At 65.2% G+C, this 55,074-nt stretch carries 53 protein-coding genes, 1 tRNA gene and 3 pseudogenes (2 of these 57 only partly in view); 22 read left to right on the top strand and 35 right to left on the bottom strand.

The window, feature by feature from the left end:
- Window positions 1-158: the final stretch of a biotin/lipoate--protein ligase family protein gene (locus tag OE647_RS07215; RefSeq protein ID WP_263721044.1), read on the top strand. Its footprint begins 565 nt before the window's first position; only the last 158 of its 723 coding nucleotides appear in the window; its start codon lies off the left edge, out of view; the stop codon is at window positions 156-158.
- Between the two features lies 1 nt (window position 159).
- Window positions 160-639 (top strand): DUF6505 family protein, encoded by a 480-nt coding sequence (locus OE647_RS07220; RefSeq protein ID WP_263721045.1) that lies wholly within the window; start codon window positions 160-162, stop codon window positions 637-639.
- A gap of 4 nt (window positions 640-643) precedes the next feature.
- On the opposite strand, the gene OE647_RS07225 is transcribed toward OE647_RS07220, so the two are convergent.
- From OE647_RS07225 to OE647_RS07240, 4 genes are all read right to left on the bottom strand, one after another.
- On the bottom strand, window positions 644-1,450 hold the full coding sequence (locus OE647_RS07225) for an ABC transporter substrate-binding protein (protein ID WP_263721046.1): 807 nt from the start codon (window positions 1,448-1,450) through the stop codon (window positions 644-646).
- The gene (locus OE647_RS07230; RefSeq protein WP_263721047.1) at window positions 1,447-2,163 is read right to left on the bottom strand and encodes an ATP-binding cassette domain-containing protein; all 717 of its coding nucleotides are present in this window, start codon (window positions 2,161-2,163) and stop codon (window positions 1,447-1,449) included. Before OE647_RS07230 ends, OE647_RS07225 begins: the two co-directional genes overlap by 4 nt.
- Window positions 2,157-2,861 (bottom strand): ABC transporter permease, encoded by a 705-nt coding sequence (locus tag OE647_RS07235; protein ID WP_263721048.1) that lies wholly within the window; start codon window positions 2,859-2,861, stop codon window positions 2,157-2,159. The genes OE647_RS07230 and OE647_RS07235 overlap by 7 nt, the downstream gene beginning before the upstream one ends.
- Before the next feature lie 141 nt (window positions 2,862-3,002).
- Window positions 3,003-3,518: a DUF2478 domain-containing protein gene (locus OE647_RS07240; RefSeq protein WP_263721049.1), complete on the bottom strand. Its 516-nt coding sequence runs from the start codon at window positions 3,516-3,518 to the stop codon at window positions 3,003-3,005.
- Between the two features lie 95 nt (window positions 3,519-3,613).
- Between OE647_RS07240 and OE647_RS07245 the strand changes: the two genes are divergently transcribed.
- The 4 genes from OE647_RS07245 to OE647_RS07260 are packed head-to-tail and all read left to right on the top strand — an operon-like array spanning window position 3,614 to window position 6,878.
- Window positions 3,614-4,486 carry a formate dehydrogenase accessory sulfurtransferase FdhD gene (locus tag OE647_RS07245; protein ID WP_263721050.1) on the top strand — a complete coding sequence of 291 codons (873 nt, stop codon included), beginning with the start codon at window positions 3,614-3,616 and terminating at the stop codon, window positions 4,484-4,486.
- Window positions 4,479-5,084, top strand: coding sequence for a molybdenum cofactor guanylyltransferase MobA (mobA, locus tag OE647_RS07250; protein ID WP_263721051.1), 606 nt, complete (start codon window positions 4,479-4,481; stop codon window positions 5,082-5,084). Before OE647_RS07245 ends, mobA begins: the two co-directional genes overlap by 8 nt.
- Window positions 5,081-5,614 carry a molybdopterin-guanine dinucleotide biosynthesis protein B gene (gene mobB / locus OE647_RS07255; protein WP_263721052.1) on the top strand — a complete coding sequence of 178 codons (534 nt, stop codon included), beginning with the start codon at window positions 5,081-5,083 and terminating at the stop codon, window positions 5,612-5,614. The genes mobA and mobB overlap by 4 nt, the downstream gene beginning before the upstream one ends.
- The gene (locus tag OE647_RS07260) at window positions 5,607-6,878 is read left to right on the top strand and encodes a molybdopterin-binding protein (RefSeq protein ID WP_263721053.1); all 1,272 of its coding nucleotides are present in this window, start codon (window positions 5,607-5,609) and stop codon (window positions 6,876-6,878) included. The genes mobB and OE647_RS07260 overlap by 8 nt, the downstream gene beginning before the upstream one ends.
- 3 nt (window positions 6,879-6,881) lie before the next feature.
- Here the strand turns inward: OE647_RS07260 and OE647_RS07265 are convergent, their stop codons facing one another.
- Window positions 6,882-7,109 carry a sulfurtransferase TusA family protein gene (locus tag OE647_RS07265; protein ID WP_263721054.1) on the bottom strand — a complete coding sequence of 76 codons (228 nt, stop codon included), beginning with the start codon at window positions 7,107-7,109 and terminating at the stop codon, window positions 6,882-6,884.
- A 204-nt stretch (window positions 7,110-7,313) separates the two neighbouring features.
- On the opposite strand from OE647_RS07265, the gene OE647_RS07270 reads away from it, so the two are divergent.
- The gene (locus tag OE647_RS07270) at window positions 7,314-8,999 is read left to right on the top strand and encodes an NAD(P)H-dependent oxidoreductase subunit E (protein ID WP_263721055.1); all 1,686 of its coding nucleotides are present in this window, start codon (window positions 7,314-7,316) and stop codon (window positions 8,997-8,999) included.
- Window position 9,000: 1 nt separating this feature from the next.
- On the top strand, window positions 9,001-11,760 hold the full coding sequence (gene fdhF / locus OE647_RS07275; RefSeq protein WP_263721056.1) for a formate dehydrogenase subunit alpha: 2,760 nt from the start codon (window positions 9,001-9,003) through the stop codon (window positions 11,758-11,760).
- Between the two features lie 56 nt (window positions 11,761-11,816).
- On the opposite strand, the gene OE647_RS07280 is transcribed toward fdhF, so the two are convergent.
- From OE647_RS07280 to OE647_RS07330, 11 genes are all read right to left on the bottom strand, one after another.
- The gene (locus tag OE647_RS07280) at window positions 11,817-12,203 is read right to left on the bottom strand and encodes a hypothetical protein (protein ID WP_263721057.1); all 387 of its coding nucleotides are present in this window, start codon (window positions 12,201-12,203) and stop codon (window positions 11,817-11,819) included.
- A gap of 87 nt (window positions 12,204-12,290) precedes the next feature.
- Window positions 12,291-12,773 carry a mismatch-specific DNA-glycosylase gene (locus OE647_RS07285; RefSeq protein ID WP_263721058.1) on the bottom strand — a complete coding sequence of 161 codons (483 nt, stop codon included), beginning with the start codon at window positions 12,771-12,773 and terminating at the stop codon, window positions 12,291-12,293.
- Between the two features lie 9 nt (window positions 12,774-12,782).
- Entirely contained in the window at window positions 12,783-14,771 is a 1,989-nt protein-coding gene (gene rpoD / locus OE647_RS07290; RefSeq protein ID WP_263721059.1) for an RNA polymerase sigma factor RpoD, read from the bottom strand.
- A gap of 95 nt (window positions 14,772-14,866) precedes the next feature.
- Complete coding sequence (gene dnaG, locus OE647_RS07295) at window positions 14,867-16,822, bottom strand: DNA primase (protein WP_263721060.1); 1,956 nt, start codon at window positions 16,820-16,822, stop codon at window positions 14,867-14,869.
- 38 nt (window positions 16,823-16,860) lie between these two features.
- On the bottom strand, window positions 16,861-17,400 hold the full coding sequence (locus OE647_RS07300) for a sarcosine oxidase subunit gamma (protein WP_263721061.1): 540 nt from the start codon (window positions 17,398-17,400) through the stop codon (window positions 16,861-16,863).
- Window positions 17,393-20,329, bottom strand: coding sequence for a sarcosine oxidase subunit alpha family protein (locus OE647_RS07305; protein WP_263721062.1), 2,937 nt, complete (start codon window positions 20,327-20,329; stop codon window positions 17,393-17,395). Before OE647_RS07305 ends, OE647_RS07300 begins: the two co-directional genes overlap by 8 nt.
- The gene (locus tag OE647_RS07310; RefSeq protein ID WP_263721063.1) at window positions 20,326-20,634 is read right to left on the bottom strand and encodes a sarcosine oxidase subunit delta; all 309 of its coding nucleotides are present in this window, start codon (window positions 20,632-20,634) and stop codon (window positions 20,326-20,328) included. The genes OE647_RS07305 and OE647_RS07310 overlap by 4 nt, the downstream gene beginning before the upstream one ends.
- An 11-nt stretch (window positions 20,635-20,645) precedes the next feature.
- Entirely contained in the window at window positions 20,646-21,896 is a 1,251-nt protein-coding gene (locus OE647_RS07315; RefSeq protein ID WP_263721064.1) for a sarcosine oxidase subunit beta family protein, read from the bottom strand.
- Window positions 21,897-22,099: 203 nt separating this feature from the next.
- The gene (locus tag OE647_RS07320) at window positions 22,100-23,479 is read right to left on the bottom strand and encodes a pilus assembly protein TadG-related protein (RefSeq protein WP_263721065.1); all 1,380 of its coding nucleotides are present in this window, start codon (window positions 23,477-23,479) and stop codon (window positions 22,100-22,102) included.
- On the bottom strand, window positions 23,476-23,889 hold the full coding sequence (locus OE647_RS07325; protein WP_263721066.1) for a TadE/TadG family type IV pilus assembly protein: 414 nt from the start codon (window positions 23,887-23,889) through the stop codon (window positions 23,476-23,478). Before OE647_RS07325 ends, OE647_RS07320 begins: the two co-directional genes overlap by 4 nt.
- Before the next feature lie 317 nt (window positions 23,890-24,206).
- Entirely contained in the window at window positions 24,207-25,637 is a 1,431-nt protein-coding gene (locus tag OE647_RS07330; protein ID WP_263721067.1) for a Glu/Leu/Phe/Val family dehydrogenase, read from the bottom strand.
- A gap of 409 nt (window positions 25,638-26,046) precedes the next feature.
- Here OE647_RS07330 and OE647_RS07335 point away from each other — a divergent pair, with 409 nt between their 5' ends.
- The 4 genes from OE647_RS07335 (at window position 26,047) to OE647_RS07350 (ending at window position 29,813) form a co-directional block, all read left to right on the top strand.
- Window positions 26,047-27,615 carry a Tad domain-containing protein gene (locus OE647_RS07335; RefSeq protein ID WP_263721068.1) on the top strand — a complete coding sequence of 523 codons (1,569 nt, stop codon included), beginning with the start codon at window positions 26,047-26,049 and terminating at the stop codon, window positions 27,613-27,615.
- Window positions 27,612-28,169: a TadE/TadG family type IV pilus assembly protein gene (locus OE647_RS07340; RefSeq protein WP_263721069.1), complete on the top strand. Its 558-nt coding sequence runs from the start codon at window positions 27,612-27,614 to the stop codon at window positions 28,167-28,169. Before OE647_RS07335 ends, OE647_RS07340 begins: the two co-directional genes overlap by 4 nt.
- A gap of 1 nt (window position 28,170) precedes the next feature.
- On the top strand, window positions 28,171-28,770 hold the full coding sequence (locus OE647_RS07345; protein ID WP_263721070.1) for a TadE/TadG family type IV pilus assembly protein: 600 nt from the start codon (window positions 28,171-28,173) through the stop codon (window positions 28,768-28,770).
- Between the two features lie 131 nt (window positions 28,771-28,901).
- Window positions 28,902-29,813, top strand: coding sequence for a pirin family protein (locus OE647_RS07350; RefSeq protein ID WP_263721071.1), 912 nt, complete (start codon window positions 28,902-28,904; stop codon window positions 29,811-29,813).
- Window positions 29,814-29,866: 53 nt separating this feature from the next.
- Here OE647_RS07350 and OE647_RS07355 read toward each other — a convergent pair whose 3' ends face one another.
- Window positions 29,867-30,091 carry a hypothetical protein gene (locus OE647_RS07355; RefSeq protein WP_263721072.1) on the bottom strand — a complete coding sequence of 75 codons (225 nt, stop codon included), beginning with the start codon at window positions 30,089-30,091 and terminating at the stop codon, window positions 29,867-29,869.
- 189 nt (window positions 30,092-30,280) lie between these two features.
- On the opposite strand from OE647_RS07355, the gene OE647_RS07360 reads away from it, so the two are divergent.
- Window positions 30,281-31,069, top strand: a complete 789-nt coding sequence (locus OE647_RS07360) for a LysR substrate-binding domain-containing protein (RefSeq protein WP_263721104.1) — start codon at window positions 30,281-30,283, stop codon at window positions 31,067-31,069.
- Window positions 31,070-31,130: 61 nt separating this feature from the next.
- On the opposite strand, the gene OE647_RS07365 is transcribed toward OE647_RS07360, so the two are convergent.
- Window positions 31,131-31,718, bottom strand: coding sequence for a TetR/AcrR family transcriptional regulator (locus OE647_RS07365; RefSeq protein WP_263721073.1), 588 nt, complete (start codon window positions 31,716-31,718; stop codon window positions 31,131-31,133).
- A gap of 107 nt (window positions 31,719-31,825) precedes the next feature.
- Between OE647_RS07365 and OE647_RS07370 the strand changes: the two genes are divergently transcribed.
- The 5 genes from OE647_RS07370 (at window position 31,826) to OE647_RS07390 (ending at window position 36,550) form a co-directional block, all read left to right on the top strand.
- Window positions 31,826-32,050 (top strand): hypothetical protein, encoded by a 225-nt coding sequence (locus OE647_RS07370; protein ID WP_263721074.1) that lies wholly within the window; start codon window positions 31,826-31,828, stop codon window positions 32,048-32,050.
- 88 nt (window positions 32,051-32,138) lie between these two features.
- Window positions 32,139-33,425, top strand: a complete 1,287-nt coding sequence (locus OE647_RS07375; RefSeq protein WP_263721075.1) for a homoserine dehydrogenase — start codon at window positions 32,139-32,141, stop codon at window positions 33,423-33,425.
- Window positions 33,426-33,563: 138 nt separating this feature from the next.
- A complete protein-coding gene (glpX, locus tag OE647_RS07380; protein WP_263721076.1) occupies window positions 33,564-34,529 on the top strand; it encodes a class II fructose-bisphosphatase in 966 nt (321 codons plus the stop codon).
- A gap of 112 nt (window positions 34,530-34,641) precedes the next feature.
- Window positions 34,642-36,384, top strand: coding sequence for a single-stranded-DNA-specific exonuclease RecJ (gene recJ, locus OE647_RS07385; RefSeq protein WP_263721077.1), 1,743 nt, complete (start codon window positions 34,642-34,644; stop codon window positions 36,382-36,384).
- Window positions 36,385-36,475: 91 nt separating this feature from the next.
- Window positions 36,476-36,550: transfer RNA gene (locus OE647_RS07390), tRNA-Glu, on the top strand.
- A gap of 20 nt (window positions 36,551-36,570) precedes the next feature.
- Here OE647_RS07390 and OE647_RS07395 read toward each other — a convergent pair.
- A complete protein-coding gene (locus OE647_RS07395; RefSeq protein ID WP_263721078.1) occupies window positions 36,571-36,897 on the bottom strand; it encodes a tyrosine-type recombinase/integrase in 327 nt (108 codons plus the stop codon).
- A gap of 141 nt (window positions 36,898-37,038) precedes the next feature.
- On the opposite strand from OE647_RS07395, the pseudogene OE647_RS07400 reads away from it, so the two are divergent.
- Window positions 37,039-37,341: pseudogene (locus tag OE647_RS07400) on the top strand (IS5/IS1182 family transposase); the annotation flags it as partial.
- A 21-nt stretch (window positions 37,342-37,362) separates the two neighbouring features.
- On the opposite strand, the gene OE647_RS07405 reads toward OE647_RS07400, so the two are convergent.
- Genes OE647_RS07405 through OE647_RS07435 form a run of 7 tightly spaced genes read right to left on the bottom strand, consistent with a single transcriptional unit; the run spans window position 37,363 to window position 45,586 of the window.
- The gene (locus tag OE647_RS07405) at window positions 37,363-38,544 is read right to left on the bottom strand and encodes an aromatic ring-hydroxylating oxygenase subunit alpha (protein ID WP_263721079.1); all 1,182 of its coding nucleotides are present in this window, start codon (window positions 38,542-38,544) and stop codon (window positions 37,363-37,365) included.
- Between the two features lie 34 nt (window positions 38,545-38,578).
- On the bottom strand, window positions 38,579-39,145 hold the full coding sequence (locus tag OE647_RS07410) for a sarcosine oxidase subunit gamma (protein ID WP_263721080.1): 567 nt from the start codon (window positions 39,143-39,145) through the stop codon (window positions 38,579-38,581).
- Window positions 39,138-42,086, bottom strand: coding sequence for a sarcosine oxidase subunit alpha family protein (locus OE647_RS07415; RefSeq protein WP_263721081.1), 2,949 nt, complete (start codon window positions 42,084-42,086; stop codon window positions 39,138-39,140). Before OE647_RS07415 ends, OE647_RS07410 begins: the two co-directional genes overlap by 8 nt.
- Window positions 42,083-42,367, bottom strand: coding sequence for a sarcosine oxidase subunit delta (locus OE647_RS07420; protein WP_263721082.1), 285 nt, complete (start codon window positions 42,365-42,367; stop codon window positions 42,083-42,085). The genes OE647_RS07415 and OE647_RS07420 overlap by 4 nt, the downstream gene beginning before the upstream one ends.
- 6 nt (window positions 42,368-42,373) lie before the next feature.
- Window positions 42,374-43,645 carry a sarcosine oxidase subunit beta family protein gene (locus OE647_RS07425; protein ID WP_263721083.1) on the bottom strand — a complete coding sequence of 424 codons (1,272 nt, stop codon included), beginning with the start codon at window positions 43,643-43,645 and terminating at the stop codon, window positions 42,374-42,376.
- A gap of 4 nt (window positions 43,646-43,649) precedes the next feature.
- Window positions 43,650-44,444, bottom strand: coding sequence for a maleate cis-trans isomerase family protein (locus OE647_RS07430; protein WP_263721084.1), 795 nt, complete (start codon window positions 44,442-44,444; stop codon window positions 43,650-43,652).
- A complete protein-coding gene (locus OE647_RS07435) occupies window positions 44,444-45,586 on the bottom strand; it encodes a M24 family metallopeptidase (RefSeq protein WP_263721085.1) in 1,143 nt (380 codons plus the stop codon). Before OE647_RS07435 ends, OE647_RS07430 begins: the two co-directional genes overlap by 1 nt.
- Window positions 45,587-45,714: 128 nt before the next feature.
- Here OE647_RS07435 and OE647_RS07440 point away from each other — a divergent pair, with 128 nt between their 5' ends.
- The gene (locus OE647_RS07440) at window positions 45,715-46,593 is read left to right on the top strand and encodes a LysR family transcriptional regulator (protein WP_263721086.1); all 879 of its coding nucleotides are present in this window, start codon (window positions 45,715-45,717) and stop codon (window positions 46,591-46,593) included.
- Between the two features lie 12 nt (window positions 46,594-46,605).
- On the opposite strand, the gene ehuA is transcribed toward OE647_RS07440, so the two are convergent.
- The 4 genes from ehuA to OE647_RS07460 all read right to left on the bottom strand — a co-directional run bounded on the left by ehuA (window position 46,606) and on the right by OE647_RS07460 (window position 49,673).
- A complete protein-coding gene (gene ehuA / locus OE647_RS07445) occupies window positions 46,606-47,421 on the bottom strand; it encodes an ectoine/hydroxyectoine ABC transporter ATP-binding protein EhuA (protein ID WP_318527938.1) in 816 nt (271 codons plus the stop codon).
- 2 nt (window positions 47,422-47,423) lie between these two features.
- Entirely contained in the window at window positions 47,424-48,089 is a 666-nt protein-coding gene (gene ehuD, locus OE647_RS07450) for an ectoine/hydroxyectoine ABC transporter permease subunit EhuD (protein ID WP_263721087.1), read from the bottom strand.
- A gap of 3 nt (window positions 48,090-48,092) precedes the next feature.
- The gene (gene ehuC / locus OE647_RS07455) at window positions 48,093-48,758 is read right to left on the bottom strand and encodes an ectoine/hydroxyectoine ABC transporter permease subunit EhuC (RefSeq protein ID WP_263721088.1); all 666 of its coding nucleotides are present in this window, start codon (window positions 48,756-48,758) and stop codon (window positions 48,093-48,095) included.
- 66 nt (window positions 48,759-48,824) lie between these two features.
- Window positions 48,825-49,673 carry a transporter substrate-binding domain-containing protein gene (locus OE647_RS07460; protein WP_263721089.1) on the bottom strand — a complete coding sequence of 283 codons (849 nt, stop codon included), beginning with the start codon at window positions 49,671-49,673 and terminating at the stop codon, window positions 48,825-48,827.
- A 212-nt stretch (window positions 49,674-49,885) separates the two neighbouring features.
- Between OE647_RS07460 and OE647_RS07465 the strand changes: the two genes are divergently transcribed.
- Window positions 49,886-50,335, top strand: a complete 450-nt coding sequence (locus tag OE647_RS07465; RefSeq protein WP_263721090.1) for an Lrp/AsnC family transcriptional regulator — start codon at window positions 49,886-49,888, stop codon at window positions 50,333-50,335.
- 8 nt (window positions 50,336-50,343) lie between these two features.
- Here OE647_RS07465 and OE647_RS07470 read toward each other — a convergent pair.
- Window positions 50,344-50,553: pseudogene (locus OE647_RS07470) on the bottom strand (integrase core domain-containing protein); the annotation flags it as partial.
- Between OE647_RS07470 and OE647_RS07475 the strand changes: the two are divergent.
- A pseudogene (locus tag OE647_RS07475) lies at window positions 50,540-50,858 on the top strand (IS3 family transposase); the annotation flags it as partial. The pseudogenes OE647_RS07470 and OE647_RS07475 sit on opposite strands and share 14 nt — an antisense overlap.
- Window positions 50,859-50,910: 52 nt before the next feature.
- On the opposite strand, the gene OE647_RS07480 reads toward OE647_RS07475, so the two are convergent.
- The 4 genes from OE647_RS07480 to OE647_RS07495 all read right to left on the bottom strand — a co-directional run.
- The gene (locus OE647_RS07480) at window positions 50,911-52,086 is read right to left on the bottom strand and encodes a M24 family metallopeptidase (RefSeq protein ID WP_263721091.1); all 1,176 of its coding nucleotides are present in this window, start codon (window positions 52,084-52,086) and stop codon (window positions 50,911-50,913) included.
- A complete protein-coding gene (locus OE647_RS07485; RefSeq protein ID WP_263721092.1) occupies window positions 52,076-53,269 on the bottom strand; it encodes a diaminopropionate ammonia-lyase in 1,194 nt (397 codons plus the stop codon). Before OE647_RS07485 ends, OE647_RS07480 begins: the two co-directional genes overlap by 11 nt.
- 3 nt (window positions 53,270-53,272) lie before the next feature.
- Window positions 53,273-54,418 carry an amidohydrolase gene (locus OE647_RS07490; protein ID WP_263721093.1) on the bottom strand — a complete coding sequence of 382 codons (1,146 nt, stop codon included), beginning with the start codon at window positions 54,416-54,418 and terminating at the stop codon, window positions 53,273-53,275.
- Between the two features lie 167 nt (window positions 54,419-54,585).
- A protein-coding gene (locus OE647_RS07495; RefSeq protein ID WP_263721106.1) for a GntR family transcriptional regulator crosses the window boundary here: on the bottom strand, window positions 54,586-55,074 show its 3' portion. The gene runs 246 nt beyond the window's last position; the window shows 489 of its 735 coding nt (coding positions 247-735); the start codon falls outside the window, past its right edge — the gene reads right to left on this strand; it ends in the stop codon at window positions 54,586-54,588.

A 55,074-nucleotide genomic window follows, 5' to 3' on the forward strand; every position in this document is an offset into this window, starting at 1 on the left:
GGCTGGTCTGGGACCTTGGCCGCCCGGTCACGCTGCCGCTTCGGGGCACGCGGCACGAGGGCACGTTCCTCGGCGTCGATGAGAATTTCGGAATGCTTCTAAAAACCGGGGCCGAAACCCGTTTGATCCCGCTCACCGCCCTGCTTGAAGAGGTCTAGGATGCTTCTCGCCCGCGCCATCCATTTCGACGAAAGCGACCGCAACGTCTTCCACACCCCCGCCCGGACCGGCGAATGGGCGATCCCGGGCGGGTTCGAGTTCTCCAACTGGGGGGAGGCCGACCTTGTCGGCAAGGCCCGCCAGGCCTTTGCCAACGGCTGGCTGGGGATCGAGACCTTCGGCCGCGTCACCTTCGTCGCCGTGACCCGGATCGAGGAGGCCGAATACGCGGCGCTGGTCGATCGGCTGGCGCGGCATTTCGTCGATATCTACGGGGCGCCCTCGCTCGACGCGGCCCGGCCGGTGGCCGAAGAGGAGTTGGCGCAGATGGCCGCGCTTTGCGAGGACCATCCGCCCAACACCGTCCTGACGGTGCTGCGCGAACTGACCGAAGCCGGCGTCCGCGAACAATACCGTTATATCGAACCCGACGAGGCGGGGCTGGACATGTTCGCCATCCACGCCACGCCGGAAAGCTAGGCCGTTACTCCGCCACCGCGTTGAAGTGGAAAAGCTGCTGGCCGGCAATCTGATAGCCGTCGATCAATCCCTTGGCCTTGTCCGAGGTCAGCCACGCCTCGAGCTTCTCGGCGGCGGCGGCATTCACGCTGGGATATTTCTCAGCGTTGACGGGCAGGTAGGCGTATTGGTTGAAGAGCGCCGGATCACCTTCGAAAACCAGTTCCAAGCCTGCCTTGTTCTCGAAGCTCAGCCAGGTCGCGCGGTCCGACAGGATATAGGCGTCAAGCCCCGCCGCCGTGTTGAGCGCCGCGCCCATGCCCTGCCCGACGGCCTTGTACCAGTCGCCCGAGGGCTCGATGCCCGCCGCGCTCCAGAGCTTCAGCTCCGCCTTGTGGGTGCCGCTGTCGTCACCGCGCGACACGAATGCAGCCTGGGCGTTGGCGATGTCCGCGAAGGCATCGGCCGCCTTTTCGGCCGAACGCGCGCCGGCCGGATCGGAGGCCGGGCCGATGACGACGAAATCGTTGTACATGATCTCTCGCCGATGGGTTCCGTTGCCCGCGGCGAGCCATTTTTCCTCTGCCGCGCGCGAATGGACCAGCACCGCGTCAACGTCCCCGTTGGCGCCCAGTTCCAGCGCCTGCCCGGTGCCGACGACCAGAAGCTCGACCGTGATGCCGGTGTCTTTCTCGATCTCCGGCAGCAGGACCTCCGCCAGGCCGGAGTTGGCGAAGGAGGTCGTGACCGACATCTTCATCGTTTCCGCGGCGGCCGCGCTGGCCGCCAGGGTCGCGAAGGCGAAAGGCAGCAGGGTCTTCAACAATTTCATGGCAGTAGGTCTCCGTTCACATGCGCCCGTGCCTCGGGCGTCTGGGGGTTGGCAAAGAACGCGTCTGCGGGGGCCGCCTCGATCACGCGGCCCTCATGCAGGAACAGGATCTCGGCTGCCAGGCGGCGGGCCTGGCCCGCGTCATGGGTGGACATGACGATCTTGGTCCCGGCCTCGGCGGCCCGGCGCAGGATCGCCTCGATATCGCGGGTAGCGCGCGGGTCGAGGTTCGCGCAGGGCTCGTCCAGGAAAAGCACCTCCGGCTTGCGCATGAGCGCGCGGGCGAGCGCGAGCTTCTGCTTCTCTCCGCCCGAGAGGACCTGCGCGGGCCGGTCGAGAAGCCCCGCGATTCCGACATCGGCGGCGTGCGCAGCCGCACGGGCGCGCGCGACGACCCGGCGCACCCCATCAAGGACCAGCGGATAGGCGATATTGTCGAGCACCGAGCGCCGCAGCACGATCGGCGCCTGGAAAACGAAGGCCTGCCGCGCGCGGGTCTCGTCAAGCGGCGCCTGCCAGCGCACCGCCCCGTCGTTCAGCCGCTCCAACCCGTGCATGGCGCGCAAAAGGCTGGTCTTGCCGCTGCCGTTCGGCCCCATCAGCACCGTGATCCCACCGGCTTCGATCGTCAGCGAGACGGGCCCAAGGATGCGCCGCCCGCGGCGCCGCAGCACGACCCCGTCCACGACCAGGGGAAGGATGGGCGCTACCATCGGCTGCTCCTTTCGGTGCGGGTTCCGAAATGGATCGCGAGGTTGACCGCCACGGCGAGCGCGATCAGCACGAAGCCCAGCGCCAGCGCAAGATCGAAGTTGCCCTTGCCCGTCTCCAGCGCGATGGCCGTGGTCAGCACCCGTGTCGCATGGTCGATGTTGCCGCCAACGATCATGATCGCGCCCACCTCGCCGATGGCACGCCCGAAACCGGCCAGCGACGCGGTCAGAAGCGCCCGGCGCCCGTCCCAGAGCAGCGCCTGGACCCGCTGCCACCGGCTCGCATGGAGCGAGATCAGAAGATCATGGTAATCGGCCCAAAGATCGCGGATCGCCTGATGCGCAATCGAGGCGACGATCGGGGTGATGATGATGACCTGCGCGATCACCATCGCCGTCGGCGTGAAAAGCAGCCCCAGCACCCCAAGCGGGCCGGACCGCGAAAACAGCACATAGACGAAAAGACCGACCACCACCGGCGGCAGGCCCATCAGCGAGTTCAGGATCGCGATGACAAGCCTGCGGGCGCGAAAGCGGTTGATGGCGATCCAGGCGCCCAGGGGCAGGCCGATCAGGGACGCGATGGCGGTCGCGCCCAGCGTGACCCGCAGCGACAGCCAGGTGATCTCGACCAGGTCGGGATCGAGCGTCACCACGCGCCGGACGGCCTCTCCAAGCCCAGAAGTTATGTCATTCATGAGTTTGCGTTCAGTTCTTGAGGCACTTGGACCGGGTTGGATGGGGCATGCATAGCGTCCGTCGGCGCGCCGAAGAACGGACATTTTGGGGGTTCATGCATCATTTCGGGGACAATTTGTCCAGCCGGGCGTCGCGGCGTCTCAGGCCGCAGCGGCTTTCCTGCACCAGTCAAGCACTGCGTCCGCCTCCAACGGCAGGTCCTGCGCCAGGCCATCCGCGAAGGCCGCAAAGCGATCGACATTGTCGCCGTTGACCGCGCAAAGCACCGGAATACCCTCGGCCAAGGCACGCCCGATCAGGGGGCGGAAGCCGCGCCCGTCCAGCTCCTGCTTGCCGAACTTGTTCACGATCAGAAGGTCGGGACCGCCCTCCAGCGCGCGCTCGACCAGCCCGACGGCGCCTTCGAGCGCGGCGGGGTCCAGGCGGCAGCCCTCCGACAGCGCACCGAGGTTCTGGCTGATGCGGACCACCTGGTCGAGGGCGAGGACGTGAAGGTCCATCTCGCAGGCGCGCCCCGTCTGCGTCTCCACGTTGATCTGGATCGCGCCCGCCAGGCGGCAACCCTCGGCCATCAGCCGGGCCGCGACATCGGCCAGAAGCTGATCGGCCTCGCCCCGCCCTTTCGACACGACATAGCCCAGCATCGTCGCCCCCATCCCGGTGCATCCACGGCGCAACCACGGGGCACCCCCGGGGCCTTGCACCTGCCCCCACCCCATTACAAGATGCCCGCCAAAGAGGAAAGGACCCCATGATCCCCGACCTTCCGATTCTGCCCAACCTGACCGACCCCCGCCTGACGCGGCGGGTCGCCGGCACCGATCAGACCGGCGCGGGCATCGAGATTTCGGTGGTGGAGGAGCGGCCGCTGACGATCTACCTGAATTCGCAGGAAATCGTGACCGCGATGACCATCGGGGATTATCCCGAATACCTGGCGCTCGGCTTTCTGCGCAATCAGGGGATGCTGAAGGCCGACGACGTGGTCACCGCCATCGACTTCGACGAGGAGATCGAGACGGTCGTGGTCCGCACCGGGCGCCAGACCTCCTATGAGGAGAAGGTGAAGAAGAAGACCCGTACCTCCGGCTGCGCGGTGGGCACGGTCTTCGGCGACATGATGGAGGGGCTCGAGGGCCTGACGCTTCCGGCAGTGGAGGTTCGCACAAGCTGGCTTTACGCGCTGGCGCATCAGATCAACACCACGCCCTCGCTTTACCTGGAGGCCGGGGCGATCCACGGCACCGTGCTGTGCGAGCGTGACCGGCCGCTGGTCTATATGGAGGACGTGGGCCGCCACAACGCCGTCGACAAGATCGCGGGCTTCCTCTTCCAGCACCGCGTCCCGGCGTCCGACAAGATCCTTTACACGACCGGGCGGCTGACATCGGAGATGGTGATCAAGACGGCACTGATGGGAATTCCCGTGCTCGCCTCCCGCTCCGGCTTCACGGCCTGGGGGGTGGAGATCGCGCGACAGGTGGGGCTCACGCTGATTGGGCGGATGCGGGGCCAGCGCTTCGTCTGCCTTTCAGGGGAGGACCGGCTGGTGCGCGACGCCGACCCGGCAAGCGTCCCGGACGAGGGTCGCAAGCACCGCCGGAAAGGGGCCGGGGATGACTAGGCTTCCGGGCGTCATCCTGGCGGGCGGGCGCGCGACCCGGATGGGGGGCGGCGACAAAGGCCTGCGCAGTGTCGCCGGGCGGCGGCTGCTGGACCGGGTCATCGACCGGCTCTCGCCTCAGTGCGATCCGCTGGCCATCAACGCCAACGGCGAACCCGCGCGGTTCGCCGACTACGGCCTGCCGGTCCTGCCCGACAGCCTGCCAGACTATCCCGGACCGCTTGCCGGTGTGCTGGCCGGGCTCGACTGGGCGGCGGATCTTGGTGCAGCGGCGATCGTGACGGTTGCCGCCGACACGCCGTTCTTCCCTGTTGATCTGGTGGTCCGGCTTCAGGCCGCCGCCGGACCCTCGGGCCTCGCGCTGGCCGCCAGCCGGGACGAGACAGGCAAGCTCTGGCAGCACCCGACCTTCGGCCTCTGGCCGGTGGCGCTGCGCGACGACCTGCGCGCGGCACTTGAGGGTGGGCTGCGCAAGATCGTCCTGTGGACCGAGCGCCATGGCGCGGGAACGGCGGAGTTCGCCTCGGACCCGTTCGACCCGTTCTTCAACATCAACACGCCCGAAGACATCGCCACCGCCGAGGGGCTTCTGGCATGAGGGTCTATGGCGTCACCGGCTGGAAGAACTCTGGCAAGACGCATCTTATGGTCCGGCTGGTGGAGGAGATGACGCGCCGCGGCCTGACGGTTTCGACCGTCAAGCACGCGCATCATGCCACCGACGTGGATCACCCCGGCCGTGACAGTTTCCGCCACAGAGAGGCCGGCGCACGGGAGGTCATCGTCGCCTCGCCCGGCCGCTGGGCAGTGATGCATGAGTTGCGCGGCAACGCCGAACCGACTCTGGCGGAGCTTCTGACCAAGCTCTCCCCCGCCGACCTGGTGCTGATCGAGGGCTACAAGCGCGAGGGCCATCCCAAGATCGAGGCGCACCGCGCCGAGACCGGCCGCCCCCTGATCGCGCCGGGAAATCCCTCCATTCGCGCGGTCGCCTCGGACACGACGCCCGGTGGACTGGACCGGCCGCTTTTTGATCTGGACGATACCGCGGGCATCACTGACTTCATCCTGCGTGAGGTGGGCTTGCCGACCGCGCAGGACCGCCGCGAAAGTGGACAAGATGAGTGACGGCCTGACACCCCCGCGCCTGCGCAACGACTGTTTCGCCATGCCCCAGGGCGTGGCCTGGGTGCCGGTCGAGGAGGCGCTGTCGCGGCTGCGCTCAGCGCTCACACCCGTCGTCGCGACGGAGCCGCTTAAGACGGCGCGGTCGGTGGGTCGGGTGCTGGCCGCCGACGCCGTCGCGCGCAGGGCGAATCCTCCCGCGGCGAACTCCGCCGTCGATGGCTATGGTTTTGCGCAAGCCACGACCGGCGCGGGTGTGCAGCGCCTGCCGCTGGTCGCGGGACGAGCGGCGGCGGGGCAGCCCTTTGACGGGGCGGTCCCGGTGGGCTCCGCCATCCGCATCCTGACCGGCGCCATCCTGCCCGAGGGCGTCGACACCGTCGTGCTTGAGGAAGACTGCGCCACCGATGGCGCTACCCTGGCCTTCGACGGCCCCGTCCGCCGTGGCGCCAACACCCGGAATGCGGGCGAGGATGTCATCGCGGGGGCCACCGCCCTGACCGCCGGCCGGCGTCTGACCCCGGCCGACCTCGCGCTGCTCTCGGCCCTCGGCATCGCGACGGTGGAGGTCCACCGCCCCCTGCGCGTCGCGGTCCTGTCCACGGGGGATGAGATCCTGGGCGACCCCGCCGCCGACGCCCGTCCCCATCAGATCTTCGACGCCAACCGGCCAATGCTTCTGGCGATGGCCGCGGCCTGGGGATGCGTTCCCGTCGATCTTGGTCATGCGAAAGACGCGCCCGAGGTCATCGCGGCCTGCCTCGATCGCGGCGCGCGGGAGGCGGACGTGATCCTGACCTCCGGCGGCGCCTCGGCAGGGGACGAGGACCACGTCTCCGCCCTTCTTCGGGCGCGGGGGCAACTGTCAAGCTGGCGGATCGCGATGAAGCCGGGCCGCCCGCTGGCGTTGGCGATGTGGGAGGGGGTGCCGGTCTTCGGCCTGCCTGGCAATCCCGTCGCGGCCTTCGTCTGCGCGCTGATCTTCGCGCGGCCCGCATTCGCGGCGATGTCCGGTGAGGGCTGGCGCAGCCCCCTCGCGTTCACGGTTCCGGCCGCCTTTTCGAAGCGCAAAAAGGCCGGGCGGCGCGAATACCTGCGCGCAAGGCTTGACGCGGCGGGCCGGGCGGAGGTCTTCGCCTCCGAAGGATCGGGCCGGATCAGCGGGCTGAGCTGGGCCGCGGGGTTGGTCGAACTTCCCGATGACGCGGCAGAGATCGCCCCCGGCGATCCGGTCCGCTACCTGCCCTTCGCGGGCTTCGGCCTCTAGCCGTCAGGCGCGGCGGATCAGGTAGACCTGCGCCGCGCCTTCGTCGGCGGTGGCCACAAGCGCATGACCTGCCTCGGCGCAGAAATGCGGAACGTCGATCACGGCGGCGGGGTCCGTCGCCACCAGCCGCAGCACCGCGCCGGGCGCCATACCGGCCAGACGCTTGCGCGCCTTGAGCACCGGCAGCGGGCACAAGAGCCCCGTCGCGTCGATTTCCTGATCCCAGTCCATGACGCAGGAGATATGCAAAGCCGCGCAGTCTGTCCATTGATCTTCCGCTTGCCGTGAGAGGATATTTTACTGGGAAACGCGGGTTATGATCGGTATTTTCTATCGGGCAACGGGAATCGCGCATTGATTGAACCCTTGTAGTCTGAAACTACGACCCGGACGGCACTGGCCCCGAGGGGCGTTGAAACGAACGGAAAGACGGTCATGGCACTGGACGACAAGAACGGGGTCTGGAAATCCGGCAAGGGTCGCGGGCGCAAGACGCCCAAGGGCCGGCAGCTTGAGGACCAGGCCTGGGACGAGGTGCGGGCACTGCTGGGCGACGGGCCGCGGCGGCGCGATCTGCTGATCGAGTACCTTCACCGCATCCAGGATAGCTATGGCCACCTGTCGGCCGCGCATCTGCGCGCGCTCTCCGAGGAACTGCGCACCGGCATGGCAGAGATCTGGGAGGTCGCGACCTTCTACGCCCATTTCGACCCGGTGCGCGAAGGCGAGACCCCGCCGCCCGACCTGACCATCCGCGTCTGTGAATCGCTTTCGTGCGAGCTGGCCGGCTCCGAGGCGCTGATCGCCGCGCTTGAAAGCGGCATGGACCCGGCCAAGATCCGCGTTCTGCGCGCGCCCTGCATGGGCCGCTGCGACACCGCGCCGGTGCTGGAGATCGGGCACAAGCATATCGACAACGCCACGCCTGAAAAGGTCGAGGCCGCGCTGGCCAAGGGCGATTTTCACGCCGAGATCCCGGACTACGAAACGCTTGACGCCTACCGCGCAGCGGGTGGCTACGCGCGCCTGGCCGACCTGCGCGCGGGCGGCAACTGGGAAGAGGTGCAGACGACGGTCCTGGCCTCCGGTCTTCGGGGCCTGGGCGGCGCGGGTTTTCCCTCGGGCCGCAAATGGGGCTTCGTGCGCGCCAACGCCGGTCCGCGCTACCTGGCCGTCAATGGCGACGAGGGCGAGCCGGGGACGTTCAAGGACCGCTACTACCTCGAACGCACGCCGCACCTGATGCTGGAGGGCATGCTGATCGCCGCCTGGGCGGTCGAGGCCGAGCGCTGCTTCATCTACATGCGCGACGAATACCCCGCCGTCCTGCACATCCTCGCGACTGAGATCGCGGCGCTTGAGGCGGCCGGGATCGTCACGCCGGGCTTTATCGAACTGCGCCGCGGCGCGGGCGCCTATATCTGCGGCGAAGAAAGCGCGATGATCGAATCGATCGAGGGCAAGCGCGGCATCCCGCGCCAGCGCCCGCCCTATGTCGCGGCCGTCGGCATCTTCGACCGCCCGACGCTGGTCCACAACGTCGAAACGCTTCACTGGATCGCGCGCATCCTGCGCGAGGGGCCTGAAATCCTGTCCTCGACCGAGAAGAACGGCCGCAAGGGCCTGCGCTCCTACTCCGTCTCGGGGCGGGTGGCGAAGCCGGGGGTCTACCTGCTGCCGGCCGGCTCCACGATCACCGACATCATCGCGGCCTGCGGCGGCATGGCCGAGGGCCACACGTTCAAGGCCTACCAACCGGGCGGCCCGTCCTCGGGCCTTCTGCCGGCCTCGATGTCGGACGTGCCGCTCGACTTCGACACGCTGCAACCGCATGGCACCTTCATCGGCTCGGCCGCCGTCGTCGTCCTATCGGACAAGGACAGCGCCAAGCAGGCCGCGCTGAACATGCTGCGCTTCTTCGAAAGCGAAAGCTGCGGCCAGTGCACGCCCTGCCGGGTCGGTTGCGAGAAGGCGGTCAAGCTGATGCAGGCCGACCGCTGGGACCGCGACCTGCTGGAGGACCTGTGCCAGGTGATGGGCGACGCCTCCATCTGCGGCCTGGGCCAGGCCGCCCCGAACCCGATCCGCCTGACCATGAAACATTTCCCGGAAGAGGTCTGACATGACCGACGCGATCAAGTTCACCCTCGACGGCCGCGAAGTTTCCGCCGCCCCCGGAGAGACCATCTGGGAAGTCGCCAAGCGTGAAGGCACGACCATCCCGCATCTGTGCCACAAAGACCAGAAGGGCTACCGCCCCGACGGCAACTGCCGCGCCTGCGTGGTAGAAGTAGAGGGCGAGCGGGTTCTGGCCGCCTCCTGCTGCCGCAACCCGTCGAACGGGATGGTGGTCAAGACCGACAGCACCCGCGCGAAGAAATCGCGCGAGATGGTCATGGAGCTTTTGCTGGCCGACCAGCCCGAGCAGGCCCGCGCGCATGACAAGTCCGCGCATCTGTGGGACATGGCCGAGGCCAACGGCGTCTCCGACAGCCGCTTCCCGAAGTTGGAGCGCGAGCGTATCCCGCTTCTGGACGACAGCCACGTCGCGATGCGCGTCAACCTTGATGCCTGCATTCAGTGCGGCCTTTGCGTCCGCGCCTGCCGCGAGGTTCAGGTCAACGACGTGATCGGCATGGCGGGCCGTGGGCCCGACGCCTACCCGGTCTTCGACATGGCCGACCCGATGGGCCAATCGACCTGCGTGGCCTGCGGCGAATGCGTGCAGGCCTGCCCGACGGGCGCGCTGATGCCCGCGACCGTGGTCGATGCCGAGCAGGTCGGCGACCGCGCCGATTTCGACAAGGAAGTCACCTCGATCTGCCCGTTCTGCGGCGTGGGCTGTCAGGTCTCGCTCAAGGTCAAGGACGGCAAGGTCAAATATGTCGAGGGCATCAACGGCCCCGCGAACGAAGGCCGGCTTTGCGTCAAGGGCCGCTTCGGCTTCGACTACATCCACCACCCGCACCGCCTGACCAAACCGCTGATCCGCCGCGCGGACGCGCCCGCCAAGGGTTTGAACGTCGATCCGGGCAACTGGTCCGAGTTCTTCCGCGAAGCGAGTTGGGAAGAGGCGCTGGACTTTGCCGCCGGCGGGCTGAAAGGCTTGGCCGAGGCGAACGGCGGCCGCGCCGTCGCGGGCTTCGGCTCGGCCAAATGCTCGAACGAGGAAGCCTATCTGTTCCAGAAGTTCATCCGCCAGGGCTTCGGCCACAACAACGTCGACCACTGCACGCGGCTCTGCCACGCCTCCTCGGTCGCGGCGCTGCTTGAGAACGTGGGCTCCGGCGCGGTCTCGGCGACCTTCAACGAGATCGAGAATGCCGACGTCGCCATCGTCATCGGCTGCAACCCGATCGAGAACCACCCTGTCGCCGCCACCTACTTCAAGCAGTTCACCAAGCGCGGCGGCAAGCTGATCGTCATGGACCCGCGCGGCGTCGGCCTGCGCCGCTTCGCGACGCATATGCTGAAGTTCCGCCCCGGCGCGGACGTGTCGATGCTGAACGCGATCATGAACGTGATCGTCGAGGAAGGGCTTTACGACCGCCAGTACATCGAGGCCTATACCGAGAACTGGGAGGCCGAGAAGGCACACCTAGCGAACTTCACGCCCGAGAAGATGGAATCGATCTGCGGCATCCCCGCCGAACAGCTCCGCCAGGTCGCGCGCGACTTCGCCACCGCGAAGGCCGGCATGATCTTCTGGGGCATGGGGGTTTCGCAGCACATCCACGGCACCGACAACTCCCGCTGCCTGATCTCGCTTGCGCTGATGTGCGGCCATGTCGGGCGCCCCGGTGCAGGCCTCCACCCGCTGCGCGGCCAGAACAACGTGCAGGGCGCGTCCGACGCGGGCCTTATCCCGATGTTCCTGCCGGACTACCAGACGGTCACGGACGACTCGATCCGCGCCAAGTTCACAGGCGTCTGGGGATCGGACGACTTCTCGAACGAGAAGGGGCTCACGGTGACGGAGATCCTCGATGCCGTCCATCACGGCGACATCAAGGGCATGTATATTCTGGGCGAAAACCCGGCGATGTCCGACCCCGACCTGAACCACGCGCGCGAGGCGCTGGGGATGCTGAAGCATCTGGTGGTGCAGGACATCTTCCTGACCGAAACCGCGAACTACGCCGACGTGATCCTGCCCGCCGCCGCCTTCTATGAAAAGAACGGCACGGTCACGAACACCAACCGGCAGGTGCAGATGGGCCGGGCCGCCGCCACGCCCCCGGGCGAGGCGCGCGAGGATTGGTCGATCACCGTCGATCTGGCGAACCGCATCGGGCTGGGCTGGACCTACAGCCACCCGTCCGAGGTGTTCGCCGAGATGAAGCAGACGATGAAGTCGCTCGACAACATCACCTGGGACCGGCTGGAGAACGAAGGCGCGGTGACCTACCCGTCGCTGTCGCCCGAAGACCCCGGCCAGCCCATCGTCTTCGGCACGGGCTTCCCCCGCGCGGGCGGCCGGGCGAAGTTCACGCCGGCCTCGGTCATCTCGCCTGCGGAACTGCCCGACGCGGACTACCCGATGATCATGACCACCGGCCGGCAGTTGGAACACTGGCATACCGGGTCGATGACCCGCCGTTCCAAGGTTCTGGACGCGGTGGAGCCGGAAGCCAACTGCTCGCTCCACCCCGACACGCTGAGGCGGCTGGGCGTCGAGCCGGGCGGGCGTGTCAAGCTCTCCACCCGCCGGGGGGAGATCGAGATCATGGCGCGCGCCGACCGGGCGATCGCCGAGGATATGGTCTTTGTCCCCTTCGCCTATGTCGAGGCGGCGGCGAACATCCTGACCAACCCGCAACTTGACCCCTATGGCAAGATCCCGGAGTTCAAGTTCGCGGCCGTCCGCGTGACAGCCGCCTGAACGAAGGTCCCCTGAACGAAGGGCCGCCGGAAACGGCGGCCCTTTTTCTTTCCGCTCTAGCGGTCGCGGCGCGACCAGGCCCGGGGACGGCGGTTCTCACAAAGCCCCTGGGCGTGGCCGGCGGTGATGCCGCCCGCCTTGGCGCCTAGGACGAAAAGCCCGGTCTTGCGCGCCGACTGCGTGGGATCGAGCGAGAAGGAGACCCCCTCCCCCGCCCGGCGCTTCGGGTCGGAGGTCCGGTAGACGATCTGGGTCGGGTTCAGATGCAGAACCCGGATCGCGTAATCCCCCGCCGCGCACCAGAAGTCGGCCGGCCCCGCCGGGCCGCGCCAGTTCACGACAAAGCCATCGCCCTCCGGCTGGACCACCAGCCCGTTCTGGGCGGTGAAGGCCTGGGCAGGCGCGGTGACGGTCAGGGCTAGGGCAAAGGCGATGGGGCGCATGGGGTTGCCTTTCGATTGGGTAGGCCCAAGATAGTTGCTGGTGCAGAAAAGCCAAGCGTGCGGCGGGAATGCCGCTATTAAGGATCGTCAGCAGACGACCGATGCGAGCTGACGCCATGGCTCGATTGACCAGTAGGCATTTGCGGCACCTGATGTCGATGGCAGCACCCAAATGGCGGGCAAGCCTTCAACCTTATACGGCCCATAGCTGTTCACACGCGCGGCCCCAAGGACAACTCTCGCTGCCTTCATGCCATTGAAAGCGACAACGCGCGGCTGCCAACTCTTGGCAACATTCCGTAATCGCTCCGCACACAGCGCACCTATCGGCAATTCGCGGTCCATGCCCGCGACGCCTTTGGCGAGATCTGTTAAGCCGATGCCATGATCCAGAACCCGCGCGTCCAACTCGGGACCCAGAAGTTCTGATGTCAGGCCGACTTCAAAGATCGCTCTCCAGAATTTATTGCCGCGGCCCGCATAGTAGTGCCCCACCTCGGCCGACCGTCGCCCCGCAGCAGTCCCGCAGAAGACGACGGACAGATCCGACCGAAGATAATCTGGCAGCAACTCAATCGCTCACTGATCCAGGAAGCTTCTCAGCTTCCGGCTCCGGCTCGGATGCTTCAGCTTCCTGAGCGCCTTCGCCTCGATCTGGCGGATACGTTCGCGGGTGACGGAGAACTGCTGGCCGACCTCTTCGAGCGTGTGGTCGGTGTTCATGCCGATGCCGAAACGCATGCGCAGCACGCGTTCCTCGCGCGGGGTCAGTGAGGCGAGAACGCGCGTCGTCGTCTCCTTCAGGTTCTCCTGAATGGCGCTGTCGAGCGGCAGGATCGCGTTCTTGTCCTCGATGAAATCGCCAAGCTGGCTGTCTTCCTCATCCCCGATCGGGGTTTCGAGGGAGATCGGCTCCTTCGCGATCTTCATCACCTTCCGGACCTTCTCCAGCGGCATCTGGAGCTTTTCGGCCAGTTCCTCGGGCGTGGGCTCACGGCCGATCTCGTGCAGCATCTGGCGGCCGGTGCGCACCAGCTTGTTGATCGTCTCGATCATGTGCACCGGGATGCGGATGGTGCGGGCCTGGTCGGCGATCGAGCGCGTGATCGCCTGGCGGATCCACCATGTTGCATATGTGCTGAACTTGTAGCCGCGGCGGTATTCGAACTTGTCCACGGCCTTCATCAGGCCGATGTTGCCTTCCTGAATGAGATCAAGGAATTGCAGCCCGCGGTTGGTGTATTTCTTGGCGATGGAGATCACAAGCCGCAGGTTCGCTTCTACCATTTCCTTCTTGGCCTGGCGGGCTTCCTTTTCGCCCTTCTGGACCTGGGAGACGATGCGGCGGAATTCCTGTATGTCGACGCCGACGTACTGGCCAACCTGGGCCATCTCGTTGCGCAGGTCCTCGACCCGGGCCCGGCTTTTCTCCATCAGGGTCTGCCAGCCACGGCCCGCCTTGTCGGCCATGCGGTCGATCCAGGTCGGATCCAGCTCGTAGCCGCGATACTCGTCGATGAACTCGCGCCGGTTGATGCGGGCCGCGTCGGCCAGCTTCACCATGTTCGAGTCGATCTGCATGATCTTGCGGTTGATACCGTAAAGCTGGTCGATCAGCGCCTCGATCCGGTTGTTGTGCAGGTGAAGCTCGTTCACAAGCAGCACGATTTCCGAACGAAGCTTCTGGTAGGCGGCCTCGTCCGAGATCGAGAAGGTATTGTCCTCGTTCAGCGTCGCCGACATCCGCTGGTCCTGCATGTCGGCCAGCTTGGCGTAGTCGCGCGCGATGATTTCCAGCGTTTCCAGAACGCGGGGTTTCAGCGTCGCTTCCATCGCGGCAAGCGACATGCTCGACCCGTCGTCATCCTCATCTTCGTCGTCGCCGCTGGCGATCGGGTTGCCGTCGGCGTCAAGCTCCGGCTCGTCCGAGGCTTGGCGCTTGGGTTGCTGGGCGACCGCGACATCGTCCACGACCGGCTCATCCAGGTCTCCGTCGCCGTCAAGGTTACGCCCGAAGGTCGCCTCAAGATCGATGACGTCACGCAGGAGGATATCTTCGTTCAAAAGTTCGTCGCGCCAGATGGTGATGGCCTGAAAGGTCAGCGGGCTTTCGCAGAGCCCGGCGATCATCGTGTTGCGCCCGGCCTCGATGCGCTTGGCGATGGCGATCTCGCCCTCGCGCGACAGAAGCTCGACCGAGCCCATCTCCCGCAGGTACATCCGCACCGGGTCGTCGGTGCGATCCAGCGTCTCACCGGCCGAGGTCGCGATGGCGACCTCACGCGAGCCCGAGGTCTCGACCACGGCGCCGCCCTGGGAAGTGTCCTCCTCGGTCTCTTCCTCCTCGATGACGTTGATGCCCATTTCGGAGAGCATCGACATCACGTCCTCGATTTGCTCCGAGGACACCTGTTCCGGCGGCAGAACCTGGTTCAGCTGGTCGTAGGTGATGTAGCCACGCTCGCGCGCGTCGGCGATCATCTTCTTGACCGCGGCCTGGCTCATGTCGAGCGTATGCTCGTTGTCATCGCCTTCCGGTTTCTGGTCGTCGGTGTCTTTGGCGGCCATAGGCGCTCCTTCGGTCATCGTCGGGCGAATCGCGCGCAGCGAATCGTCAGGTGGTTTCTATCGAATCGCGACGGCGAATCACAGGGCGGGCGGCATCAATGCCGCTTCTTCTCCCACACCGCGCGGTCAATCAGGCTTTGCAGCTGCGCCGAAAGGGCGGCGCGGTCCTCTCCCATGTCGCTGTCGTCGTCAAGTCTTGAGCGTTCTGCCCGGTGGCGGGCGGCGGCGGCCTGGCTCAGCCGCCAGGTCAGCCCCTCATCCGCGAGCCCCTCGAGGTCCTCCATCGCCTCCTCGATCTCGGCCGTCATGCCCCGCCGCGCCTCGAGCTTCGCAAGCTCCTCTGCCAGACACATCGTGGCCAGATCGGTGTCTTCGAAATTGCGGACAGGGGGGGCAATTCGCACGTGGGCAAGGGCCAGGAGTTTTTCAAGGTCAGCGCCCGCAGAGGCCGCGATTCTGTTGCGAAAGGCGTCCGGGTCCGCCGCGACCTCGGGATCGTGCGAGGCCAGAAGCAGCGCGTTCCGTAACCGGTCGTGACCGGGATCGAGCATGTCCACGGTCTCAAGCTGGCTTTCGAAGCGCGCAAGACAGGCAGGGTGAGTCACGCAGATGGCAAGGATCATCGCTTCGCGCAGGTGGTCCTCCACCGCCTCCCCGCCGGGCGTGGCCAGAAGCGAGGTGCGCGTGACCGGCAGCGGCGCCAGTGGGGCCTGCGATCGGCCGCGCGGGGCCATCCCCGACCCGCGTTGCGGCTGGGGCTTTCGGTTGCTGCCGAAAAGCTCCCAGCGGAGCTGCTTGATCTCTTCGCCGTAATGCGCCCGGATCGAGGGGTCGGCGATCTTGCGCAGCGTCTCGCGCAGGGTCTTGTCGAGCCCCGCCTTCCGTTCGGGGCTGTCGAAGGTCTTGCCCTCGGTCTCGCGCCGCCAGAGCAGATTGACCATCGGCTGCGCGGTTTCCAGAAGGTCGCGCATCGCCTGGGCGCCGCGCGCGCGGATCATGTCGTCGGGGTCCATGCCTTCCGGCAGGATGACAAAGCGCAGCCCGTAGCCCGCCTCCAGCAGCGGCAGCGCCAGGTCGATCAGGCGCATGGCGGCCCGGATGCCCGCCGTATCGCCGTCCAGCATGACCAGCGGTTCGGGGTGGATGCGCCAGATCAGGCGCAATTGATCCTCGGTGATGGCCGTCCCCAAGGGTGCGACGGCTGCATGAAAGCCCGCCGTCACCAGCGCGATCACGTCCATGTAGCCTTCGGCGACGATCAGGGTTTCGCCCTTCCCCGCAGCCTCGCGCGCGGGGCCATGGTTGTAGAGGCTGCGGCCCTTGTCGAACAACTCGGTTTCGGGGGAGTTGAGGTATTTCGCGTTGTCGTTCGGGTCCATCGCCCGGCCGCCGAAGGCAATGCAGCGCCCGCGCGCGTCCCGGATCGGGAACATGATCCGGTTGCGGAAGGTGTCGTAGGGGGCCTTGCCCTTGGTGCTGGGCTTGGCGAGCCCCGCCGCCAGGATCAGGTCGTCGGCGATGCCCTTCGCCTTCAGATGGTCCCAGAGCCCCTGCCAGCCCTCGGGCGCGAAGCCGATCTCGAACCGGTCGCGGTCGGCCTCCGACAGCTTGCGCTTGGCCAGGTAATCGCGGGCGGGCGCCCCGGCGCCGGTGCGAAGCTGCATGCGGTAGTGCTGGACGGCGGCCTCCATCACCTCGGCCAGCTGGCTGCGGCGGTCGGCTTTCTGGGCGGCCTCGGGGTCGCGGGCGGGCATCTGCATCCCGGCCTCGCGCGCCAAGACCTCGATCGCCTCCATGAAGCCCATGTTCTCGGCCTCGCGCAGGAAACTGACCGCGTCGCCCTTCGCGTGGCAGCCGAAGCAGTAGTAGTAGCCCTTGCGATCGTCGACGTGGAAGCTTGCCGTCTTTTCCTGGTGGAAGGGGCACGGCGCCCAGAGGTCGCCCTTGGCCTGGTTGGACTTTCGGTTGTCCCACGTCACCTTGCGCCCGACGATGCGCGAAAGCGTCGTTCGGTTTCTCAGTTCGTCAAGAAATCCCGGGGGCAGACTCATCCCGCGAATATCTGCCCTCAGGCGCGGATGGGCAAGGGTCAGACCGCAGACCGGGCCGCGAATGCCTTCATCGCATGGTGAAGCTCATGCACCGCCGTCGTGGCCATGGAGCGGAACACCATGATCTCGAACGCGCCCGGCGCCGGGGCCGTCAGCACCATCATCATGTGCCCGAGCTGCGAGCGCAGCGCCTGGCCGGGCTCGAAGCCGCGCAGGTCAACGGGGACAAGACGGGCCAGAACGTCCGCCGCGCCCGGACCCTCAAGCCGTATCCGCGCCCAGCCGTCAGACTGGTCGGTCAGCGCGGCATGGCCCGCAAGGCTGTCCGGATCGGCGCCGATCAGGAAGGCCTGGTCGCGCCCCGTCCAGACGATGGACGCCCCGTTCTTGGCGTTCGCGCTGTTGGGTTCGGGCCAGGACAGGCCAAGCTTCTTCAGCGCCGCCGCCAGTTTCGTCGCCTGCCCCCGGAAGGGCGCGACCGACGTGATCCGGTCGCCGACCACCTCGCGCAGCGAGAGCGCGCCGCAGGTCACGGGAAGCAGCGCCTCGCACGGGGTCTTTTCGATGAGCCTAGCCACGGGCGCGCCCTCCCTCGGGGTCGAAGAACACAGGGTTGACCACTTCGCACAGGATGTCGGTGCCGCGCAGGTGATCGACCAGGCGTACCGTCTCCCCCTGCCGCGCGCGGCCGTTTCGCAGGAAGGCGAGGCCGAGATGCGTCTTCAGCGTCGGCGACCAGCAGACCGAGGTGACATAGCCCTGATCGTTGGCCGACACGGGCTTGGCATCCTTGTTGAAAAGATGCGCCCCGGCACCGAAGCCCTTCGCGGGCAGGACCGGACGCAGGCCCACAAGCTGCTCCCGCTCCGGCCCCGACAGGCCCGGCCGTTCGCTGGCGCCCTTGCCGATGCAGTCCTTCTTCTTCGACACCATGCCCTGGAGGCCAACGTCGAAGGCGGTGGTGCGGCCGTGGATCTCCGCATGGGTGATGAAGCCCTTCTCGATCCGAAGGACGTTCAGCGCCTCCATCCCGTAGGCGGCACCGCCCATGCTTTCGGCCCGGGCGACCAGATCGCGGAAAAGCCCCTCGCCAAAACGGGCGGGCACGGCGATCTCATACCCCGCCTCGCCCGAGAAGGAGATGCGGTAGAGCCGGGCGGGCACGCCGCGGATCTCGATCTCGCCGCAGCCCATGAAGGGGAAGGCGGCCTCGTCCAGCGGCTCCAACAGCATGGAGTTGAGCAGATCCCGCGCCTTGGGACCGGCGACCGCGAACTGCGCCCAGTGCTCCGTGACCGAAATCATGCGCAGGTCCCAGTCGGGGCAATGCGCCTGATGCACGAATTCCAGATGGCGCATGACCAAGCCCGCCGCTGCGGTCGTCGTGGTCATCAGGTAGTGGTTTTCGCCCAGCCTCGCGGTGGTGCCGTCGTCCAGCACTAGCCCGTCTTCGCGCAGCATCAGCCCGTAGCGCACCCGCCCCACCGGCAGGGTGGAGAAGGTGTTGGTGTAGACGAAATCGAGGAAGCGGGCGGCGTCCTTGCCCTGAATGTCGATCTTGCCGAGGGTCGAGACATCGCAGACCCCCACCGCCTCGCGCACCGCCATGACCTCGCGGTCGCAGGACTCGCGCCAGGTCTTTTCGCCCGGTCGCGGGAAGTAGGAGGGGCGATACCACAACCCCGCCTCGATCATCGGCGCGCCGCGTTCGGTGCTGGCCTTGTGCGAGGTAAGGAAGCGTTGCGGTGCGAAGCCCACGCCCTGCCCGCCCGCGCCCAGCGCGGCGATGGAGACGGGAACATAGGGCGGGCGGAAAGTCGTCGTGCCGGTTTCGGGGATGCCGCGCCCCGTCGCGTCGGCCAGCACCGCCAGCGCCGCGATGTTGGAGTTCTTGCCCTGGTCCGGCGCCATGCCCTGCGTGGTATAGCGCTTCATGTGCTCGACCGAGCGGAAATTTTCCTGCGCCGCCAGCCGCACGTCCTTCGTCGTCACGTCATTGGCGAAGTCGAGCCAGGCGCGGCCCTTGGCGCCCGTTACCTCCCAGAACGCGGTGATGCGCGCGCCGCCGTTTTCGGCCTGCGGCAAGTCGATCGCCCGCGCCTCGATCCCTAGATCGGCGAGCGCCGCCTCGGCCGCCTGGCGACCGCCCGCCAGCGCGCCCGCCGTCGTCATGACGCCCGCCGCCGCGCCGCAGGCCGTCAGGCCGGGGATCATGCCCGGCTTCGGCACGAAGGCCGCCAGCGTCTCGTCCCAGGAAGGGCGGCCGTTCATGTGGCAGGTCAGGTGCAGCGCCGGGTTCCAACCGCCTGACACGGCCAGACAGTCGGCCTCGATCCGCTCCTCGCCGGAGGCGGTGGCGACGGTGATCTCCCGCAGGCCCAGACGCCCACGGGTGCCGGTGACCTGGCCCCCCGCGATCAGGCGATACCCCGCGGGCTGCGGCGCGTCCTCGCGCGTGTCGATCAGGGCGGCGACCTCGACCCCGGCGGCGACAAGATCGCGCGCGGTACGATGCGCATCGTCATTGTTGGCGAAGATGGCCACGCGGCGTCCCCCCGCCACGCCCCAGCGGTTCAAGTAGGCGCGGACCGCGCCCGCGGTCATCACACCGGGCCGGTCGTTCATCGGGAAGGCGATCTGGCGTTCATGCGCGCCAGTGGCAAGGACCGCGCGGCGGGCAACGATGCGCCAGAAGCATTCGCGCGGCAATTCCGCGGGCGCCTTCGGCAGGTGCAACCCCACCCGCTCCAACGCGCCATAGGTGCCGTCGTCATAGGCCCCGGTCACGCTCGTGCGGGACATCAGCCGCACGTTGGGCATTGCGGCAAGCTCGGCCAGGACATCATCCGCCCAAAGATGCGCGGGCTTGCCACCGATCTCCTCGACCTCGGCCAGCAGGCGGCCGCCCATGCGGGCGTCCTCTTCCGCCAGGATCACGTCGGCGCCCGACCGTGCGGCCGTCAGCGCCGCCATCAGCCCGGCCGGTCCCGATCCGATCACCAGGAGGTCGCAGAAAGCGAAGGCCTTTTCATAGGCTTCATCGTTGTGCTTGCCCGAAAGCGCCCCGAGCCCGGCCGCCCGACGGATCAGCGGCTCATACACCCGCTCCCAGAAGGCGCGCGGCCACATGAAGGTCTTGTAGTAGAAGCCGGCACCGAAGAAGGGCGCCATCAGGTCGTTGACCTGCATCACGTCGAAGGCCAGCGAGGGCCAGCGGTTCTGGCTTTTCGCCTCCAGCCCCGGAAAGATCTCCTGCATGGTCGCACGGACGTTCGGCACCGCGCCCGCGCCGAGGCCCACGGTCACGAGCGCGTTCGGCTCCTCCGAACCGGCGGTCATGACGCCGCGCGGACGGTGATACTTGAACGACCGGCCGAAAAGCCGGTTGCCCCCCGCCAGCAGCGCCGAGGCGAGCGTGTCGCCCGCAAAGCCCACATGTTCGCGCCCGTCGAAGCGGAAGCCGACGCTCGCGCCCCGGTCGATCAGGCCCTTGCCCGCGATCCTCATGCCGACTTTCCTTTCGTGCGCGGTTTCGGCGCGGCCCCGTCCGTTCCGCCGCGTTCGGCGACAAGGCGGGTCGAAAGGATCGCATGGGTGACGGTGTTGCGCGTCACCTCGATCCAGGCCGAGCAGCCCGCTTCGTGATACCAAAGATCGCGCGTCTCCCCGGCCGGGTTATCGCGCAGGTGCAGGTAGTCGTCCCAGGCCGCGGGGGCCGCGCCCCCGGCCGGGCGGTCGGCATAGACCGCATCGCCGTAGTAGTAGAATTCACGCCGGTCGCGGGTGCCGCACAGGGGGCAGGTGATGCGCATGATATCCTCCCTCAGTGCAGGTTGTGCTGCGACCCGGTGCCTTCCTCATCCATGAGGTGGCCGGTCACGAAACGGTCAAGGCGGAAGTGGCGGGCAACCTCGTGCGGCTCGCCCGTGGCCATCAGATGCGCCATGCACCAGCCGGAGGCCGGCACGGCCTTGAAGCCGCCGTAGTTCCAGCCGCAGTCGATGAAAAGCCCGTCGACATGGGTCTTGTCGATGATGGGCGAGCCGTCGGGGGTCATGTCCATGATGCCGCCCCAGCTGCGCAGCACCTTGGCCTTGCCAATCATCGGCATCAGCGTCATGCCCGCCTCCATCACATGTTCGACCATCGGCAGGTTTCCCCGCGCGGCGTAAGAGGCGTAGAAATCCAGATCGCCCCCGAAGACGAGCCCGCCCTTGTCGGACTGGCTGATGTAGAAGTGCCCCATCCCGAAGCTGACGACATGGTCGATCACCGGCTTCAGCCCCTCGGTCACGAAGGCCTGTAGGATATGGCTTTCGACCGGAAGGCGCATGCCCGCCATCGCCGCGACCTGGCCCGAGCGGCCGGCGACGATGATGCCGACCTTCTTCGCACGGATCGCACCGCGCGTGGTCTGGACGCCGGTGACGCGGCCGTTCTCGATGTCGATCCCCGTGACCTCGCAGTTCTGGATCAGGTCCACGCCGCGCCGGTCGGCGCCGCGGGCATAACCCCAGGCCACCGCGTCGTGGCGCGCCGAGCCGCCGCGGCGGTGCAGAAGCCCGCCGTAGATCGGGAAGCGCGTCTGCTCATAGTCAAGGTAGGGCAGATGCCGGCGCACCCCCTCGCGGTCCAGAAGCTCCGCGTCGTCGCCTTGGTTGATCATGGCGTTGCCGCGCCGGGCAAAGGCATCGCGCTGGCCGTCGGAGTGGAACAGGTTGATCAGCCCGCGCTGCGAATGCATGACGTTGTAGTTGAGCTCGCCCTCCAGCCCCTCCCACAGCTTCAGGGAGTGGGAATAGAATTCCTGGTTGCCGGGCAGGAAGTAGTTCGCGCGCACGATCGTGGTGTTGCGCCCGACGTTGCCACCGCCGAGGTAGCCCTTTTCCAGAACCGCGATATTCGTCAGCCCGTGGTTCTTCGCCAGGTAATAGGCCGTCGACAGGCCGTGCCCGCCGCCGCCGATGATGACGATATCGTATTCCGGTTTCGGATCGGGATCGCGCCAGGCCGGTTTCCAGCCCTTGTTGCCGCCCAGTCCCTCGGCGAAGACCCTGAACCCCGAATATCGCATCACCGCCTCCGCTTAGCCCACTCCGAGAGCCTAAGGAGCAATGATGCCTTCCGCCAGACGGTTTCCAAAAGCTTTACGACAAATCATGTCGCATACGGATGAAGGCGGTAAAATGAAGAGGCCGCGCAAACGCGCGGCCCCTTGGAAACGTCTGGGAACACTGCGACCCGCCGCCCCTGCGCCGGGTCGTCGCGCGGGTCCGCCTAGAGGACCATCCGGAAATAGGGGGCTTCGAAGTTGTTGCCCATCCCAGCCCCGCCACAGAAGCCGAAAGCGCCGTTCGAGGTGATGCTCGCCACGCCGCCAGCGACGAAGCTGGCGCCCTCGATGCCGTCGGCGTTGGCGGTCGCATAGATATCGCCCGCCGCGATGAACTGGCTGCCGTAGACCCGAATGCCAGAGGCGAGATCGATTCCGCCCTTGGTCACGATCTGCACGTCTCCACCGGGCTTGCAGTCATCATCCTTGCCAAAGCGCACGCCCGCGCGGCCATAGAAGGATTTGTCATCGACGTTGGTGTTCAGAAAGACCACATCCTCAAGCGAGGCACCCTCGCCAAGGTCCGTGCCGAACTGGATCCGGCAGTCGGTGACGACGGCCATCTGGCGGAGCCAGTCGCCCTTTAGCTGCTTGTGCTGGTTGTCATTCTTGCAGTCGATGTAGTTGACCTGGTTCTTCTTGAAGTCCGCTTGGTTGAGCTCGGTCTTGCCCATGCCGTTGATCTTGTTGACGAGCTTGCTCGTGATGTAGCTGCGGTAGTAGGGGGAATCCGGGTTCATGATCCCGAATTTCGCATCCATCGGATCGAGCAAACCCTGCTTGATATTGTCGATCCTGGTCAGGATGCGAAGCGCGTAAGACGCATCGCGCAGCGCCTCGCGCAGGCCCGTGTTCTGTTCGTAGCCGGAATCCGGGATCACGACGTCGCTCTTGTCCGGCATGGAGACGATGACACCCGACTTGAAGACGTTGTTGGAGTTGATCTCCACATGTTGCTGGGCGTGGATGCAGTAGCCCGGTTCGTAGCTGTTGTTGCTTTGGGTGTCGACGATTTCGGCCGCGACGATCCCTTCGCGGAAGCAGTTGGAATAGTAGGTTTCCCAGACAGACCCCGACGCGATGTCCAGGTTATCCTGGCCCGCAAGCCGCAGGAAGATCGTCGAAAGCCCGTTGCTGTTCTGCTCATAGCGCCGCGTCGAGACGAAGACGGCCTTCTTGGAAAGCGCGTTCGCGGTGAAGGTTTTCTTGTCGGCATCCCAGTCCCCGAAGATGATGTCGTCGGGCTTGAGCACGTCGCCGTAGCGCGAGGTCGGCATCATGTTCGTCGCGACCTTGATCGCCGTGGTCTTGGCCGTATCGGCAGAGTACCACTCGCGCGTCAGAAGGGCGGCGTGCGCGGCGGAATCGGCGGTCGCCTGAAGTTGCGTATAGGTCTGGAACCCATGGCCGACATCGACCGCAAACCCGCCGAGGATCATGCTCACGATCAGCAGCTGGAGGCTCAGGACGGTGATAGCGCCCTCTTCACGCTTCGCGCGACCCGTCGCGGCCCGCGCCAATCTGGTCAGGAATGCCGGTTTCATTGGCTGAATCCTTCATCAAGCTGGTCGGCGGTCACGCCCCAGCGGCTTTTGAACAAATAGGCGATACCAAGAAGATCGAGGTCGGACAGCGGCACCGTCACCGTCGTCGTGATCAGCCCCGCGACATTGGTCGTCGTCGCCGTCGCGGCACCGCTGATCGAGGCCACCCGCCCGAGGACGTAGTTTTGCGTCTCCGTTTCGTTCGTCAGGCGCCGGATGGAGTAGTTGCGGTTCCCGTCCTGGATGATCCGCATGATCCGCGACTGGTTGTTGAAGATCATCGAGATGTCGACCATCAACGAGAAGAACCCAAGCAGGAAGGGCAGCCAGAGGATCACCTCGATCGTCGCAGCGCCCCTGTCGCGGCGCAGGAATGTCTTGCATGCGCTGACAAGACGAAGTGGCAGCATGAGACGACTCCCAAAACCCGCCTGATCAAGACGGCACCCAGATCACTCCGACTAAGCGAAATAAATCGGGCTAAATTTTGTCGATTTCAGGATTGCACCGTGGCGGCCGCAGGAGAAATCGGGGCGTCTCACTACAAAAGCGATACAACCGGGCAAATTGGGTCGAAGATGGGGACAATACCCCCACCACATTGCGGCTTCCCTTTCAAATTGAGACAATTTGCGGTCTACTCGCGCCCGCGACGAGCCCGCGCGTGGCGAACCAGCGGGCGCGTGCCTTGGCATCCGAATCTCTTATCCCGGGGAAATGCACCCTCTCACAGACCCTTGGAGCGGTAGGTCGCCGCGACGCGGCTGATCGCCACGATATAGGCCGCGACCCTGAGGTCGTGGACATCGGGGCGGGCGTGCCAGATCTCCCGCATGGCCTGGTAGGCGGCGCGCATCGTGTCGTCGAGGCCCGAGCGGACCAGTTCAAGCTCGTCCGAGCCGCGCAGGAACCGCTCCTTGAAGTCCGGGGCGAGTTCCCATCCAAGTCCCCGGTCCGCCGACAGCCGCTCCAGTTCCTCCACGATCAGGCGCGACCGGGCTTCCTCCGCCCGTCGCTGCATCCGGCCGAAGCGGATATGCGAGAGGTTCTTGACCCATTCGAAATAGGACACCGTCACGCCGCCGGCGTTGGCGTACATGTCGGGGATGATGACGGTGCCCTTGTCGCGCAGCACCTCGTCGGCGCCGAAGGTGATCGGGCCGTTGGCGGCCTCGATGATCAGGGGCGCCCGGATCCGCTCGGCGTTGCCCAGATGGATCACCCCTTCGTGCGCGGCGGGGATCAGGATGTCGCAGTCCTTTTCCAGAATGCTGCTGCCGTCCTCGATCAGCGCGGCATCCGGGTATCCCCGGATGGTCTGATGCCGGTTCATCCACAGCTTGACCGCCTCGACATCGAGGCCCTCGTCCCGCACCAGGGCGCCGTCCCGCTCGATGATCGCGGTCACGATCGCGCGGTCCTCGCCTACCAGGAACTTCGCCGCGTGATAGCCCACGTTGCCCAGGCCCTGGACGACGACCCTCTTGCCCGCGAGCGTGCCCGAAAGCCCCGCCATCGCCCGGTCCTCGGGGTGGCGGAAGAACTCGCGCAGCGCGTATTGCACGCCCCGGCCCGTCGCCTCCACCCGCCCCTGGATGCCGCCCGCCTGCGTCGGCTTGCCGGTCACGCAGGCGCGCGCGTTGATGTCGGTGGTGTTCATCCGCGCATACTGATCCGCGATCCAGGCCATTTCCCGTTCGCTGGTGCCCATGTCCGGCGCCGGCACATTCTGCGCGGGATTGATGAGGTCGCGCTTGATCAACTCATAGGCGAAGCGGCGCGTGATCTGCTCAAGCTCATGTTCGCTCCATTGCAGCGGGTCGATGCATAGCCCGCCCTTGGAGCCGCCGAAGGGCGTTTCAACCAGCGCGCATTTGTAGGTCATCAGCGCGGCAAGCGCCTCCACCTCGTCCTGGGTGACGGAGGTGGCGTAGCGGATGCCTCCCTTGACCGGTTCCATATGCTCGGAATGCACCGACCGATAACCGACGAAGGTCTCGATCTTGCCGCGCAGGCGCACGCCGAACCGCACGGTGTAGGTAGAGTTGCAGACGCGGATCTTCTCTTCCAGCCCGGGGCTGAGGTCCATCAGCGCCACCGCGCGATTGAACATCAGATCGACGGACTTGCGAAAACTCGGCTCCTGCGGGATAGACATGGGATCTCCTGACATCGGCGCGTTGGGCAATTGATAGCACAGCCGCGTGGCACCGAAAGGGTCGGGAGACCCGGCGGCCAAGGGAATCGGTCCTTCCCTTCGCCCTGAAGGTGGGAATTTGGAAACGATTTACGCTGAGGACGGCAATTTCACCCGTTCTGGCCCCGTTACCAGGCCCCGCTTGGCATCAGCCACATTTCGGCCCCAATTCGCCTGCCTGCTGAAAGCGTGTTGTTGTTTTGTTAACGAGTATGGGCTGGTCCTGATGTTCAAGTCTCCTGCCTTTTTGAGCCCCCTGAGCGACTCCCCGGGCTGCGCCCGCAAAGACGCCCTTAGCCACTTTGTCAGAGACGGCGCCCTCGCCCGGCGCATCGCGGCCTTCGCGGCAGGCGAACGGGGGAGCCTCGTGGTGCTGGGCCTGTTCTGCTTCCTTTGCATGCTGATCCTTGCCGGGGTCGCGCTTGACGTCATGTATTTCGAGGAAAAGCGCACCCGGCTTCAGAATACACTCGACAGGTCGGTTCTGGCGGCGGCGGACCTGAACCAGACGCTGCCCCCCAAGGACGTGGTCAAGGACTACTTCACCAAGTCCGGCCTCACCCCGCCGCTGGACGATGAGATCGTTGCGAATACCGGCAACTCGAACGAGTGGCGCTCGGTCAAGGTCAATGTCCGCCAGGGCGTGCCGACGATGTTCATGCGCATGGTCGGCACGCCGACACTCACCGCGCCCGCCCTTGGCGCGGCGGAGGAACGCGTCAGCATGGTGGAGATCTCGCTCGTGCTCGACGTTTCGGGCTCGATGAACTCCAACAGCCGCCTGACCAACCTGAAGCCCGCGGCCAAGGCCTTTGTCGACCAGGTCTTCTCGACCGTGGAGGCGGGACGCCTGTCGATGTCGATCATCCCCTACTCGACCCAGGTCAGCCTTGGTGCCGGCTTTGCGGGCTACTTCAACCTGACGGACGAACATGCGTCCTCTCACTGCATCGAATTCGACGCGGCCGATTACAAGACGACCACCATGTCACCGAAATCGACGCCGGTGGGCGATCCCTTGGGCCTGACCGACCGCGTCTATCAGCGCAACGGGCATTTCGACCCCTTCTACACCAGCGCTCCCCTGTCGCTGACCAACTGCCCGACCGAGACGAGCCGCGGCATCCTACCGTTCTCGGGCGACCGCGACGTGCTCAAGAACTATATCGACGCGCTCACGGCTTCGGGGAACACCTCGATCGACATCGGCATGAAATGGGGCGCGGCGCTGGTCGATCCCTCAATGCAATATGGCGTGACGCAGATGATCGCGAACAGCGCGGTCTACCAGCAGTTCGACGGCCGCCCCGCCGATTATTCGGACACCAGCACGCTCAAGGTCGTGGTGATCATGACCGATGGCGAAAACACCACCGAGTACCGCCTGCGCGACAGCCACGACCACGGACCCAGCCTTCTGTGGCGCAACACCGACCCGATCTATGCGGGCAAGCCCGCCACTTTGGACCAGTATTCGCTCTTTGATCCGAATACGGGGCAGTACTATTCGCTCAAGCTCAGGCAGTGGCGGGCAGTGCCCTACGGCGACCTTCCGACCGATCCCGGCGACGCGGTGCAAATGTCCTGGCCAAGCGTCTGGGCGACCATGTCGATCAACTGGTTTGCTGACCGGATCATCGCCCCCATCTACGACAACACCGTGCGCGACCAGTGGCGCGCCTCCAGGACCGCGAGCCCCACGGCCAATATCTATATCGCCAGCGAGAAGGACGCGCGCACGAACGACATCTGCTCGGCCGCCAAGGATGAGGGCATCAAGGTCTTCACCATCGGCTTTGAGGCGCCGACGCGGGGGCTCAACCTGCTCAAGGCCTGCGCGTCCTCGCCTGCGCATTTCTATTCGGTCTCCGGGCTTCAGATCGCCGACGCCTTCGCCGGCATCGCAAGCTCCATCAGCAAGCTGAGGTTGACGGAATGACGACCACGCTCCCCCTTGCGCCCGCCAAGTGGTTCCGCAGCTTCCTGCGCGAAGAGCGCGGCGCGGTGACCATCCCCTTCGTGCTTTTCGTTCCTGTCTTCATGGCCTTCGTGCTGTCGTCGATGGAACTGGGCTTCGTGATGATGCGCCATGTGATGCTGGAGCGGGCGCTCGACATGACCGTGCGCGATCTGCGGCTTGGCCGTGTCACGAACCCCACGCATGCCACGATCCTGTCGCGGCTCTGCGGCTATTCCGCCTTCATCAACGATTGCGAGACGAGTGTTCTGCTGGAGCTGCGGCCCATCCCGAAAGACAGCTGGACGCCCTTCGACACCGGCGCGACCTGCGTCGATCGCGATGCCCCCGTTCAGCCGGTGACAGAGTTCGATGACGGGACAAGCGACGAACTGATGCTGGTCAGGGCCTGCGCCAAGGTCAAGCCGCTGATGCCCACGACGGGGCTCGGGCTTCACCTGGCAAAGGACGGCAGCGGCGACTACGCGCTGATCTCTTCCACTGCATTCGTCAACGAACCACGCCCGGGGACCTGACATGACCATGATGCGCCTTCTTCGCCAATTCCCCCGCCGCTTTCTGCGTGGCGAACGCGGCACCGCCCCGGTCGAGGCCGTCCTCATCACGCCCCTGCTTTTCTGGTGGTACCTGGCCGCCTACCAGTATTTCGACGCCTTCCGCGAGAAAAACGCGAGCCAGAAGGCGGCCTATGCGATCTCCGACCTGATCTCGCGCGAGACGGCGGAGATCGACACGGCCTACATCAACCGGATGGCCGATATCTTCGACTACTTGTCGATGTCGCGCGGATCGAACTGGATCCGCGTCAGCTCGGTCTACTGGGACGTGGATGCGGGCGCCTACAGAACCGTGTGGTCGCGCGCGACGGGGGGGCATGCCCCCCAGACAGACGAGTCGATCGTGAGCGAGGCCTTCCGCATCCCCGTCCTGCCGGCGGGCGACACCGTGATCGTGGTGGAAACCTCGACGACCTACGAGCCGTTCTTCCGCATCGGCCTGAACGATACGCCCTTCAACAACTTCATCACCACCCGCCCGCGCTTTGCCAGCCAGATCGTGCTTGAGGGCCAGGCGCTTGCCTTGGCCGAGGTCGCACCTGACGTCAGCGGGATCTGAGCGTTCTGTGCATCGCTCCCCTCACGGCTGTGCATCCGCAAACGTTTTGTGTGAACCCGCGGCAGCGGAGCCGGGACTCGCGACCGGGTGAAAAGCCCCTATATTCGCCCCAAGCGAACAGGAGAGCTGCCATGTCGATCCGTCCCGTCCTCGAATCCCGAAACGCCATGCCCACGATGGAGGGCGCGGGCGTGAAGCTGCACCGCGCCTTCGGCTTCCGCGACCCGAGCGAGCTTGACCCCTTCCTGCTGTTCGACGACTTCCGCAACGAACGGCCCGAGGACTACCTGCGCGGCTTCCCCTGGCACCCGCACCGGGGGATCGAGACGATCACCTATGTGCTGGCAGGCACCGTTGAACATGGCGACAGCCTGGGCAACCGGGGGCGCCTCGGCGCGGGTGACGTGCAATGGATGACCGCCGGTTCCGGAATCATGCACCAGGAAATGCCGCTCGGGAACGCCAAGGGGCAGATGCACGGGTTCCAGCTTTGGGCCAACCTCCCGTCGCGGCTCAAGATGACCGCGCCGCGCTACCAGGACGTGAAGTCGGCCGAGATCCCGGAGATCACCGATGACGACGGAACCGTGGTCCGCGTCGTCGTGGGCTCGTTCTGGGGCAAGACCGGCCCCGTGGACGGGATCGCCGCCGATCCGCAATACCTCGACATCTCGGTCCCTGCGGGCGTGCGCAAGACCTTCAAGATCGACACCTACCGCCGCGCTTTCGCCTATGTCTTCGAAGGGTCGGGGCGCTTCGCCGACGCCTCCCGCCCCCAAGGCGTGTTGCTGGAAAAAGAGGTGATGGGCGAGGAGGTCAACATCCGCGACATGTCGGGCAACCGCACGCTCATCCGCTTCGGCACAGGCGATGAGGTGACAGTACAGGCGGGCGATCACGGGGTGCGCTTCCTCCTGATCTCCGGCGCCCCGATCGAGGAGCCGGTCGCCTGGCACGGGCCGATCGTCATGAACACCAAGGCCGAGATCGCGCAGGCGATGTCGGACCTGAGGAACGGGACGTTCATCAGGCCCGCGCACTGAGCGCAGAGCGCCCCTCGGGACGGCAGCGTGATCCGATCGACGCGCGTGCCGTCCTAGCGGATCAGCGGCGCCTTGGCCGCCTTCGCCTGTTCCAGTTCCTGGTCGTTGATCCCGGCATCCCGGCGCAGCCTTGGGCTTAGCCGGGCCGCGTCGGCCTGCGGCGCCAGGATCCGCACCAGGTATCTCCACCAGCCCATATCGTTTTCACGCCGGCTGGAAACGCGGGGCGCGGCTGGCTTGCAGGGCGCGCCTGGCTTGTGGTCGTCGAACACGGTCATGGTTGCCTCCGCTTCTGGCTCCCCGACAGGGTGCATCAGGTGGCCTGCGGTCCTCAAACGCCGTTCCTTGACATCCATTGTTCCAAAAAATCACAATACGGAATGCCCAGGTCCCTCCCTCCGCTCAATGCCCTGCGCGCCTTCGAGGCGGCGGGCAGGCTCGGCAGCTTCACGCGGGCCGCGGCCTAGCTGAACGTCACCCATTCCGCGATCTCCCGCCATGTGCGCGGGCTTGAGCAGCGTCTGAACGTCCATCTGTTTCGCGCTGAGAACACGGGCGTTGCCCTGACCGAAACCGGCCGCGCCTATCTTGCCGAGATCACTCCGGCGCTGGACCGGATTGCACTGGCGACCGAGGCCCTGTCAGTACCGCCCGAGGGGACCGTTTCCCTGACGACCGAAAACACCATCGCCCAGAAGTGGCTGGTGCCCCGGCTTGGCAAACTGAAAGCGCGCCATCCCGGCATCACCCTGAGGCTCTCGGTCACGACTGAAATCATGGACATCGAGGCCCACGATTTCGACATGGGCCTGCGATACCTGCGGTCCGAACCACCGGCCGGGACCGAGCTGCTTCTTCCCTCTCGTGTCCGGGCCTACGCCGCGCCCGGATTTGCGCCGATGCGAAACGGGGAACTGGACCTGGCCGCCCTGGCGGCTGGTCCGCTGATCGAAGAAGCCACCTTTCGCTTTTGGCCCGATTGGTTCGCGAAGGCCGGACTGCGCGATGTTCCGAAGCTTGAGCTGCCGCATCCGCTCAGCGCGATTCTAGCTATTCAGTCGGCGGTGTCCGGGCTTGGCGCGGTGCTGATGGACCGGAACCTGTGCGAGCCCGAACGCCTGTCGGGCGCGCTGGTGGAACTGTCCCCGGTCGAGATCCCCTTCGGCGGCTACTATCTCACCGTCAACCGCCGGGCGGGACGCCGCAAGGCCGTCCGCGCGGTCCGCCAATGGCTGATCGAGCAAAGCGCGGCCTGATGACGAACCTACCTCCGGTCGCGCACACGGCGCTAGGACGGGGCGTTGCGCCAAACCGGTTTCACGCCGCGACGGCCTTGCGGACCATGTCCCAATAGATATCGCCCACGGCGGCGCGGCTCAGCCGCCCGCCCTCGCGATACCAGGTGTTGACGCCGTTCAGCATCGCGATGATCGCCATGGTGGCCAGCTTGGTGTCGGGCACCGCGAAAAGGCCCGTGCCCTGCCCTGCGGTCAGGATGGCCTCCAGCCGGTTTTCATAGTCACGCCGGAGGCCCTCGATCACCGCGAAGTTTTCGGGGCCGAGGTTGCGAAGCTCCATGTAGGACAGGAACACCGCATCAGCGTGGTCGAGGTTGAAGGCGATGTGGAACCGCACGAAGGCCTGCAGCCGCTCCAGCGGCCCGCCGCCAGGGGCTGCCGCATCCCAAGCCACGATCAACTCGTCCATGTGATCCTTGAGGAGATCGACCAGCATCGTCTCCTTGTCGGGGGTGTAAAGGTATAGCGCCCCTGCCTGAACGCCGACCTCGGCCGCGATCTGGCGCATCGACACGGCGGCAAAGCCGTGGCGGGCAAACAGGCGCCGCGCCGCCGCGCGGATGCGCGGGCCGGTGATGTCGGAACGGGAGCCAGGTTTGCGTGCCATGGGGCCAGAGTATCTGAACGCCCGTTCAATACAATCCCCGAAGCTTGTCCCGAACTTGCGCCTCCCACCCCGCCGTAATATCCTGGCACGCGCGCAACGGAGGCTTCATGCGACCCGCCCTTCTTATCGTCCCGGCCCTCATCCTTGCCGCCTGCGCACCGGGCCCCGACAGGACTCAGACAGCCCGCGCGCCCTATCCCGAGCTTCTCCCGCTCTCCGAGCTTTTGCCTCCGACGACGACGCTTGATGCCAACGCGACGGCCGCGGCGCTAGAGGCCGAAGCGGCGGCGCTCAGGGCCAGTGCGGCGGCACTGGCGGCCGGGGGCGGCTAAAACCCTGCGCCGAGCCTGCCGGGCGCGTTGCAAGCCCGGCCGCAACGCGCTAACACCCGCCGGAACGCATGATATCCAGGAGCTCTCCATGTCCGAACCGCTGCGTCTTGGCATCGCCGGCCTTGGCACCGTCGGCATCGGGGTCGTGAAGATCGTCCAGGCCCATGCCGAGATGCTCGCGCGCCGCGCGGGACGCCCCATCGCGATCACGGCCGTTTCGGCGCGCGACCGCAGCCGCAACCGGGACGCGGACCTCTCGGGTTATGCCTGGGAAAGCGATCCGGTCGCCTTGGCGCGCCGCGACGATGTCGATGTCTTCGTCGAGGTCATGGGCGGCGACAACGGCCCTGCCAAGGCCTCGACCGAGGCGGCGATTGCAGCGGGCAAGGACGTTGTGACGGCAAACAAGGCGCTTCTGGCCCTTCACGGCCAGGCGCTGGCCGAAGCCGCCGAGGCGGCGGGCCGGGTGATCCGGTTTGAGGCCGCCGTCGCGGGCGGCATCCCGGTCGTCAAGGCCCTGACCGAGGGCCTCGCCGGGAATGAGATCCGCCGAGTCATGGGCGTCATGAACGGGACCTGCAACTACATCCTGACCCGGATGGAAAGCTCCGGCCTGCCCTATGAGCAGGTGTTCGAGGAGGCGCGCCAGCTGGGCTACCTTGAGGCCGACCCGAACCTCGACGTGGGCGGCATCGACGCGGGCCACAAGCTGAGCCTTCTGGCCGCGATCGCATTCGGCACCCGCGTCGCCTTCGACGCGGTCGAGCTTGAGGGGATCGGACGCGTGTCCATCGACGACATCCGCCGTGCCGCCGACATGGGGTACCGCATCAAGCTTCTGGGCGTCGCCCAGATGACCGGGCGGGGGCTGGAACAAAGCATGTCGCCCTGCCTCGTCCCCGCCGACAGCCCGCTGGGGCAGTTGCAGGGCGGCACCAACATGGTCGTCCTCGAAGGCGACAGCGTCGGCCAGATCGTCCTGCGCGGCGCGGGCGCTGGCCAGGGGCCGACGGCCAGCGCGGTCATGGCCGACGTGATCGACATCGCGCGGGGTTGCCGGGTCTCGACCTTCGGCCAGCCCGCCGCGACGCTGGCGGAGGCGATCCCGGCCAAGGCCGCGGCGCCCGCGCCCTTCTATCTGCGCATGGCGCTGTCGGACAAGCCGGGCGCGCTGGCGAAGGTCGCGTCTATCCTTGGCGACGCCGGGATCTCCATCAACCGGATGCGCCAGTACGGGCACGAAGATCCGACCGCGCCGGTGCTGGTGGTGACGCATCGCACCACGCGCGACGCGATCGACCACGCATTGTCGCGGCTGCCCGCGACCGGCGTGGTGGAGGGTGATCCGGTCGCGATCCGGATCGAAAGCGTCTAGGCCGGAGATCCGCCCCCTTTGCCCGCCCCCCTTGCGGGGCGGTGCCCCGCATCACGCCCCCCGTACCGGCTTGCCCCTTGCGGCACCTCGGCACGAGGGGCTAGATGCAACGAACAGCAATTCACGCAGGGACAGACAATGGCCGACGTCAAGGAATTCAAGGATCGCATGCTCTCGCTCGGGCTTGCCCGCGTGAGCGAGGCCGCCGCGCATGCCTCGGCCCGGCTGATCGGCCGCGGCGACGAAAAGGCCGCGGACCAGGCTGCGGTCAACGCGATGCGCGACCAGTTGAACCTGCTCGACATCGCCGGAACCGTGGTCATCGGCGAGGGCGAGCGCGACGAGGCCCCGATGCTTTACATCGGCGAGAAGGTGGGCACCGGCCACGGCCCCGAGGTGGATATCGCACTTGATCCGCTGGAAGGCACGACGCTGACCGCCAAGGACATGCCCAACGCGCTGACCGTGATCGCGATGGCGCCGCGCGGCACCCTTCTGCATGCGCCCGACGTCTACATGGACAAGCTTGCCGTCGGCCCCGGCCTGCCCAAGAACGTCGTGACCCTCGACATGAGCCCGACCGAACGGGTCGTGGAACTGGCCAAGGCCAAGCATTGCAAGCCCACCGACATCACCGTTTGCATCCTTGAGCGCCCCCGGCACGAGGCGATGATCGCCGAGGTGCGGGGGACCGGCGCGGCGATCCGCCTGATCACCGATGGCGACGTGGCCGGGGTCATCCACTGCGCCGAAAGCGAGATCACGGGCATCGACATGTACATGGGCTCGGGCGGCGCACCGGAAGGCGTGCTAGCGGCCTCGGCGCTCAAATGCATGGGCGGGCAGATTTGGGGGCGGCTCCTGTTCCGCAACGATGACGAGCGCGGCCGTGCAGGCAAGGCCGGAATCACCGATCTCAATCGCGTCTATGCCCGCGACGACATGGTGACGAGCGACGTGATCTTCGCCGCCACCGGGGTGACGAACGGATCGATCCTGCAGGGCGTCAGGCGCGAGCCGCAGTTCATCCAGACCGAAACCATCCTGATGCGGTCCAAGACCGGCTCTGTCCGCCGGATGATATACCGCAACCCGATCAAGTGAGCGCGGGCCGCGGTCGCGGCAGCGGGGGCGCTGCCCCCGCACCCCCGGGGTATTTCGGCAATGAAGAAGAGGGGTGGCGCCCCGGATGGGCGCCGCCGGGGGCGAATATGGCATGAGCGCCTTTCTCGGGGTTGAGCGGTCCGCGACGGGGCGCAAATGGATCGGCCCCTCGGCCGAGGCCGACCGGCTGGCGGAGGGCATGGCGCAGGAAACCGCGCTGCCGCTGCCGCTGTGCCGCATCCTCGCCGCGCGGGGCGTCACGGCCGCGGAGGCCGCCGGTTTCCTGGAGCCGCAGTTGCGCGACCTGCTGCCGGACCCGCGTTCGCTCAAGGACATGGGAGTAGCTGCGGGGCGGGTAATACGCGCCGTAAAGGGGCGCGAACGCATCGCCGTCTTCGCGGATTACGACGTCGATGGCGGGGCTTCGGCGGCCCTCCTGTTCACTTGGCTGCGCGCGCTGGGACGGCCGGCCACGCTTTACGTTCCCGACAGGATCGACGAGGGCTATGGCCCGAACGCCCCGGCGATGGAGCGTCTTGCCGGGGCGCATGACCTGATCGTCTGCGTCGACTGTGGCACGCTCAGCCATGAGGCGGTGGCCGCTGCACGGGGCGCCGATGTCGTGATCCTGGATCACCACTTGGGGGGCGAGACGCTCCCCCCCGCGCTTGCCGTCGTCAACCCGAACCGGCAGGACGAGACCGGGGCCTTGTCGCATCTTTGCGCGGCCTCGGTGGTGTTCCTGATGCTGGTCGAGGCCAACCGGCTGATGCGCGAGGCGGGTGAGAGCGGACCCGACCTGATGGCGCTTCTGGACCTCGTCGCACTGGCGACGGTTGCGGATGTGGCCCCACTTGTCGGGGTGAACCGGGCCTTCGTGCGCCAGGGGCTGAAGGTCCTTGCCCGCAGGGAACGTCTTGGCCTGCGGGCGCTGGCCGATGTCGCCCGGATGGACCAGGCGCCGACGCCCTATCACCTGGGCTACCTTCTGGGGCCGCGGATCAACGCCGGCGGTCGGATCGGCGCGGCCGACCTCGGCGCGCGTCTCTTGGCGACGACAGACCCCCATGAGGCGCAGGCCCTGGCGGAACGGCTCGACACGCTCAACACCGAGCGGCGCGAGATCGAGAATCGCGTGCGTGACGCCGCCCTTGCCCAAGCCGAGGCGCGCGGCCTTGATGCGCCCCTCGTCTGGGCCGCGGGCGAGGGCTGGCATCCGGGGGTCGTCGGCATCGTCGCCGCGCGCCTGAAGGAGGCCGCGAACCGTCCCGCCGTGGTCATCGGGCTGAGCGGGGACGAGGGCAAGGGCTCTGGCCGCTCGGTCACCGGGGTTGACCTCGGCGCATCGGTCCAGCGCGTCGCGGCCGAGGGGCTGCTGGTCAAGGGTGGCGGGCATCCGATGGCTGCGGGCCTGACCGTTCATCGCGATCGGCTGGAGGCGGCGATGGCGCGCCTGTCCGATCTGCTGTCGCGGCAGGGCGCGGCGACGCCGGGCCCATCGGATTTGCGCCTGGACGGGCTTCTGATGCCCGGCGCGGCAAACTTCGAGCTGGTCGAGGCGCTTGAGCGCGCCGGTCCCTTCGGCCAGGCGGCCCCTGCGCCGCGCTTCGCTTTCCCCTCAGTCGAAATCACCTTCAGCCGCCGCGTGGGCGAGGCGCATCTGCGCCTGACGCTTTCGGACGGGCTTTCGGCGCGGCTCGAAGCGATCGCATTCGGCGCCTACGATACCCCGCTTGGCCCATTTCTGGAGGCCCACGGCGGCAGGCGCATCCATGTCGCGGGGCGGCTGGAGCTGAATCAATGGCAGGGTCGCACGTCGGTCCAGCTGCGGTTGGAAGATGCCGCAAGCCCTTGATTCAAGGTATCCAAAAAAATCGCCGGACAGCTCGAAATTACCTCTTGCGAGTCACCGGCGCCTGGCCTAAACACCGCCCCACGCCAAGCGCGGCCCGTTCGTCTATCGGTTAGGACGTCAGGTTTTCAACCTGAAAAGAGGGGTTCGACTCCCCTACGGGCTGCCATGGCTATCCCCAAAACATTGTTATCCATGAATTTTTCCGCCCTTCTTGTCCAACTTATCGGACAGGTTGGACACCTTGGCGAGCGCGTTGTCGGCAAGCCGCCCGCGATCTGCCTTGTCAGTGTAAGTCGATCCCTGCTTGTTGGTCTTGTGGCCGAGGAAGCCCCGGATTTCGTCCGGCGTTGCCTCGTTGTCTGCGAGCCTTGTGGCGCTCGCCTTCCGCAGCCCGTGCGCTGATCCAGGAACACCCGCTGCCGTGCATTGGTCGCGAAACCAGTTGCCAAGCGTTTCGGGCTTGTACGGCCGATCTCCGGTATGGGTCAGGAACAGGAGCCGATCGGACGGCACGAATGCGAGTTCCGCGGCAAGCTCGGGAACCAGAGCGTTCCCCGGGTCGCCGTCGTGCGCGGTGTGCGCCGCCCTTCCAGCGCCGCCTCATAGGCCGCCTGAAACTCGGGCGAACCGTATGGCCCTGGAATATTGCATCGGAACAGCGCCATCATCGAGCGTGACGCGGTCCCGATCATCCCGATCCGCAAGAGCGGACGACTGTGGAAAGAGGACTGCCCCGCGGCACGCGTCCGTAACGATACCTTGCGCGCCACCCGATCCTTCGGCCGGGCATTCTGGAAGCGCTGGACGGGATCCCATGCCCGCAGCCGGATTGAGGCAAAGATGCGCTGCCTCAAGGCATTCGGCGAAGGCATCGCCGCAAGAGACCCCGAACGCCAGACCGCTGAGATCCACATCCGCATCGCCCTCGGCACCGCCGAGATCGTGCGCATGGCATGACGTCAGTGCGGTAAGGGGAACTCAAGCCATAGTTCCGCTACAATGCCCCGGACGATTCCGGCAGAGTGTCCGTGCGAGGTATTGCTGGAAATACCAGACGGTCCGTTCCTTCGGCGAAAGACGCCCTGGCGCAGCCGCCAGCGCCCCGGCATTCTTCACGATACCGCCGATAATCGGCTTGTCCTCATCATTGATACGGTCGAAGCCTGCCTTGAGTTCGGCGGCATAGGCGGCGCGTTCCTCCGAATCGTCTGGCACGGCACCGGGATAGGCGTCCGCGCCCCAGAAAACTTTGACCCTGTCGGTGCCATAGGGTTGCAGCGACAGCCAGAAGGTGCGTTCGGCCACGACCGAGAAGACGTGGCAGGGGAAGATCGCCGACAGGACCGCCTTGTTCCGCTCCTCCTCGGTCAGGGCCGGGTTGTCGACCACCATGTCGGAGTTGCGTTCATAGGATTTTCCGGGTACGCGGCCCTGCTCGTACAGGCTGAACCCGTCCCCGCCATGCATCGCGTTGGCGAGCTTTGTGGGCATCGCCGGTTCGATCGTCTGGGCATGGGCGACAAAGAGGTGGTAGCCCTCAGTGAAGTTCTGGACGAGGATCTTCCAGTTGGTGTCCCATATTTCCTCGGCCCGGAAAAGGGTCCGGTATTTGGGCAGCTGATAATTCTCCAACCGTTCCGACAATTTCGCCAGCCTCGGGGCGAGCGGGACGGCCTCGGGGTCGAGGGAGACATAGACCCAGCCCTGCCAAACCTCGACCTTGAACTGCGGCAGGCAGACCTGCTTCTTGTCGAAATTGTCGCGCATATATGCCGCGCCGATCAGCTGCCCATCGAGATTGTAGGTCCAGGCGTGATAGGGGCAGCTGATGCGACCCTTGATGTTGCCCGTGCCCTCCAGAAGCGTCGCCATACGGTGCCGGCAAATATTGGACATTGCGCGCAATGTGCCATCACGATCGCGCAGGACGATCACCGGATCACGGCCGATCATGGTGGCGCGATAATCGCCGGGGTTCTCGTACTCGTCCTCGCGCCCAACGCAGAACCATTCGTGGTTGAATATCTCGTCCAGTTCCATTTCGAGGAATTCGGGGGAGGTATAGATCTGCGGCGGCGTCGCCTCGGCCAGTTCATCCGGCAGGGCGGCATTGCGGGCGAGTGCATCGAGCAGGTCGTCTAGCGGCATGTGCGGTTTCATCTTGGGGCCCTCCCTTGGATGGCGAAGCTATGGTTCAGGCGATCTCCAACCCGTATTGCGTAGCACTTGCGGTCAGGATCTCGAAAAGCGAGGCCGCGAAGCTGCGCGGCAGGAAGAGGGTGAAGCCATCCCGATCGCGCCAGAGCGTCACGCCGACATGGTGAAATGCGGTGGAGGCGACGGAGCCTTCAGGGAAAGCCGCGGCTGACAAGTCGAGCGGCAGCACATGGTTCAGAAGCCGGGCGGCCTGAGGACCGCTGATATGAAGCCGGGTGCGGGACCGCGACAGATCAAGCACCGCGCCGGAACCGGCAACCGGCAAAAGCACCTCGCCCGCGTCGCCGACCAACCACCATTTCAGCGGTTCGACGCGGAGCAGCACACCAAGCGCCCCCGTGGCTGTCCGACCGGGTCCGGGTGCGACCTTTGCGCCCGCGGCCATGGCCGCTTCGCCAGCAGTCTGCGCCAGAGTGTCGTGCCAGGCTGCGAACTGGATCAGGGCGAAGGGGCGAATCTCGGCGATGCGGACCCCGGTGGCGCCGGACGGGCCCGAGCGGCCCGGTATTAGACGATCTTGTACTGCGGAAATGCCGTCAGCCATGCATCCTCACTCCTTCAGGGTCGAACATGTGGGGCGAGACGATTTCAACTTCGACGTTGCCCCTGCGCACCGGATCGGCGGCGGTGACCGATTTGCCTGCCCATGCCTCGTGCCCGCCCGCGATGTAGCCAAGTCCGATCCAGTGGCCGAGCGCCGGGGAATGGGTAACCGCTGTGACCCAGCCTTCGCCAAACCCGGACACCCTGCCCTTGGCGCAAAGCAGCGCGCCGCCGTTGAAGGTCTGGCTGCGGTCCTTGGGGAAAATTCCGACCAGACGTGGTCGATCGGCGCGGGTCAGTTCGGGCCGCTGGCGCAAAGCGGCGCCGATATAGGGCTTCTTTGACGACGCCATCTTGCCCAGCCCCGCATCGTCGATGGTCATGCGGCCATCGAGCTCAGCCCCCGTCACATGGCCCTTTTCGATCCGAAGCGCGCCGAGCGCCTCCAGCCCGTAAAGGCAACCGCCCAACTTTTCGGTGGCGGGCCAAAGGAGGTCCATCATCTCCTCGCCCTGATCGGCAGGCACATAGAGTTCATAGGCCTGTTCGCCCGAGAAGCTGATCCGGGCGATCAACCCCTTGACGCCGCCCTTCAGCGTGACCGGCGCGACACCCATGAAGGGTAGAGCCTCAGTCGAGATATCCGTGCCCAGTTCCAGGCAGGCCGCAATCGTCTCCCGCGCCTTCGGTCCTGCGACCGAGACGCCTGCCCAGCGGTCGGTGACCGAGGTGACATGGACACGCAAGTAGGGCCAGCGGGTCTGCAACAATTCCTCCAACCAGACCATCACCCTGCCGGCATTGGTCGTGGTCGTGGTCATCAGGAAATCGGCCTCGCCCAGCCGCCAGGTCGTGCCGTCATCCATGACGATGCCGTCGTCGCGCAGCATGATGCCATAGCGCGCTTTACCGATGGGAAGTTTCGCAAAGGCATTGGTGTAGACACGGTTCAGGAACTCCGCCGCATCCGGCCCCTGCACCGCGATCTTGCCCAGTGAGCTGACATCGCAGACGCCGACCGTCTGGCGCACGGTCGCGGCCTCGCGAATATAGGCTTCGGTGATCGTCTCGCCCGCCCGCGCGAAATACCAGGTCCGTTGCCAGAGCCCGGCCTCGGTCATCGTCGCACCGTGGCGGAGATTCCAGTCATGCAGCGGCGTGCGGCGCAAGGGCTTGAAATGGCCCGCCACGTTGCGGCCCGCCAGCGCGCCGATGGCAACCGGCGTATAGGGCGGGCGGAACCGGGTGGTGCCGACGGCGGGAACCTCGCGGCCAAGGGCCTCGGCCATCAGGGCAAGGCCGATGACATTGCCCATTTTGCCCTGGTCGGTCGCCATGCCGAGCGTGGTGTAACGCTTCAGATGCTCGACCGAGACGAAGCCCTCCTGATGGGCCAGTCGCACATCGTCTCCGATTACGTCATGCTGCGGGTCGACGAAGGCCTTCGCCTTGGTCCCGGGCAGGCGCACCTCATAGACGGGCTGGATCGGACGTACCCAGCCACCCGGGGCAGGTGCCTCGACCACTTCGCCCATCGCCCGCCGGGCCGCCGCAACGCCAGAGGCCGCGCAATCTTCCCGGTTCCAGACGCCATCGGCAGAACCCGCCATGTGGATGGGCTCGTCGGTGGGCCCGGCCAGGAAACAGGCCAGATCGCCGTTCCATATAGGCTTCGCGCCCCGGTGCGAGGAGAGGTTCACGACCGGCGACCAGCCGCCCGAAACCAGCAGCAGGTCGCATTCTTCGTGGGCGGCTTGCGACCAGCCATTGCCGGAACGGGTGGCAAGCCTCACCCCCTGAACGCCGCGGCGACCAACCGTAGAGAGAGGTGCCAACCCCGGTCGCATCGCCACCCCGGCCGGGGCCGATGTGACTTCGTCCCGCGCATCGGCCAGCGTGACCTCGCCCCCCGCAGCGGCCAGATCGGCCGCGACCCCATAGGCGCTATCGTTGGTTGTGGCGATGACGACGCGCTGGCCTGGCAGGATACCAAAGCGGTTGAGATAGCTCCGCGCTGCCGACGCCGTCATCACGCCGGGCCGGTCATTGCCCGCAAAGGCAACCGAGCGTTCCAGCGCCCCGGTTGCAAGCACCGTCGCGCTCGCGCGCACGGTCCAGAAGCGCTGGCGTGGCAGATGCGGGTCGGGCGCGGCCAGATGATCCGTCACCCGTTCCACCAAACCCGCGACACCGCAGTCATAGAGCCCGAAAGCCGTGGTACGGGTCAGGATACGTACGCCCGCGCGACCTACCGCCGCCACCATCTCGGCGCGTTCGGCCTCGGCGGCAGGGTCGTTCAGATAATCGCCGCCAAGCTCGAAATCCTGCTCGACAAGCATCACGTCGCGACCTGCCTCGGCCGCCGTCAGCGCGGCATTGAGGCCCGCCGGGCCGGAACCGACCACCAGGATATCGCAGAAGGCATGGGTGTGATCATAGGCATCCGGATCGGCGTCGCGGCTGGCCGCGCCCATCCCGGCAGCCTTGCGGATCAGTTTTTCGTACTGCATCCAAAGGCCGGTGCCGCGACCCCATTCGAAGGGCGGCAGGCCCATGAAGGTCTTGTAATAGAACCCGGCCGAAAAGAAGCGCCCAAAGAGCCCGTTCACCGCGCCGAGATCGAAATGCACATTCGGCCAGGCGTTCTGACCCCGCGCCTCCAGCCCGTCGTAAAGCTCCTGCATGGTGGCCTTGACGTTCGGCTCCTGCCGCGCGCCGGCTCCGACCGAGACGATGGCGCCGGATTCCTCGACCCCTGCCGACATGATGCCCCGGGGACGGTGATATTTGAAACTGCGCCCGAGCACGGTTTGCCCGTTCGCCATAAGAGCCGAGGCCAACGTATCGCCGTTGAAGCCATGATATGTCAGCCCGTCCCAACGAAAGCTGACGGGGCAAGTCCGGTCGATCCGGCCGCCAGCGTCCAGACGCCGCGCGCTCATTCCGCAGCCTCCAGCGCACCGGCCAGCCCTGGATGGGCCGGGCGGACCGAAAAGATTTCATGGGTCATTGTATCACGCTCGACCATTAGCCACATGCGGCAGCCATGGACGTGCTGCCAGGTCTCGACCTGCCGCCCGCAGATATTGTCGCGCAGGAAGACCGCGTCGTGCCAGTCCTGCATAGGCGCATCGAGGGCGGGATAGGTGACCGAACCGTCACCGCCATAGCTGAATTCGCTGTGGTCGCGGGTGCCGCAGAAGGGGCAGGCAATTCTGAGCATCTCGTCCTATCCGTGTAGCTTGCAGTCCGGCCCGGCACCGCGCTCGTCGATCTGAACCCCGCGCTCGAACCGTTTCAGGTCGAAGGGCGCGATCATGGGCGCGGGCCGGTCGTTTGCGATGAGGTCGGCGAACCACCAGCCCGAGGCGGGGCTGGCCTTGAACCCGCCATAGTTCCAGCCGGCATTCAGGTAGAGATTGTCGAGGGGGGTCTTGCAGATGAAATGCGATCCATCCATCGACATGTCGACGACCCCCGACCAGTGGCGGAGAAGTTTCACCCGGCCAAGGCAGGGCAGGACCGACATCGCCGCCTCGGCCACGTCCTGCACGATTGGCAGGTTGCCGCGTTGGGCATAGGATTTGTACCAGTCCAGATCGCCACCAAAGACCATGCCGCCCTTGTCGGATTGCGAGATGTAGAAATGCGCCCCACCCATGCCGAAGACCACGACCTGATCGAGGAGCGGCTTGAGGGGCTCCGAGACGAAGGCCTGTAATTTGTGGCTTTCGATCGGCAGGCGGCCGAGCCCGGCCATCTGCCACAGAAGCGAGGTGCTGCCTGCGACAGCGAATGCCACCTTGCCGGCAGTGATACGCCCGCGCGATGTCTCCAGCGCGGTGATACGGCCGCCGCCGCGGGCGATTCCGTCGACCTTGCAGTTCTGGATAATGTCCACGCCCAGTGCATCGGCGGCGCGGGCATAGCCCCAGGCCACCGCATCGTGCCGCGCGGTGCCAGCGCGTTTCTGCACGGCCGCGCCCATGATCGGGAAGCGAGCATCGGGCGCATAATTCAGATGAGGCACCGCGCGCTTCAGCTTGGACAGATCCCAGATTTCCGTATCCGGCGTGCCGGTCAGCCGCATCGTATTGTAGTTGCGTGCTGCCGCGTCGATGGCGCCAGGGCTGTGCAACAGCGCGATATGCGAGCGCTGCGAGAACATCACGTTGTAGTTCAGTTCATGGCTGAGGTTTTCCCAGAGCTGCAGCGAATGCTCGTAGAACTCGCGGTTGCCGGGTTGGGCATAGTTCGACCGTACGATCGTGGTGTTGCGCCCGGCATTGCCGCCGCCGATCCAGCCCTTCTCCAGAACGGCGATATTCCTCAACCCATGGGCCTTGGCCAGATAATAGGCGGTGGCAAGTCCGTGCAGCCCGCCACCGACGATGACCACGTCATAATGGGCCTTCGGTTCCGGGTCGCGCCACTGACGGCTCCAGCCCTTCTGGCCGGTCATCCCCTGCCAGAAGACATTCCATGCGGTGAAGCGGGTCATCTGATCAGCAGGTCTTGCGCAGATGCTTGCCGGGATGCCTGAAGATCTCGCCGAAGCCCTCCAGTTGATCCATGATACCCGCGCGGCGCAGACAGGACCAGAACTGCGCCTGGTTCGAGGTGATCACCGGCTTGCCGGTGATCCGCTCGATCTCGGCCACCGCGGGAAGCGACCGCACGCCACCGCAACTGAGAAAGATCGCATCGGCATCGGGCCGGTCGATCTCCAGCGCGAACTTCTTCCAGTATTCGGGCGTGACAAGTCCCATGTCCCAGCCGCTGGCGATATTGAGCCCCTGAATATCAAGGACCTCAAAACCGCGCTCGACCAGGAACTCGGCCTCGGCGGTGTTGATGTCGTCGAGATAGGGTGTGCCGACCACCAGTTTCTTGACGCCCAACTCGTTCAGTGCGTCGAGCACCCCCTGCACAAGGCACATCGGCTGCGCCCAGGGTGCGCCCTTCTTAATCTCGGCCATGACCCGGTCTTCGCCGATCACGATGGAACCCGAGGTGCAGCTGTAGCTGACCACATCCGGCCTCGCCTCGGGCTGGATGCGCGAGGCGGCGTCGGCCATATGCTCGATATGCCTGGCGAGGGTTTCGGTCGTCGTATGGTCGTCGGTTTTCAGCCGCGTGACGTAGACGGCAACGCCTTCCGGCGCCATGTCCCAAAAATCACCCTCTGCTGAAGGGTCGGTGGACATGAGGATGAAACCAAGCTTGGCGCGATGGAAGCGGCCCGCATCCATCTCGGGCGTGCGGGGCTTGGACGTGATGATCTGACCGGGCTGGAACATCAGAGAATGACCTCCTCAACGGATTTGGGATGACTTGTCAGCGGCTCCCAGCCGCTGTCGGTGATGATGAAACTGTCGCCGACCTGCGCACGGAATGTGTCGACCGAGACCGAGCCGTCGACCGCCAGCACCATACCTGGTTGGATCACGGTCTTGTCGCCGGTGACAAGCTGCGGCGCTTCCAGGAAGCTGAAGCCGGTCGCCCGGCCGCAACGGAACGGATACTCGAAACCCGCACCCTGAATGACCTCGGCATAGGCTGCATGGACGCTCTCGGCGGTGACACCGGGACGAAGCGCGTCCAAAGCGGCCTTCTGGCTGGCCAGCGCCACCTCATAGACCGCGACCTCATCGGCGGGCGCATTGCCGATCCAGAAGGTGCGGTCGAAACCCAGCTTGAATCGGTGGAAATTGGTCATGCCGCAAAAGCAGAGGAAGACCGGCTCGCCCCGTCGCATGATGCGGGTCGAGGCGCGGTGGTGGGTCTTGATGATGTCACTGCCCGAAGCCATGATCTGCAAGAAATGCGTGTTGGGCGACATGTCGGCATCGTCGTAATGCGCCGCCAGGAGTTCGGCTGCCTTGCGGGTACCGGCTTGCGAGGTGGCGATCGCCACCTCGAATTCCGGCACGCCATCGGCGATCGCCGCGCGCCCCGCCGCCATCATCGCGGTCGCAACCTGCCCGGCGTGACGCGCGAGTTGCAGTTCCTCGGCCGACTTGATCATCCGCATGTCGTTCAGGATCGGGGTAACGCTGGTGAGCCGTTCCGCGCCGACGAGTTCGTCCACATAGGCACGGACGAGTGGCGGCATATGGCCGGGCTCGATCCCGACCCTGACCGCGCCCTTGACGGCACCAGGCAGTTCCTCGCGCCATTCCTTGCCCATGCCGTCATTCCAAGGCGCGATCCGGTCCACCCGTGCCGCCGCTTTGGCTGAGTTCAGGTCGATCGTCGGGGTGATCAGAAGCGAAGGGCCATCCTTCGGCACGACAAGAATCGTCGGGCGGCCGAATTCCATGTGCAGATAGTCGTAGTAACCGGTCAGGTAGTAGACGTTATCGTCATCCGTGATCAGCGCAACATCGATGCCGGCCTGCGCCAGGCGGGTCTGAAAACGGGACAGTCTTTCGGTGAACATTTGGCATCCCCTCGCGAGTCCGGCCCTTTGCATCGCACGGCAGAAGGGTCGAAGTAATACCTCAGCCTAGGTCCGCCCCGGTGATTTCCAAAGTGACATCTGTTGCGGATTTATGATAACCAGGCGTTATGAAAAACTTTCGCCGCTCCCTGCCTCCGCTCGACTACCTCCTGTTTTTCGAGGCGGTCGCCCGGCATGGCAACTTCACCCGGGCCGCCGAAGAACTGAATGTCAGCCAAGCGGCGGTCAGCAAGCGGGTGAAGGTGCTGGAAGAGTGGCTGGGCCTGACGCTGGTGCATCGCAGAGGGCGCAATATCACCCTGTCACGCAACGGGAAAATGCTTGCCGCAAACGCGACTGAGGCTTTGGATTACCTGAGTTCCGGCTTGCAGCAGATCCGACGGGCACCGGCGGGCGAACGTCTTTCTCTGGCCGCGAATGTCGCCGTGGCGCAGTATTGGCTGACCCCGCGCATCAACGAATACCTGCTTGGATCGAACGCGGTGCCGGTGACGCTGACCGCATCGGACAAGGATGCTGACCTGTTCACGCTCGAGGTCGACGCCATATTCTTTTACGGGTCCGATATTCCCACAGGTTGGGATGGGACGTCGCTGTTCGAAGAGATCTGGCTGCCTGTCGCAGCGCCTTCTCTGGCCACGTCGATGCGCGGATTCGAGGATGCCATGCTTCTCGATTTCGATAAACTGACACCGAAATGGATCAACTGGGGCGACTTTGCCGAACTGACGGGCAATACCGAGATTGCGGCTGCCCCAAAAGTCAACCTTCGGTCTTACGGCAGCGCGCTCGACACCGCCCTGCGAGGCAAGGGTGTGGCGCTGGGCTGCCCCGCCGTGCTTCAATTCGAAATCGAAGCCGGTCGCCTCGTTGCCCTGGAGGATTACCAGCTCTGGACCGGGCGCAGCTATTTCGTGATCTGGCGCATGGGCAGTATGCGCGATCGAACCCGCGCATTACTGGGCGAGGTGGGTATCCGCATTTGAGGCGTAAAGGCGTCAGATGGCTTCCTTCACCGCGCTCAGGAACTGCTGCGTCCGCTCTTTCTTCGGATTGCCGAAGAGTTCGGCAGGCGGACCCTGTTCCTCGATCTTTCCGCCATAGAAGAAACAGACGCGGTCAGAGATGTCGCGGGCAAAGCCCATCTGGTGGGTAACCATCAGCATGGTCAGGTTGTGTTCGCTGACGAGTTTGCGGATGACGTTCGTGACCTCGCCGATCACCTCGGGGTCCAAAGCTGACGTCACCTCGTCAAACAACATGACCTTCGGGCGCATGGCCAGCGCCCGCGCAATCGCCACACGCTGCTGCTGGCCACCCGAAAGGCGTGAAGGATGCTGATCCTTCTTGCCGATCATGCCGACCATTTCCAGCAGCTCTTCGGAACGTTCCCGCGCTTCTGTCTTCGATAGGCCGAGTACCTGCACAGGCCCTTCCATGCAGTTCTCAAGCGCGGTCATATGCGGGAAAAGGTTGAAGTGCTGAAAGCACATGCCGATATCGGCGCGTCTTTTGCGCAGATGCTTCTGGCTGGCCGGGACCAACATGCCGTTTTTCGGCATATGGGTCAGCGGTTGGCCATCGACATAGATCACGCCACCGTTGATCTGTTCCAGCGTCATCAGCATGCGAAGCACGGTCGTCTTTCCGGAGCCCGAGGGGCCAATGATCGACACCATCTCGCCCGCCGCGATGTCGAGATCGAGTTCATCTAGAACCGTCAGTGCGCCGTAGGATTTCGTCACCTTGCGAAAACTCACCATCGGCGCCGGCGAGCCGGAGATTTCGAGCGGAAAAGCCGATACGTCGTTCATTGTCATAGTCCCAGTTTACGGCGGACATAGCTTTCGAACAGCCGGATCAGGCCAGCCGCCGGAAGCGAAACCGCGAGGAAGATGATGCCCACCAACGTGTAGGGCTCCAGATAGCGGTAGTTTTCCGAGCCGATGGCATTGGCGGCGTGGATAAGCTCGGCGACCCCGATCACCGATAGCATCGGCGTATCCTTGAAGATGCCGACAAGGTAGTTGCCCATGCCGGCCAGCGCCGGGGGAATGGCCTGCGGGATGATCACGCGCCGGTATTTCTGCGTCGTGGTCATGTTGAGCGCGGTCGCGGCCTCCCACTGCCCCTTGGCCACGCTTTCGATCCCGCCACGATAGACTTCGGATAGGTAGCAGGAATAGTGCAGACCAATCGCGATCATGCCCGAGGCCCAGGGGCTGAGGCGGATGCCGAACTGCGGGCCGACATAGAAGACGAAGAAGATCTGCAGGATCAGCGGGGTGGAGCGGATGAACTCGACGAATTCCCGCACGATTAGTGTCACCGGCCGGTACGGCGTACGCTGCGCCAGCGCCAGCCCGAGGCCAAGGACGACCGCGATTGCATATCCCGCCAGCGCTGCGATCAGCGTATTGCCGGTCGCGTGGATGAGGCGCGGAAGAACTTCCCAGGTGAAGTCCCATTTCCAGTCGAACATGTATCAGGCCTTCCCCAGTTTGCGCGCCATATGGCGCTCCAGCCATCGCATGAAGGGCGTCACCATGAACCGGGAGAGGATGTAGTAGATGATCAGCGCGACGCCAAAGGTCTGTGCCGACAAGTAGGTGGACGCATTGATCTGCCGCGCCTCGAACATCAGGTCCGCAACCGAGATGAGTGAAACGAGTGCCGTGCCCTTCAGAAGCTCGATCATCAGGTTGCCCCAGGGCGGCAGCATGTTCACCAGAGCCTGCGGCAGGATGATGCGGCGCATCCGCTTTGCCGGGCTCATGTTGATCGCAAGCGCGGCCTCCCACTGGCCCTTCGGGACCGACAGGATACCGCCTCGCACCAGTTCGGCGCCATAAGCACCGATATTCAAACCAACCGCCACATAACCCGCGGTGAATTTCTCGATCGACAGGCCAAAGAGCGGCAGTACGAAGAATATCCAGTAAAGTTGGACAACGAGGGACGTGCCGCGGAATACTTCAATATATGTGACCGCTGCGCCGCGCAAAACCGGATTGTGAGACAGCTTCAAAAGGCCCATGCACAGTGATACTGCGACGCCCAGAACGGCCGCGAGCAAGAACTGGGCGATGGTAATGCCTGTCCCGGACAGCAATCGCGGCCAGTAGAGGACAAGAAAGTCGAATGTGCTCATGGGTGCATTCTGTTGCAAACGTCTTGAGGGTCGCGACGACACCCCGTCGGGCGTCGCCGCGATTGATCAGCGGTTGGCGCAGACCCACTCTGTGGCCTCGCCTTGCGGTACGTTTACTTCAGTAACGCCGTATTCCTGAACCGCCGCAAGCATCTCTTCCGAGCCGACATATCCGGCCAGCGCTGCGTTGAACTCCTTCATGAAGTCCTCGTCCTCGAACCGGAAGCCGACCCCGACCCAGTTCTTGGTCCAGTCAGGCAGCGCGTTGGGATCGGTGATTTCGAACTTCCCGTCAGACTGCGCGGCAAAGTCCACTGCTTCAAAATACGTCAGTGCCGCAGCATCTGCGCGTCCAGATTTCATCGCTGCAAGTACCTCTGCCGGCCCGGGCAACTGCATGATCTGGGCGTCATCAAGGCCTTCTTTCCGCGCAGCTTCAACTGTGTTGGAGCCTGCGTACATCGCCAGAATGGTATCGCTCTGCGCGAGGACATCCTTATAATTGTTAAGATTTTTCGGATTCCCGGCAGACACCAAGAACGCATCGCCCGTGACTATGATCGGTTCGGAGAAGTTGATGTTCTCACAACGGCTGCCGAGGATGTATAGCCCGCCAGTGATGAGGTCGTAGCGGTTCGCCTGAAGCCCAGGGATAAGGCCGCCCCAATCGGTGACGGAGGTTTCGACGTCGGTGTAACCCATCTTGGCAAGAATACCGAGCGCGATTTCGTTCACGAAACCCTTGGGGTCCCCCTTCTCGTCCGGATACCCCCAAATCGGAATATTCGAGAAGCCGATGCGGATCGGCTCGCCCGCGGCGATCCGGTCGGTCAGCGGGCCGGCATTGGCCGAAAGCGCGCTGGACGCGAGCAAACCTCCGGCAATGAAGAGTGCCGTGGTCAATTTGGATGTCATGCTTTCCTCCCTAGTGATGCAGATACCGGATGCGGAAAACCCAGACGAAGCAAATGCAGCAGCCCCAAGTTCTGACCGCTTCAGCCATTCAGCCTTCCCCACTGATCTCCCACATGAGAGCTTATCCACTTGACGGGAGGCTTTTCGTCAAATTCCCGCGAAATACGATAAAAAGGGTTGCGCTTACCCGGTCGAATGATCGAAATGCAGCTATGGACGAAAAAGACTATGAAATCCTTCGCTTGGTGCAGTCCGATGCCCGTCTGACGGCCGAATCGCTGGGTTCGTCGATCGGGCTGTCGACGCCGGCCGTTCAGAAACGGCTCAAGCGCCTGCGCGAAACCGGGGTGATCGAGAAGGAAATCGCTGTTCTATCACCCACCAAACTCGGGCGCGAATTGACGGTCATTGTCGAGGTCATGCTGGAGCGGGAAAGCCGGATGCACCTCGATGCGTTCAAACGGAAGATGCGCAATGCACCCGCCGTACAGCAATGTTATTACACAACCGGCGAAGCCGATTTCATCGTGATCTTGGTGGTCAAGGACATCAAGGAATACGAGGCGTTCACCCAAGAGTATTTCTTTGACGAATCCAATGTCAGCCGCTTTACCTCCTCGATCGTAATGGATCGCGTGAAGGTGTCGCTCGACATCCTCTAGGTGTTCACTTAACCTTCTTGGCTGACGAAAGACATGAGGGTTTCCAGCGGCCGCCGCGCAATGTTTCGGCATCAGAGATGCGGCCGTTCGGTGTTGTAATGGGCGAGCCAGGCGTCGAGATCGGCCTGCAGCGCCTCGACGCTTTCGTAGAGGTTCTCGCGCATCTTCAGCCGGAAGAACACGTCCAGCACGGTGCCTTTGAAACGCTCGACAAAGCCCTACCATCCGTGGAGTTTGAGGGGCCAGGTCGAGCGGATGAACCGCGCGATCAAGGAAAGTGAAGCGGATCAGGAAACGATCCGGGGGGGGCGTTTCGTCGCTGAACATCAAACGCTTCCATTGCGACAGCCACGACCAGTTGCGGACGCACCTGGCAGATTTCATGGCCGCCTACAACTTCGTCAGGCGCTTCAAGACCCGCAACGGTCTCACGCCCTGCGAATACATCTGCAAGATCTGGACCTCAGAGCCGGATCGATTCACGCTCCACCCGATCCACCGGATGCCGGGGCTGACCACCTAGGTTTGTTTCGTACCCCGGCAGCATCTGCCACCGGGGATTTTGCAGTCAGGTGTCATCCGCCGATGACGGGCAGTTCCTGCGGCGCGCGCGTGGTGAGAAGTTCTGCCCCGCCTGATCGTATCACGATGTTTTCCTCATGGACCATCATCAGACCGGCCCCGTAGGACAGCGAAGGTTCCAGCGTCAGCACCATGCCGGCTTCGAGCACCGTTTCGTCAAAAGCAGCATGTGAAGGTTGTTCGGTCAGCTGAGTGCCGAGCCCATGACCGAGCCGCCCGATGTCACCGCCCGACTTGTACATCTCGGCGATCACTGCAGACATGGCGCGAAAGAGATCGGCGCAGCTATTGCCAGGTTTCGCCGCCGCTAGCCCAGCCTCGGTCGCACGCCAAAGCGTGTCATGCGCCCGGCGTGCCAGGTCGTCGGCCTTGCCGACGGCCCAGTTGCGGTCGAAGTCACAGAAATAGCCATCCCAGCTGCAGCCTGTGTCAAGCATCAGTACATCGCCCGCCTGCAGCGGTCGCCGCGAGGGGGGCGAGATGACATCGCTATAACCGCCGGGCTCGGACGCGCCGACCACATAGGGCGCGTCATCCGCCCCCTGAGCCAGCGCTTCGCGGCGGAAGGTGCGGAAGACCTCCTCGAGCGGCATGCCTTCAGCAATGACCTCTGGCACCCGGTCGAATGTGGCCGATCCGATCTCGCAGATGTAGCGCAGCTTTTCGATCTCGGCGGGGGATTTTACCATGCGCAGGCCCTGTACGAGTCGGGTTGCGTCTGCGATCCCCAGCCCCGGCAGGTTGGCCATCAGGCGTTCCCAGTCGCCAAGGGGCATCCGGAGCGAGGTTTCGTGCCCCTTCATCAGCCCGATCGTCTCACCCGCCTTCGCGAGCGGCGCGAGGAGATCGGTCAGAAGGCTGATACCGTCATCGCCGGGCTGCGGGGCGCTCCAGGTGCGGACATCATCCAGCCACGAACGCCGCATCAGGACGGCGCCAATCTCGGGGATCACCGCGATCGGCTTGCCGGCAGCAGGGACAAACAGAAACCATGGCCGCGTCGGGCTTTGCCAGAACAAGGTCTGAAAGCCCGAGAAATAGCGCACCTCCGGTTCCGTCATCAAAAGGAGCCCGGCGAGCCCTGCCTCTGCCATCCGTGCCTGCGCCTTTGCCGTCCGGGCGGCAAACTCCGCCTCGTGGAAACCGCGTTGGGGGGCGTCAGGCCGCATCGCGTCCCTCCATGATCATCCGGAAGATCGCCGGATCGGTCACACCTTCCGATCCGATCAGCAGCACGCGGGACTGCGCATCGAGCCCGAGCTTCGACGAAAGGCCCGTATCGGCCCGCGCCGCGATCAACGCGGCAAGGCCCGCGACGGCACTTTCGCCAGCCTCGATGGCCGGGTCGCCCGGCAGCGGCCGCGCGAGAAGCCGCACGGTGGGCGCGACGACGCTTTCGGGGATGGTCACGAAGTCGGACGCCTCCTCGGCCAGAATCTCCCATGCAAGTGGCGAGGGCTCGCCGCAGGACAGGCCAGCCATGAGGGTTTCTTCCTCGATCACCACTGAGGTGGGGGCTCCGGCCTTGGCGCTTTCATAGAGACAGGCGGCCAGTTCCGGCTCGACGATCACCACACGCGGCGCTTTGTCGCCCCAGTGCTGGCGCAGACCGGCGGCGACACCCGCCGCAAGACCGCCGACGCCGCCTTGCAGGAAGACATGAGTGGGCGCCTCGTCCAGCGCCTCGCAGATCTCGCGCGTCATCACGCCATAACCCGCCATCACGTCTCGCGGCGGTTGGGAATAGCCGGGCCAGGATGTATCGGAGACGACGAACCAGCCGTTTGCGTCCGCCTCGGCCTTGGCCAAATCGACCGAATCGTCATAGTCGCCGGCGATCCGGATCACCTCGGCGCCAAAATCGCGCATCGCCGCGGCACGACCCTCGCTGACCTCGGCATGAATGTAAATGCGGCAGGGCGCGCCAAAACGCTGGCATCCCCAGGCCAGCGAGCGACCGTGATTGCCGTCGGTCGCTGAAACAAGCGTGATCTGCGCGGCGGCGTCGCGGTACTTGCCCGCGCGGATGTCGGCGAGGCTGACGTCTTGACCGAGACGCTTCGATATCTCGCGCTGGAGCACGCGCAGGGCGGCGTAGGACCCGCCGAGCGCCTTGAAACTGCCCAGCCCGAAACGCGGCCCTTCGTGTTTATACAGGACGGCAGCCACGCCGATCCGTTGCGCCAGCGCCCTGAGCGAGACGAGCGGCGTTGGCATATAGCCGTCCCATGCCATGATCTCGGCCTGAGCCGTGGCAAAACCCCCGGGGCTCAGAACCCGGAGCGCGGCGTCTCCGGTCTTGCGGGCCGCCGCGACATGGGCAAGGCGGGCGGGGGGCAGAAGATCAGTCATCGGTCAGTCCTTTCGGGCAGGAAGACGGTCCCTGACAAGCGCCGCCCAGAAGGCGGCACCGATGGGCAGGAGCGCGTCGTTGAAATCGTAATCGGCGGCGTGAAGCGGCTGGCCGTGCGGTCCTTCTGTGCCGTTCCCCATGAGAAGGAAACAGCCGGGCACGGCGGCAGAGAAATGGGCGAAATCCTCGGAAAAGCTCATCGGCGGGCGGTTGCCATCGGTTTCCAGCCCCGCCGCCCTCGCGGCGCGGATGACCGCCTCGACCGGCCCGGGGGCGTTGATCGTCTCAATGAACTCCGTCTTGAAACTCATTGTCGCGCTGACGCCATGGGTCGCGGCAATGCCGGCCACGATCTGGCGCATGAAGCGTTCTACGGTCTGCCGGTCCTCGGGCAGGCGGGCGCGCACGTCCCCTTTGAGCGTCGCATGACCGGGCAGCACGTTGCGTTGTCCATCGGTCAAAAATTCCGTCACCGACACGACAGCGCCGGCACCCGGCGCCAGCTTGCGCGAGACGATGGTCTGCAATGCCAGCACCAACTCGGCCGCCACCGTGATCGCCTCCACACCGACATGCGGCATGGAGGCGTGGCCACCCTTGCCCTTGACCGCGATTTCAAACAGGCTTTCGGACGCGCAGATCTGGCCGGGCCGGGTTGAGATCTGCCCGACGGGCGCGCCCGGCAGGTTGTGGATCGCATAGACCTCTTCGACCGGGAATCTTTCCAACACGCCTTCGTCGATCATTGCGCGCGCGCCCAGCCCGTGCTCCTCGTTCGGCTGGAAGAGGAACACGACCGTGCCGTCGAAATTCTTGTCCCGGGCCAGTAGTTCCGCCGCGCCGAGCAGCATGGTCATATGACCGTCGTGGCCGCAGGCATGCATGACGCCCGGGCTTTCCGAGACATAGTCATGGTCGCTCTTCTCGGTTATCGGCAACGCATCCATGTCGGCCCTCAGACCGATGGCGTGGTTGCCGGGCCCGGCCTTGAGAATGCCGACGATGCCCACACCTTCATGCACTTCGATGCCAAGCCCGCGCAGATGCGCCGCGACCCTCGCCTTGGTGCGCTGTTCTTGAAAGCCCAGTTCAGGATCGCGGTGAAAGGCGTGCCTGAGCGCGACCAGTTCTTGATGATGATTGCCCATACGACTCTCCTTCGGATCGCCATTCCGAGACTAGAGCGTCGAGGCGACTATTGGCGTCGAAAACTCTCTTTTCCGCGATCAAAAACGTCGGCACAGGAGCTTTTCACAACACTATTTCAAAATCCTGAGCAATGATCATCGCTCGATATCATGACAGACACACCCGCTCACCGGTTCACGATAGCGCGGGCGGAAAACTCTGCCAGTTCTCCACGCCATATCTGTCGGCCGAGGCAGAAGGCCTGCCCGGCATCATCGCGAATAGTCTGCACCAGTTCTATCCCGGCCTGATACGGTGGCAGCCCCAGCATCGCCGCCTCGTCCGGCTGGATCGGGCACATTCGGATGACCACGTCTCCGGTGTGCGCCGCGATGCCGTACTGCTGCTCCAGCACCTGGGTTGTCGACTGCCGCAAGTCATGGTCCAAAAGGTCCGGGCATCTACTCGCGACGACGAACTCCGTCTCGATCAGGATCGGGTGGCCGTTGATACGAAACAAACGTGTATATTCGTGCAGTTCCTCCCCCATCGGGACCGAAAGCTCTGCCGAGAGCGCGCCATCCGCTCGGATCGAACGTTTGCGCAGGACCGTTATTTCGAGATCGGTGCCGGAGGCGCGCGCGTCTGCGGCGAAGCTGACGCGCTCGCTGATGTC

Source organism: Albidovulum sediminicola (genome assembly GCF_025751575.1).
GTDB lineage: Bacteria > Pseudomonadota > Alphaproteobacteria > Rhodobacterales > Rhodobacteraceae > Albidovulum > Albidovulum sediminicola.

What these genes read in the sequence shown, in the direction of transcription:
- OE647_RS07220 (WP_263721045.1), top strand. Translation starts at nt 160, where the DNA reads ATGCTTCTCGCCCGCGCCATCCATTTCGACGAAAGCGACCGCAACGTC.
- OE647_RS07225 (WP_263721046.1), bottom strand. Translation starts at nt 1,450, where the DNA reads ATGAAATTGTTGAAGACCCTGCTGCCTTTCGCCTTCGCGACCCTGGCG.
- OE647_RS07230 (WP_263721047.1), bottom strand. Translation starts at nt 2,163, where the DNA reads ATGGTAGCGCCCATCCTTCCCCTGGTCGTGGACGGGGTCGTGCTGCGG.
- OE647_RS07235 (WP_263721048.1), bottom strand. Translation starts at nt 2,861, where the DNA reads ATGAATGACATAACTTCTGGGCTTGGAGAGGCCGTCCGGCGCGTGGTG.
- OE647_RS07240 (WP_263721049.1), bottom strand. Translation starts at nt 3,518, where the DNA reads ATGGGGGCGACGATGCTGGGCTATGTCGTGTCGAAAGGGCGGGGCGAG.
- OE647_RS07245 (WP_263721050.1), top strand. Translation starts at nt 3,614, where the DNA reads ATGATCCCCGACCTTCCGATTCTGCCCAACCTGACCGACCCCCGCCTG.
- mobA (WP_263721051.1), top strand. Translation starts at nt 4,479, where the DNA reads ATGACTAGGCTTCCGGGCGTCATCCTGGCGGGCGGGCGCGCGACCCGG.
- mobB (WP_263721052.1), top strand. Translation starts at nt 5,081, where the DNA reads ATGAGGGTCTATGGCGTCACCGGCTGGAAGAACTCTGGCAAGACGCAT.
- OE647_RS07260 (WP_263721053.1), top strand. Translation starts at nt 5,607, where the DNA reads ATGAGTGACGGCCTGACACCCCCGCGCCTGCGCAACGACTGTTTCGCC.
- OE647_RS07265 (WP_263721054.1), bottom strand. Translation starts at nt 7,109, where the DNA reads ATGGACTGGGATCAGGAAATCGACGCGACGGGGCTCTTGTGCCCGCTG.
- OE647_RS07270 (WP_263721055.1), top strand. Translation starts at nt 7,314, where the DNA reads ATGGCACTGGACGACAAGAACGGGGTCTGGAAATCCGGCAAGGGTCGC.
- fdhF (WP_263721056.1), top strand. Translation starts at nt 9,001, where the DNA reads ATGACCGACGCGATCAAGTTCACCCTCGACGGCCGCGAAGTTTCCGCC.
- OE647_RS07280 (WP_263721057.1), bottom strand. Translation starts at nt 12,203, where the DNA reads ATGCGCCCCATCGCCTTTGCCCTAGCCCTGACCGTCACCGCGCCTGCC.
- rpoD (WP_263721059.1), bottom strand. Translation starts at nt 14,771, where the DNA reads ATGGCCGCCAAAGACACCGACGACCAGAAACCGGAAGGCGATGACAAC.
- dnaG (WP_263721060.1), bottom strand. Translation starts at nt 16,822, where the DNA reads ATGAGTCTGCCCCCGGGATTTCTTGACGAACTGAGAAACCGAACGACG.
- OE647_RS07305 (WP_263721062.1), bottom strand. Translation starts at nt 20,329, where the DNA reads ATGAGGATCGCGGGCAAGGGCCTGATCGACCGGGGCGCGAGCGTCGGC.
- OE647_RS07310 (WP_263721063.1), bottom strand. Translation starts at nt 20,634, where the DNA reads ATGCGCATCACCTGCCCCCTGTGCGGCACCCGCGACCGGCGTGAATTC.
- OE647_RS07315 (WP_263721064.1), bottom strand. Translation starts at nt 21,896, where the DNA reads ATGCGATATTCGGGGTTCAGGGTCTTCGCCGAGGGACTGGGCGGCAAC.
- OE647_RS07320 (WP_263721065.1), bottom strand. Translation starts at nt 23,479, where the DNA reads ATGAAACCGGCATTCCTGACCAGATTGGCGCGGGCCGCGACGGGTCGC.
- OE647_RS07325 (WP_263721066.1), bottom strand. Translation starts at nt 23,889, where the DNA reads ATGCTGCCACTTCGTCTTGTCAGCGCATGCAAGACATTCCTGCGCCGC.
- OE647_RS07330 (WP_263721067.1), bottom strand. Translation starts at nt 25,637, where the DNA reads ATGTCTATCCCGCAGGAGCCGAGTTTTCGCAAGTCCGTCGATCTGATG.
- OE647_RS07340 (WP_263721069.1), top strand. Translation starts at nt 27,612, where the DNA reads ATGACGACCACGCTCCCCCTTGCGCCCGCCAAGTGGTTCCGCAGCTTC.
- OE647_RS07345 (WP_263721070.1), top strand. Translation starts at nt 28,171, where the DNA reads ATGACCATGATGCGCCTTCTTCGCCAATTCCCCCGCCGCTTTCTGCGT.
- OE647_RS07350 (WP_263721071.1), top strand. Translation starts at nt 28,902, where the DNA reads ATGTCGATCCGTCCCGTCCTCGAATCCCGAAACGCCATGCCCACGATG.
- OE647_RS07355 (WP_263721072.1), bottom strand. Translation starts at nt 30,091, where the DNA reads ATGACCGTGTTCGACGACCACAAGCCAGGCGCGCCCTGCAAGCCAGCC.
- OE647_RS07365 (WP_263721073.1), bottom strand. Translation starts at nt 31,718, where the DNA reads ATGGCACGCAAACCTGGCTCCCGTTCCGACATCACCGGCCCGCGCATC.
- OE647_RS07370 (WP_263721074.1), top strand. Translation starts at nt 31,826, where the DNA reads ATGCGACCCGCCCTTCTTATCGTCCCGGCCCTCATCCTTGCCGCCTGC.
- OE647_RS07375 (WP_263721075.1), top strand. Translation starts at nt 32,139, where the DNA reads ATGTCCGAACCGCTGCGTCTTGGCATCGCCGGCCTTGGCACCGTCGGC.
- glpX (WP_263721076.1), top strand. Translation starts at nt 33,564, where the DNA reads ATGGCCGACGTCAAGGAATTCAAGGATCGCATGCTCTCGCTCGGGCTT.
- recJ (WP_263721077.1), top strand. Translation starts at nt 34,642, where the DNA reads ATGAGCGCCTTTCTCGGGGTTGAGCGGTCCGCGACGGGGCGCAAATGG.
- OE647_RS07405 (WP_263721079.1), bottom strand. Translation starts at nt 38,544, where the DNA reads ATGAAACCGCACATGCCGCTAGACGACCTGCTCGATGCACTCGCCCGC.
- OE647_RS07410 (WP_263721080.1), bottom strand. Translation starts at nt 39,145, where the DNA reads ATGGCTGACGGCATTTCCGCAGTACAAGATCGTCTAATACCGGGCCGC.
- OE647_RS07415 (WP_263721081.1), bottom strand. Translation starts at nt 42,086, where the DNA reads ATGAGCGCGCGGCGTCTGGACGCTGGCGGCCGGATCGACCGGACTTGC.
- OE647_RS07420 (WP_263721082.1), bottom strand. Translation starts at nt 42,367, where the DNA reads ATGCTCAGAATTGCCTGCCCCTTCTGCGGCACCCGCGACCACAGCGAA.
- OE647_RS07425 (WP_263721083.1), bottom strand. Translation starts at nt 43,645, where the DNA reads ATGACCCGCTTCACCGCATGGAATGTCTTCTGGCAGGGGATGACCGGC.
- OE647_RS07430 (WP_263721084.1), bottom strand. Translation starts at nt 44,444, where the DNA reads ATGTTCCAGCCCGGTCAGATCATCACGTCCAAGCCCCGCACGCCCGAG.
- OE647_RS07435 (WP_263721085.1), bottom strand. Translation starts at nt 45,586, where the DNA reads ATGTTCACCGAAAGACTGTCCCGTTTTCAGACCCGCCTGGCGCAGGCC.
- OE647_RS07440 (WP_263721086.1), top strand. Translation starts at nt 45,715, where the DNA reads ATGAAAAACTTTCGCCGCTCCCTGCCTCCGCTCGACTACCTCCTGTTT.
- ehuA (WP_318527938.1), bottom strand. Translation starts at nt 47,421, where the DNA reads ATGAACGACGTATCGGCTTTTCCGCTCGAAATCTCCGGCTCGCCGGCG.
- ehuD (WP_263721087.1), bottom strand. Translation starts at nt 48,089, where the DNA reads ATGTTCGACTGGAAATGGGACTTCACCTGGGAAGTTCTTCCGCGCCTC.
- ehuC (WP_263721088.1), bottom strand. Translation starts at nt 48,758, where the DNA reads ATGAGCACATTCGACTTTCTTGTCCTCTACTGGCCGCGATTGCTGTCC.
- OE647_RS07460 (WP_263721089.1), bottom strand. Translation starts at nt 49,673, where the DNA reads ATGACATCCAAATTGACCACGGCACTCTTCATTGCCGGAGGTTTGCTC.
- OE647_RS07465 (WP_263721090.1), top strand. Translation starts at nt 49,886, where the DNA reads ATGGACGAAAAAGACTATGAAATCCTTCGCTTGGTGCAGTCCGATGCC.
- OE647_RS07480 (WP_263721091.1), bottom strand. Translation starts at nt 52,086, where the DNA reads ATGCGGCCTGACGCCCCCCAACGCGGTTTCCACGAGGCGGAGTTTGCC.
- OE647_RS07485 (WP_263721092.1), bottom strand. Translation starts at nt 53,269, where the DNA reads ATGACTGATCTTCTGCCCCCCGCCCGCCTTGCCCATGTCGCGGCGGCC.
- OE647_RS07490 (WP_263721093.1), bottom strand. Translation starts at nt 54,418, where the DNA reads ATGGGCAATCATCATCAAGAACTGGTCGCGCTCAGGCACGCCTTTCAC.